This is a genomic window from Tateyamaria sp. (assembly GCF_039945315.1).
Taxonomy (GTDB): domain Bacteria; phylum Pseudomonadota; class Alphaproteobacteria; order Rhodobacterales; family Rhodobacteraceae; genus Tateyamaria.
This window is the reverse complement of the sequence record NZ_JBDUXB010000061.1, coordinates 1-55,345: the sequence shown is the minus strand read 5'-3', so window position 1 is coordinate 55,345 and position 55,345 is coordinate 1. Positions and strand designations below refer to the sequence as shown.

Below are 55,345 nucleotides of genomic sequence, written 5' to 3'. Positions count from 1 at the left end.
GTCGGATGTTCATTGATCTGGACGCAGAGTTTGATGCCGCAGCCACCGTTTATACGGATGATCCAAACGTCTTTGAACAGGCAAAGGGTACCCAAGCAACAGCAGCAAAAATGGGTGACATTGTTCATTTGCCAAGTGGTGAGATGCAACTGTCCGGATCGGTAGAAACCACATCTCCGATTGAACGTGTCGAGGTGTTTAACGGCGAGCGGCTGGTACATACGTCACGTCCATTTTCATCGCCCGAGCTCGGAAATCGTATTCGGGTTCTCTGGGAAGGCGCGGAATACCGGGGGCGTTTTCGTCAGGTGATTTGGGATGGAACAGCTAAGATCATGGGCAATGAGGTAGTTGATGCTCAACCCGTCAATTTCCTCAACCATGACAAGACTTTAGAACGTGAAGGTAACGCTTTGTCCTGGGAGGCACTGACAACTGGAAACTTCGGTGGCGTTGACATTCAGCTTGCAGATGCCAGTGCTGGGCGGCTCAGTATCAACACGCCTCTGATCGATTTTGACATCCCGATTGGGGACATCGGAGAGGATGATCTCTTCTTCGACGAAACAGGGCGATTGCCACGTTTTATCAGGGTGTTCCGTCTCCCAGACACCTTGACCTGCACGTCACACCGCTTTTCTGTGGCCGTTGACCTGTCCGCAACCGGTGACAATCCGATCTATGTTCGACTGACGCAAGAGGACGGAACGCGGGCATGGACTAGCCCAGTTTACGTGTATCGTTGATCCATTGGCCGGGTTCAAATGCTGGCTGCAGCAAAAAATGACATGGGGAGCTTTCCTTGAGTATCGAAGACGCATCTAAGGACGGGGCAGGCGGTCAGGATCAGGCTAAAGGGCAAGTCCAACATAGTTCATCTCTTTCGCCACGTGAGGGACGCTCTCATGTGGTTGGGCCTTCGACGCCGGAACTGATGCCAATTACCATCCCACAAATGATGCAAAACACGGTTGCGCAATATGGTGAGAACCTTGCCATTGTGTCCTCTCATCAAGATATCCGTCGCAGCTATGACGAGCTTGATCGCGAAGTCTTGCAACTCGCAGCCGGCTTTCTGTCTCTTGGTCTGGAAAAAGGGGATCGCGTCGGAATCTGGGCACCCAATTGCTACGAATGGGTTTTGACCCAACTGGCAACAGCGCGCATTGGCTTGATCCTCGTCAACATAAACCCGGCTTACCGTACAGCCGAAGCGCAATACGCCCTCAACAAATCCGGGTGCAAAGCCTTGGTCGCTGCAGAGCGGTTCAAGACGTCCCACTACATCGACATGATACGAGCGCTCGCACCTGAGTTGGACAGCTCCGAACCTGCCGCGTTGCGATCCGAAACGCTGCCACACTTACAACAGGTGATCGCAATCTCACAGAACCTCATGAACGGGGTTCTGCGCTTCAGTGACGTACAAAAGGCAGGGGCTGCTGACCATGAGCGGAAGGTAGAGGTTTTAGCAAGCGCATTGTCTTGCGATGATGCGATCAATATCCAATTCACGTCCGGAACCACCGGTGCTCCAAAAGGGGCAACGCTGACGCATTTCAACATCGTTAACAACGCCCAATTTGTGACCGACCGGATTGTACTCGGACCAACAGACAAGCTGTGTATCCCTGTGCCGCTCTATCATTGCTTTGGCATGGTCATGGGCGTGCTTGGCGCGCTCTCAAAGGGTGCTGCGATACTACTGCCAAGCGAGGGCTTTGACACCGAGTCGACGCTGGACTGCCTCGAGCAAGAAAAATGCACCGCCCTCTACGGGGTGCCTACGATGTTTGTCACTATGCTTGAGTCCTTGAAGGACGCCCCACGCGATCTTGCATCCTTGCGCACCGGCATCATGGCTGGCGCGCCATGTCCGGTCGAAGTTATGCAGCGCGTTGGTTCAGAAATGAACATGACCGAAGTGACAATTTGTTATGGCATGACCGAGACGTCGCCTGTGTCCTTTCAAAGTTTTGTAGACGACCCACTTCAACTGCGTTGTGAAACTGTCGGACGCGTGCACCCGCATCTCGAAGTGAAAATCGTCGACGAAGTCGGCGCGATCGTTCCTGTGGGCGCTCAAGGTGAGCTGTGCACCAGAGGCTATTCAGTTATGAAAGGGTATTGGGAAGACGACGTTCAGACCGCTGACTGCATCCAAGATGGGTGGATGCAAACCGGAGACCTTGCGACACTTGACGAGAACGGGTTTTGCCGGATCACGGGGCGCGTCAAGGATATGATCATTCGGGGCGGCGAAAACATTTATCCCCGTGAAATCGAAGAGTTTCTCTTTACGCATCCCAAAGTGAGTCAGGCACAGATCTTTGGCATACCTGACGAAAAGTTTGGTGAAATCGTGTGCGCATGGGTGGTGCAGGCACCGGGCACAGAACTAAGGCCCAAAGAAATCCTGAACTATTGCGAGGGGCAGATCGCGCGACACAAAGTGCCGGCACATGTGAGGGTCGTCTCTGAGATCCCAATGACAGTAACGGGAAAGCCTCAAAAGTTCATCATGCGGGACCAGATGTTGAAGCAGCTCGCGCATTCTGCTGCACAAGATGATTGAAAGCTGGTTTTCGGATCAGCGCCGCAATCGCCATCAGCGATCGCCACCTCTTCTGCTGTCCCTGATCGCAGCTTCACAGTCCTTTTGATCGTTAGGTTCGCAAGAGACGGTCGACGATCCAACACGTATATACATCTTTTCAAATGTCCGATTTCCGCGTTGGATTATCTTAATTGTCGCGGGCACAGATTTTCCGTTGTAGGAAAATGTCGTCTCTTGTTCAGCGATAACTTTCGCGATGGCCAAAGTCGGCAAACAGACCAGAAGTACAGCAAACACTCTCATTTTTTGAACTCCAGTAACATGTGCATCAAAAATTTGGGGACGATTGGCTTACTCTGATAAATGTTGCGACAACGCATTAAAATCAAGGCTCTTAGGTGCGACTCGCGATGTTTCGGAGGTAAGATGCACACCGGCGTTAGCTCCAGTGCGCTATCCGCGGCATCAGCCCAGTTAGGATGCCAAACCGCGCGAAATACCACGTTGATGATTTCTCCGTTCTTCCAGTTGCTGTAAGCCGTCCTGCGCCGCCTCTAGCAGCTCTTCGCATTTGATAAAGAACGAAGCGCGGATTTCTTCCATCGGATTGGGTGTACTCATCCTGCACTCCTATCCAGCAACCATTTGCAACGCTTTGACCAGCTTGACCGGGTCAAACGGTTTTACGATCCAGCCGGTTGCGCCCGCCTTTCGAGCTCTTTGTTTCAACTCAGGCGCTGCTTCCGTTGTCAGCACGAGGATCGGGGTGGAACAATGGGCATCGAATTCACGCACAGCACTGATAAATCCGAAACCGTCCATTCGCGGCATGTTGATGTCAATAATGATGACATCGGGTTCAATGCCGGACAGCACCTCGGTCCCGTGCGCTCCGTCATCGGCTGTGTGAACCGTAAACCCAGCGGGTTCCAAGGCAAAGCGGATCATGTCCCGCATTGTCCGGCTGTCATCTACGGCGAGGACTTCAAGGCTCAAGGCACACCCTCCGAAAGTTGTTCTGGTGTAAAGCCCATCATCGCCAACTGGCTGTTGGCCCGATCACTGATTTCTGAAATCTCCGGCGTGACGCCCTGAACATGTTGTGTCCGGGCGGCAGCAATGATCATTTGAGTGACGAGTGCTCCCGAATGCGTCACTTCGCTGGCGTCAAGTTGCACCAGCCCCCCGGCGCAGACTCGCTTCAGCCGGGGGGCAAACGCACTGAATTTTTTTGCATTAAGGCGCAATGGCAACTGAGTCTGTTCGGTCATCGCGCACCAAAGCAGACATCGGCGGGTTGTCTTGTCATGATGGACCTCGGGTCTGCTCACTTCGAGGCTTATGTAGCGCACGCTCTCTTAAGACAGCGTTACCGATGGTGACGTCCGGCACTAAATACAACCGCGCTATGCCCAGCAAAAAACCCGCGCCGGGCAAGGGCGCGGGCTTCTCAATCTAAATTAGGCTGGTGTCAGGCCCGGCGACGCCCACCGGAGCGTCCGGCCCGCCCGCGGCCCTCTTGTCCGGCTTTGGGTGCAACCCGATTGAACTTGATCCAGTTGCCGCCACCTTCATCGTTATTAGTAAGGAAATTGGCGGCCCGGATCGCTTCCATTTCCTTGCCAGCACGGGGCAGGGTGGACCCAAGTCCAAACATCTGCACAAACGCTTCATCATCCATACCCTCGGGCAGCATGATACCAGCGGCGGCCACTTCGGCGCGCTTTTCGGCAATCTTTGTGGGTCCAACGGGCAGGGCGACAGGGTTCATGATCGCGGATGTCATGCCGGCCCCCATGGCCATCGGCAAAAATGCGTTGTTGATACCGTGGCGATTTGGCAGCCCGAAGGAGATGTTCGACGCGCCACACGTCGTGTTTACACCCAGTTCTTCTCGCAAACGGCGGACCAGTGTAAACACTTGCAAGCCAGCAGTGCCCATGGCTCCGATCGGCATCACCAGCGGATCAACGACAATATCATGAGCCGGAATACCGAAATCCGCGGCCCGTTCCACAATCTTCTTTGCAACCGCAAAACGCACGTCCGGATCTTCGGAAATACCTGTGTCGTCGTTTGAAATGGCGACCACCGGCACATTGTATTTCTTGACCAGCGGCAGAACGAGTTCGAGGCGCTCTTCCTCACCGGTCACGGAGTTCAGAAGGGGACGCCCTTCCGCAGCCGCAAGGCCGTTTTCGAGCGCGCCGGGCACGGAACTATCGATGCAAAGAGGGCAATCTGTCACCGTTTGCACGCACTCCACCAGCTGCCTCATCAGCGTCGGCTCGACAAAGTTGTTGTCGGCATAACGTGGATCTTCGGCCATCTTGTTCGAGAAAACAGCACCTGAATTGATATCAAGGATCGTGGCACCAGCGGCCACTTGCGCGCGCGCATCCGCCTCGACACGGGAAAAATCACCGCGCTCCAACTCTTCATTCAGGACCTTGCGGCCTGTGGGGTTGATGCGCTCGCCAATGACGCTGAATGGCTGGTCAAAGCCTATTATGGCCGTCTTGGTCTTGGATTCGACAATGGTGCGTACCATGCGGGTTTCGTGTCCTTTTGCAGGCGTCGACCGGGATGGTCGCGTTATTGGTTGGCGGGGACAGCGGCGCGGCCCCCGTTCTGGATGGCCCAGTTGGCGTTGGTCTTGATCCCGCCGAGGGGGAAGAAATGCACTTGGGCGATGTTGAATTCGGGGTTGGCAGCCTTATGGGCAGCCAGTTGCGAGATCACATCCGTTGGCTCGAAAGGCATCAATAGCTTGGTGACGTCCTTGGCGCGGCGCTGTAGGACGCGCAGTGAAGGGCCAACGCCACAGGCGATGGCGAATTTGATCATGGTCTGCAACTTGGCAGGGCCCGCAATGCCAATATGGACAGGTAGGTCGATCCCGGCCTCCTTGAGGCTATCAGCCCATGTGATGATCGGGCCCGCCTCGAATGCAAACTGTGTGGCCAGCGCCATCTGGGCATCCGTGGTTTCGGAGAATTTCTGTTTCCAATGGAGTGCTTCTTCAACGTTCTTCAGGCTGCCATCGGGATCGATATCCTTGTTCCCCTCGGGATGGCCAGCCACATGAAGGCGCTTGAATCCGGCGGAGTCAAAGGCCCCGGTTTCCATAAGCTGCATGGAGGAGTGGAAATCGCCGTAGGGTTTGTCGACGCCGCCTGCAAGCAACAGTGCCTGATCGACGTCTGCCTCGCCCTGATAGCGGGCAATCCAGTCTTTCAGGGTCGCGGTATTCTTGATGATGCGCGCTGGAAAGTGGGGCATGACGGGAAAGCCGTCGGCGTTCAGGCGCTTGGCTGTGGCCACCATATCTTCGATCGGTGTGCCCTCGATATGGGCGATGTAAACGCGGGTACCTGCAGGCAGTATGGCGCGGAAATCATCAACCTTCTCGGCTGTGCGTGGCATGACCTCGATAGAGTAGCCTTGCAGGAACGCCTCCACTTCGGGGCTGAGCGTGCCAGCAACGGGGCCGTCGTCTTTCTTGAAGTTAAGCAATGCCATTTTTGCGTCTCCTGCATACGAGCCTTAGGCCCAGCCTTCGTTGTCAATCAGCGCCTTGATGCGATCAGTGTCATATTCAGTTTCCAGACGAACGGCTTCTGCCTCGGCCACTTCGCCCGGGTCACCATCCATGGGGTAGGGGTCTGCTTTGCGCCACTCGGCCAGATAGGCATCAGCATCCTTGGCGTTCACTTTCATTGCAGCGCGATCAATCGCCTGTTCAAAGCGTTCGGCCAGTTGCCGTTTGGAGCCACGACGCCCTTTACCGACAATGACTTGCGCCGGGATATCGCGCCAATAGACGATTGTGACATCAGGCATCTGATTCCTCCGTTCCAGTTGACCCGTGATAGGGCACAGCGCGGGCCGGGCGCGGCTCGTTTTCGACAAATGTAGAAGCTGTTGCGACTTGGCAGGCCTGCATAGCTCAGCCGCCCCCTATCTAGGCGTAAATATGCACCCCGGTAAACGTCGGATATCTCATGTTCATCATGAAGCGGACTGCCGTCACCGCAAGCCACTTGCGCGAATGCCATCCGCGACCTATCGTTGGGGTAACTCGATTTGAAAGGCGCGAAAGATGGCGCCAAAGCGTCCCGAAGGTGCGGGCGCGATAGACCACCGGCCCTCCGATCAGAGGGCCAAGCCCGTGCCGCGTGCCCCTGGATCGCCTGAGCTTTATGCCGCGCTTGATCTGGGCACGAACAGTTGTCGCATGTTGATTGCCGAGCCGCGAGGCGCGGGCTTTCATGTTGTCGACAGCTTTTCTAAATCCGTACAGCTGGGCTTGGGGCTCGAACGCTCAGGCAAACTGTCGCGCGGGTCGATGACGCGCACCGTTCAGGCGCTGCGCACTTGCCAGCAAAAGCTGAAGCGTCACAACGTGAACCGCATGCGTCTGGTGGCAACAGAAGCGTGCCGGCGGGCCTTCAATGCGGTTGAGTTCATCGACCGTGTGCACCGCGAAACCGGTCTTCGTCTGGACATCATTGAACCAGAAGAAGAAGCGCGGCTGGCGGTGGTGTCCTGCGCCCCTTTGGTAAGCCCAAAGACAGAAAATCTGCTGGTGGTCGATATCGGCGGCGGATCCACGGAACTGGTTTGGATCGACCTGTCCAAAGTTCCAAGGCCTGACCGCCCACAAGCGATTATGCGCCTTCATTCGGGGTTCAAAAAAGCAGTTAGCGAAGTACCCGAAGCCCGCGTGGTCGACTGGATAAGTGTGCCATTGGGCGTTGCCACGTTGCGCGAGCAATTCAACGATGTGGATGATGATGCTGCGCGCTTTGCGTTGATGAGCTGGTTTTTTGAGGAAAACCTATCGAGCTTCTCTCCTTATCACGCCACCGAACCAACCGAGCGGTTCCAGATTGTTGGTACATCGGGCACCGTCACAACCGTTGCAGCCTCGCATCTGGGGCTGAAACGCTATGACCGCACGAAGGTTGACGGGTTACGCATGTCCACTGAACAGATCGATACAGTCATCAGGTCCTACCTGCAGATGGGCCCAGGCGGGCGCCGTGCGGACCCGCGTATTGGTTCGGACCGGCACGCACTGATCATGTCGGGGGCGGCGATATTGCAGACGCTGATGCGCTGCTGGCCGACAGACCGCCTGTCGGTCGCCGACAGGGGCCTGCGCGAGGGATTGCTTTACGCACAGATGAGCGCCGATGGCGTGCTTGACGAGCAGTCGGCTTGATGTAGCCGCTGGCGCACTGTATCGGCTGACGCAAGCAAACAAGGGTGAATGACGTGGCCAAGACCCCCACAGGAAAGAATACATCCGGGCGCGGGCAGCGCGACCTGAAGGTGAAGGTCAAGTCGGCCCGCGGTCGCAAACTGTCCTCGACCCGCTGGTTGCAGCGCCAGTTGAACGACCCATACGTCAAACGCGCGCAGGCCGAAGGATACCGCGGACGCGCGGCTTACAAAATCCTCGAGCTGGATGACAAGTTCCGCTTTCTCGTGCCGGGCGCGCGCATTGTTGATCTGGGTTGCGCTCCGGGAGGGTGGTGTCAGGTTGCTGTGAAACGATGCAACGTGCTTGGTGAAAAGTCAGGTAAGTCTCAGGGTACCATTCTGGGAATCGATTTGCAGGAAATGGAACCGATTGCGGGTTGCGAACTCTACCAGCTCGATTTCATGGAAGACGACGCTGACCTAAAAGTCAAAGATTGGCTCGGCGGCAAAGCGGATGTCGTGATGTCGGACATGGCAGCCTCGTCCTCGGGACACAAACAAACCGACCATTTGCGTATCATCGCCCTGTGCGAAGCGGCAGCTTACTTTGCTTTTGATGTTCTGGAAGAGGGTGGGACATTCGTGGCCAAGACCCTCGCAGGGGGCGCCGAAGGCAGCCTGCAACAGCTGCTCAAGCGCCGGTTCACCAAGGTCGCCAACGTCAAACCACCTGCCTCGCGCGCGGACAGTTCAGAAAAATTCGTCGTAGCGACGGGATTTAAGGGCGCGTTGGACGAATAGAGGCCTTGGGGAACGAGCGCAGGGCAATTTGCTGAACACGCTCAAGCTCAGAAGGTTCGAGACGCCTGCCACGCAGCTCTTCGGCCTCGGACGCGCGATCAAGCGCCACATCGCGCTGACGCATCAGTTCAAACAGACGCAGGTGGCGTGGCTTTTCTGGATCAGACGACGTCATGGACTTTGCTTACCCGTTCATTGGGGCAGGCAAAGGGACGTAATGTGGTGAATTTCAGACCTTGAGCTTCAGATTGACAGACGCGCTGCGTGCGTGCCGCGTTCACGGTATGGCGTGGTGTCATAGTGGGCGCGGTAGCATTTGGAGAAATGCGAGGGCGAGGCAAACCCGCAGGCCAGAGCCACATTGATCACGCTCATGTCCGTCTGCATCAGCAGGTTGCGGGCTTTTTGCAACCTTAACTCCATGTAGTAACGCTTTGGAGAACGGTTCAAATATCGTCTGAAGAGCCGCTCCAACTGGCGCGTGGACATACCCACATCCTTGGCCAAAATCGAAGGGCTGATCGGCTCTTCGATGTTTTGCTCCATGATCTGAATGACCTGGCTGAGCTTAGGGTGACGCACACCGATGCGGGTGGGTACAGACAAACGTTGCGTGTCCTGATCAGTGCGGATCGAGGAATAGATCAGCTGATCAGCCACCGCATTTGCCAGTTGTTCATCGTTGTCGTCTGCGATCAGTTTCAGCATCAAGTCGATCGAGGACGTCCCGCCGGCTGTGGTCAGGCGTTTATCATCGACCACAAAGACAGATTTGGTCAACTCAACCTCGGGGAATTCCTCGGTGAAGCTATCCTGGTTTTCCCAGTGAATCGTCGCGCGCTTGCCATCAAGCAAACCCGCCTTGGCCAGCGAATAGGCGGCCGTGCAAAGCCCGGCCACAGCCGGCCCTTTGCGCGCTTCACGACGCAACCAACCCAACAGACGTTTGGTTGTAGCCGCCTGGACGTCAATGCCGCCGCAGATCATGATTGTGTCGTCACGGCCAACCTCGTCCAGATCCCCGTCCAGCTTGAAACCGGTGCCCGCCGAGCAATAGGCCACATCACCGCCTTCGCCGACAATACGCCAGCTATACAGTTCCTTCTCCGCCATCCGATTGGCAATGCGCAGACTTTCAAGCGCAGCAGAGAAACACAGCAAGGTAAAGTTGTTCAGCAGCACGAACACAAAACGTTTTGGCTGATCCCCTTGGGGATGGGTCCGGGTGGCGTGGCGCGTGATCGACATCGCGGCGGGATCCTAAGTTGGCGGGGGTATCAGGTCGACCGGGCCCGCTCGTTGTTGGTGACGCGCACCTTGAGCATGGGCCAAACCCTAGGTCAAGTGGTCGCAATTATGATATGGTCACGTGCGCACACCTTTTGTATAGGGGGGTTCGCTGGCGTTAACGCCAACATTTTTTTCGGAGAGAGACGATGAGCAATTGGACAAAATCTGACTGGCGCACTCTGCCCCGGGTACAGATGCCCGATTATACCGATGCTGCGGCCCTGAACGCGGTTGAGGCGCAGCTTTCCAAGTATCCACCGCTTGTTTTTGCAGGCGAAGCACGCAGGCTGACCAAACATCTGGCTGATGCCGGGCGCGGGGATGCGTTCCTGCTCCAAGGGGGCGATTGCGCAGAGGCCTTTGATCAGTTCAGCGCAGATGGCATCCGCGACACGTTCAAGGTGATGCTGCAAATGTCGATGGTGCTGACCTATGGCGCCAAAGTGCCGGTGATCAAACTGGGCCGCATGGCCGGCCAATTTGCCAAGCCACGCTCGGCTCCGACCGAGACGATCGATGGGATCGAATTGCCTAGCTACCGCGGCGACATCATCAATGGTCTGGACTTTACGCCTGAGGCGCGGATTCCTGATCCGAAGAAGATGCTGCAGGCCTACACTCAGGCGGCGGCCACGCTGAACTTGCTGCGGGCCTTCTCGACCGGTGGGTATGCTGACATGAACATGGTGCACTCGTGGACCCTTGGGTTTGCAGAAGGGGCTGAGGCCGAAAAGTACCGTGAGATTGCCACGCGCATTCAGGACACAATCGATTTCATGGCAGCTGCCGGCATCGATGCTGACACCACGCACGAATTCTCGACCGTGGAATTCTACACCAGTCACGAGTCACTGCTGCTGGAATATGAAGAGGCGCTGACACGTGTCGATTCCACTTCTGGCAAGTGGCTGGCCGGGTCCGGGCACATGATCTGGATTGGGGATCGGACACGTCAACCTGACGGGGCCCATGTGCATTTCGCAAGCGGAGTGCAGAACCCCATTGGCCTCAAATGCGGGCCAACGATGACGTCCGAAGACCTCAAAGCTCTTATGGCCAAACTGAACCCGAACAACGAAGAGGGACGTTTGACCCTGATCGCACGCTTTGGGGCAGGAGCCGCTGGTGAAAACCTGCCGCGCCTGATCAAGACCGTGCAGGAAGAGGGTGCAAACGTCACTTGGGTCTGCGATCCGATGCACGGCAACACTATCAAGTCTTCCACAGGGTATAAGACTCGGCCGTTCGAGTCGGTCTTGCGCGAAGTGCGCGAATTCTTTGGGGTGCACGCCGCCGAAGGAACCATCCCGGGCGGTGTTCACTTCGAGATGACGGGGCAGGACGTGACCGAATGCACGGGCGGTGTGCGTGCCGTAACGGACGAGGACTTGTCTGATCGGTATCACACAGCCTGCGATCCGCGCCTGAACGCCTCGCAGTCACTGGAGTTGGCGTTCTTGGTCGCCGAAGAACTCTCGAACCTGCGTCGCGCGCGGGGCGGGGCACGGGCAGCCAGCTAAACCTCAATTTAAAACGAAATAGAGCGCGAGGGGTCATCACCCTTCGCGCTTTTTTGTTTTGCGAAGTGTGATGGTCAGTCGTCTGACTTGACCACGCGCAGATACGGCACGTCCGCACGCGGCGTATGAGATTTAAAGGATCGCGCAGGCTCAGCAAAACCTTCAGCTGGTTGCGGGGCTTCCACGATTTTGGATGCCGGCGCATGTGCGACTGGCAGTGTAGAGGGCGCAGTGACTGAGCGGATCTTGGCCCCAACAACATCAAAGCGATGCGGGGTGTCTCCGATTTCGCCCTGCGCCACGAGGCAACCCAGAATGCGGCTGACATCGCCCAGATCGCTCTTTAGTGGCAGCAACAGCAAACGGCCCTCCAACTGTGGTTTTGTCATGCTGATCTCTGCGTTCAGGCGCATTTCGCACACTGCTGGGCGCTGGCAAACGTCTTCAAGCAAATCGTTGATCTGACGACGACAGGGCGGCGTGATCAGCGATGTAAGCGGCATCCCGCGCACATCCATTCCCATTAGATCACTCAGGTGGCTGCCTGCGATACGGATGCGGGCCATACCGGGCGCAATGCGCTCCAGAACGAATGTATATTCCAGAGCGGACTCGATACCGCGCGGATCAATCTCAGACCGTTTCGGGACAAGGCGCGCACCGCGCAAACCTTCCCAATAGGCCTCAACCTGGGAAATAGCGGAGTAACCAACTTCTGCACGAAACTCTGTCATATTAGCGATATTGTGCGGGCTGTTATCTGATTTGTCCATGATTTGAGTATCGCAGTCCATTTCGTGGGCGAAGCATGCAGAGCTTCCTGTCTGGGTTGGCGCCAATATGTATCAAATGCGGTTCAATCGCAGGTCAAAACTTAACAACTGGTTAATCCGCCCCCGTCGACAAAGCAGCAGGGTTTGGCTTGCCCCCTCCGGGCACAGACCCTAAACGCTTTGGTATGACCAAGGTATCGCCCGGCGCCCAGGGGCGCGCAGAAACACAAGAACATGTCATCCGTTCTATGACGGGATTTGCTGCAGCAAACGGCGCGCTTGAGCCGTTCCGCTGGTCCTGGGATGTCCGATCCGTCAACGGCAAGGGGCTGGACGTGCGCCTCCGCGTGCCCGACTGGATCGACGGGCTTGAGGCGGCGCTGCGCCCTTTGGTTCTGACGCGCGCTGCACGGGGCAACGTGACACTATCCCTGCGCCTGTCGCGGGACGACGCCGTCGCGTCCGTGACCCTGAATACCAACCAGATGAAAGCCACGGTTCAATCCCTTCTTGATATCGAGGCCGAGGCGATGGAGCAGGGGCTGTCTCTTGCCCCATCCTGCGCCAGCGATATTGCGATGATGCGCGGTGTTTTGGAGCAAAGCGTGACGCAAGACGATCCCGCGCCGTTGCGCGAAGCGCTGGTGGCCGAGTTGCCAGAGGTTCTGGAGGCATTCGACGCCATGCGCCAAAACGAAGGGGCCGCGTTGCGGGCTGTTTTAATCGCTCAATTGGACGAGGTTGCAACGCTGACGAAAGAGGCCGCTGCATTGGCTGAGGCTCGAAAAGAAGAAGTTGCCGCCACACTTAAGGAAAACCTCGCCCGTGTTCTGGACAACACCGATGGGGCTGAGCCGGACCGTGTCGCTCAGGAACTCGCGCTGCTGGCCGTAAAGGCAGATGTCACCGAAGAGATCGATCGTCTCTACACTCATGTCGGCGCAGCCCGTCTTTTGCTGGATGAGGGCGGGAGCGTGGGCCGCAAGCTCGACTTTCTGATGCAGGAGTTCAATCGCGAGGCCAACACCTTGTGTTCCAAGGCGCAAAACGCCGATCTCACACGCGTCGGATTGGCGCTCAAGGCGTTGATCGACCAGATGCGCGAACAAGTGCAGAACGTGGAATAGACCTATGACGACCGACCAGAGCAAGCGCCGCGGACTTCTCATCATTCTGTCTTCGCCATCAGGAGCAGGCAAAAGTACGTTGGCCCACCGCCTGCGGGCATGGGACAACGACATCGTTTTCTCAGTGTCTTCGACCACCCGGGATGCACGACCGGGCGAAGAGGACGGAGAACACTACCATTTTGTGTCCGTCGATGACTTCAAAGCATCGGTCAAGCGCTCGGAAATGCTCGAACACGCCCACGTGTTTGGCAACTTCTACGGCTCGCCCAAAGGCCCTGTTTCCGAAGCGATCGAGCAGGGGCGCGACGTGCTCTTTGACATCGATTGGCAGGGGGCTCAGCAAATCCGTAACTCCGAGTTGGGGATGCACACCCTGTCGATTTTCTTACTGCCCCCGTCCATCACCGAATTGCACCGCCGTTTGGTGGCACGCAATCAGGACAGCGAAGACGTGATCGAAAAGCGCATGCGCAAAAGCTGGGATGAAATCAGCCGGTGGGATTCCTATGATTTCGTGCTGGTCAACGACACCCTCGATCACACCGAAGCGCAGCTGAAAACGATCATTCAGGCGACACGCCTTCGCCGATTGCAACAACCTGACCTGACGGATCACGTGCGCGACCTGCAAACCCAGTTTGAGGAGCTAAAATGACCCTTTATGCCCTTGGTACAGACAGTCCCGAAATCCATGAGGATACGTGGGTTGCGCCTGATGCGAACGTCATTGGAAAAGTGGTTTTAGAACGCGCTGCAAGCATCTGGTTTGGCTGCACAATTCGCGCCGATCACGAAGAGATTCGGATCAGTGAAGGCTCTAACGTTCAGGAAAACTGTGTCATGCATATCGACGCAGGCTTTCCGCTCACAATCGGTGCGGGTTGCACAATCGGGCACAAGGTCATGCTGCACGGCTGCACGATCGGAGATAACACGCTGATCGGAATGGGGGCGACCGTTTTGAACGGAGCCAAGATCGGCAACAACTGCCTCATCGGGGCAGGGGCACTGATCACCGAAGGCAAGGAAATTCCTGATGGCTCTTTGGTTATGGGGATGCCAGGCAAGGTCGTGCGCGAACTTGACGAAGCGGCCATTCAGGGCCTGCGCGCCTCGGCGTTACATTATCAGGACAACATGCGCCGCTTTCGCGACACCATGACAATGGTCACGGGCTGATGCCGCATTGCGAGTTGCACTACTCCGATGATCTGGACATCGACGTGCCCGCAATTCTGGCAAAGGTCGAGGCAATCATTCTGGCCTATGACTCCGAAGCGGGCGACACCAAAGGACGTGCCTATCCCGCAGCCCAGTTCCACCACACAAATTTCAAGGCCACGCTGTCGCTGCTGTCAAAACCGCACCGCGACGCGCAGTTCGTGGCCGCCCTGCAGCGCGATGTGGTCGCCGCCATTTCCAAATTTCTGCCACGCCCCTGCTGGATGAGCATCGACATCACCTTTAGCACGCCAAACTACCACACGGAGTTTCTGGAATGACCAAGAACGACCGCGGGTCTCTTATTCGTCCCGTACCGCTGCCAGAAAGTGCTTCACGCCCTGTGGCCACGCCACTGTCGCCCTCTGTGGTTTATGCTTCGGACACGCCGGACATGTTGGATGCACAGTACGAAGGGGATCTGCACGGTTACACATACAGCCGCGAGGGTCATCCAAACGCAGATGTGGTCGCGCGTACCATCGATGCGATGGAAGGGGCCCCGCATATGGGCGTCGTCGTTTCCTCCGGGATGGCGGCTGTCTCCGCCGTTTTGTTGGGGCTGACCAAAGCCGGAGATCACGTGATCGGGGGCAATCAGCTTTATGGCCGTTCCTTGCGGATGATGGCCGAGGATTTGCCGCGGCTTGGAATTGCCACCTCTATGGTCGATCCGGGTGACGTCGAAGCGGTACGCGCAGCCATCCGTCCCGAAACAAAGATGATCCTCGTTGAGGTTGTGTCGAACCCAACGTTGCGTGTGGCCGACATCCTCGGCTTATCCGCGCTGGCCAAGGAAACCGGCATTCTGCTCGTGGTGGACAACACCTTTACCACGCCGCGCAGTTTTAAGGCGTACGACCACGGTGCCGACATCGTCATCCATTCCGTAACCAAGCTGTTGGCGGGACATTCGGATGTTATGCTTGGCTATGTCTCCGCCAAGGACAAGGCGCTCAATGACCGATTGCGGGTGTTCGCCGTGACCGCGGGCATGTCACCCAGCCCCTTTGATTGCTGGCTGGCAGAGCGGGGCATGCTGTCTTTTGAATTGCGCTTTGATCGGGCACTGTCCACAGCCGCAAAACTGGCCGAACACCTTGGCACCCTCAAAGGCGTCAAGCGTGTCATCTACCCAGCACGCCGCGACCACCCAGATCACTTACGGGCCGAAGCACTGCTTAAGGGTCAGTACTGCAACATGGTCAGCTTTGAGATCGAAGGCACGCGGGCGGCAGCCAATGCGCTGGCACGTGGCGCTGAGGGCCTTAGCTTTGCCCCCACGCTTGGGGATGTGGGCACCACGCTGTCGCACCCCGCGTCTTCCTCGCACCGCGCACTGACGGCGGAAAAACGGGCAGAACTCGGCATGTCCGAAGGATTCTTTCGCGTTTCTGTTGGTCTTGAAGACCCGGACGCCCTGTGTGACGTGTTTACAAGCGCCGTACAGGCCGCAACGACGTAGACGAGTTGCGAGATGGGCGATGACATCCTTGACGCCCTGTTGGCCGCGATCCCGCTGCCCAGCCTTGCGATCGACAGCACCGAACGGATCATTGCAGCCAACACGGAGGCCCTGACCCTGATCGGCCAACAAGCCAAGGGGCGCAACTACGTCACCATCCTGCGCCAGCCCGCGCTGCTCGACGCCATCGAGGCAACGTTGACAGATCGCACGCCACGCACGACCAGATACCTCAGCAACGATGGTGCACAGGACACCACCCTTCGGGTCAGTTGCAGGCCCGTGCGCGATGTTGGGCAGGACGGGGCAGGGGCCGTGCTGCTCTCGTTTGAAGACGTCAGCCATGTAGAGCAAGCCGGCCAGATGCGGCGCGACTTTGTGGCGAATGTCAGCCACGAACTGCGTACGCCGCTGACAGCGCTCATGGGGTTTATCGAGACCTTGCGCGGCCCCGCGCGTAATGATGCAGCGGCATCGACGCGGTTTCTGAACATTATGCAGGATGAGGCAGAGCGGATGAACCGGCTGGTCGGCGACCTGATGTCCCTCAACAGAGTGGAAGGCGACGAACGGGTGCGGCCAACGCAAAGCGTGGTCCTCAATGATGTGCTTGAATCGACCCTGCGCACCTTACGTCCGCTGGCAAGCGAGGCGGGCGTGACCTTTGACATCCAAATGCCAGAAACGCCCGTGCACATGATCGGGGACAGTGATCAACTGAAACAGGTTTTTACCAACCTGACCGAAAACGCGATCAAGTATGGCGGATCCAGGGGACGGATCACCGTTAAGATGACCACAAGCCCACGTGAAGCTGCCCTGCGCGCGCCCGGAGCGCGGGTGCAGGTCATCGACTATGGCCCGGGGATCGACCCTGTGCACCTTCCGCGCCTGACTGAACGGTTCTATCGCGCAGACGATCACCGCAGCCGCGCCCTTGGTGGAACGGGTCTGGGGCTTGCCATCGTCAAGCATATCATCAACCGCCACCGCGGCAGACTGCGCGTCGAAAGCGAACTTGGTGAGGGGGCGACCTTTACCGTCATCCTGCCGGTTCAGGAAAATGTTTGAGTGACGTGAGGATAATTTTGCCTCTGTCATAAAACTGTTACGCAAGTGTCACAAAAGCATTGCGCGGGGTCCATAGACGGGCCGCAAGATTCCCATGGGGGGGATCACCAACAAATGTTCAAACAGGAGACATTCATGTCCTTTGTGAAACTTGCAGCTTCCGCGCTGACACTCTCGGCGATGGCCGCAACAACGGCTACGGCACGTGATCAGGTTCAGGTTGCCGGATCTTCCACGGTCCTGCCTTACGCGTCGATCGTCGCCGAAGCTTTTGGCGAAAACTTCGACTTCCCAACTCCAGTTGTTGAATCCGGCGGCTCAAGCTCGGGCCTCAAGCGGTTCTGCGAAGGTGTTGGCGAAAACACCATCGACATCGCGAATGCATCCCGCAAAATCCGCGAAAAAGAAATCAAAGCCTGCGCTGAAGCCGGTGTGACCGACATCATCGAAGTGCGCATTGGCTATGACGGCATTGTGTTCGCGAGCCAAATCAACGGCCCGGCCTACACCGCATTCCAACCTGCTGACATTTTCAATGCTCTTGGTGCCAAGGTTCTTGTGGACGGTGCCATCGTCGACAACCCACATCAACAGTGGGCGGATTTCAACAGCGACCTGCCAGCGTCAGACATCGTCGCCTTCATCCCCGGCACCAAGCACGGCACACGCGAAGTGTTCGAAGACAAAGTGCTGCTGGAAGGCTGTGAAGCCACAGGCGCAATGGAAGCGATGATCGCATCCGGCATGTCCGAAGATGACGCAGAAGATGCCTGTATCGATGTGCGTCAGGACGGTGGTTCAGTCGACATCGACGGTGACTACACAGAAACACTGGCCCGCATCGACGCCAACCCTAACGGCATCGGCGTATTCGGTCTCGCGTTCTATGAAAACAACACAGACAAGCTGAAAGTGGCGACAATGGGCGGTGTTGCACCTTCCACTGAAACCATTTCGACTGGTGAATACCCTGTGTCGCGCCCACTGTTCTTCTACGTGAAGAAAGCGCACATCGGCGTGATCCCCGGTCTCAAAGAGTTCGCTTCATTCTTCGTTGCCGACGAGCTTGCCGGACCTGATGGCCCATTGGCGGCCTACGGTCTTGTTGCTGACCCAGAGCTGTCGGCGACCCAAGCGACAGTTGCTGCCGAAACACCAATGGGCGGCGGCAGCTAAGCCAATCTGACCGTAACGAAAACGGGGGCGGCGTTTTGCGCCGCCCCCTATCACAACAGACACACCGCCTATCTGCCGGGCACTCTGCCACCTGACTACGACGATTGGAGCCGACATGCCGCTTACATGGCTCGTCTTGATCATTCTCGCCATTGCTGCCGTTGGCTTTGTCACAGGGCGCAGCCGCGCACTACAAAGCGCAGGCGGTGACAGCCGTGATCTCCATTCCCTGCCAATCTACTACGGATCCCACGTGGCGATGTGGGCCATAGTCCCAGCGGCTGCTGTTCTGATCGTCTGGCTTTTGGGCCAGCCATTTTTTGTCAATTCCCGGGTTCTGGCGACATTGCCCGACAGTGTCGTGACCGAGGGCAGTTCCATCGGCCTTGTGATGAGCGATGTGCGCCGCGTGGCGGACGGTCTGGACGTCGCTGTGGCCCAAGGGGCGATGACACGTGATGAGGCCGCAGCGATCAGCAGTGAAACAACTGATGTGCGTGAAAGCCTTGGCCAAGTTGGCGTCGCCCTTGGATCAGACGTCAGCGCCGAGGTGTTGGGCGGCGCACAGCTTTACCGCACTCTCAACGCAACCGGGTCTTTGATTATGACGGTTGTTGTGCTGGTCGTCTCACTGGGTGGCGCAGGATGGGCCGTATCCCGTTCTGACGCGAATTTCAGGGCACGCAACACAGTGGAACGCGGAATTTTGGCGTTGTTGATTTGCGCCGCTTCAATCGCGGTCCTGACAACCATCGGCATCCTGTTTGCGTTGCTGTTTAACACGATTGAGTTTTTCCGACTGTATCCGGCTGCCGACTTCTTCTTTGGCACGAAATGGGCGCCCAGTTTTTCTGGACGGGGCGGGGCGTCTGACCTTGGGGTGCTGCCGCTCTTGTGGGGTACGTTTTATATCTCCATCATTGCGCTGCTGGTGGCCGTGCCCATCGGCCTGTTTTCAGCCATTTATCTGTCTGAATATGCAAGCCCGCGCGTGCGCGGCATCGCCAAGCCACTGATCGAAATCCTCGCCGGCATCCCGACAATTGTTTACGGGCTGTTTGCTCTGCTCACTGTTGGTCCACTTTTGGTGTCAATGTTCGGCAAGGACACTGTCGGCTGGATGCAGGGCGGCACGGCGGTAATGACGGCCGGCCTTGTGATGGGGATTATGCTGATCCCTTTTGTGTCTTCGCTGTCTGACGACATCATCAATGCGGTGCCCCAAGCCATGCGCGACGGCTCTTATGGCCTGGGTGCCACGCAATCCGAAACCATCCGTCAGGTGATCTTGCCCGCGGCCCTGCCGGGCATCGTGGGTGCGATCCTGCTGGCGGCCAGCCGCGCCATTGGTGAGACGATGATCGTGGTTCTGGGGGCAGGGGCCGCAGCCCGCCTGTCGCTGAACCCGTTCGAAGCGATGACAACCATCACTGCCAAGATCGTAAGCCAGCTGACTGGCGACGCAGACTTTGCCTCTCCAGAGGCGCTGGTGGCCTTCGCGCTTGGCATGACCCTCTTTGTTCTGACGCTCGGGCTCAACGTCTTTGCCCTTTATATCGTGCGCAAATACCGGGAGCAGTACGACTGATGACTGACGCAAGTATGACCCCCGCAGAAGCCAAACCCAAGAGATCGAGCCTGTCCGTTCTGGATGCACGCACCCGCAAGCGCAACGCTGCCGAAACGCGGTTTCGGATGTACGGTGTTGCGGCTATTGCCGTGGGCCTGCTGTTTCTGATGTTCTTGTTCGCCTCGATCCTGCGCTCTGGCATTCCCGCCTTTACACAGACGGTGATGGATATCGAATTCGTGCTCACCCAAGAGCCGTTCGAAGAAGCCGAGAGCAAGATGCTCAAGACGGGCGAGTATCAAAAGATCTTTGTGAATGCGCTGCAAAGCCAGCTTGAAGAAAGCGGACTTGAAGTCGCCTTCGACAACAAAGCCATCCAACGGATCGTGGGCAAGCCAGGTGGTACAATTCGCAGCTATTTCCTTGAAAACCCGGATCGAGTCGGCACGCCGGTTTCGTTCGAACTGGCCGCATCCTCGCGTGTGGACGGCTATTTCAACGGCCGGGTGACGCGGGAAAATATCGTGGACAGCCGGTTTTTGATGGCCTCTGACCTTGATCTGGTGGATGCGCTGGAAGAGGTTGGGATCATCCACAGCGCCTTCAACTGGAACTTTATCACTGGCACGGATTCTGGCGTCGACAACCCCGGCGGTGCGGGCCTTGGCGCGTCAGTGATCGGGTCCTTCTTTATGATGCTGGTGGTGCTATTCCTGTCGCTGCCGATTGGGGTCGCTGCATCGATTTACCTTGAGGAATTTGCACCCAAGAACCGCTGGACTGACCTTATTGAGGTGAACATTTCCAACCTCGCGGCGGTGCCTTCCATCGTGTTTGGTATCCTTGGTCTGGCCGTCTTTATCCAGTTCGCGGGCTTGCCTCAGTCCGCACCACTGGTCGGTGGCCTTGTGCTGACACTAATGACGCTGCCCACAATCATCATCTCAACATGCGCCTCACTGGCCGCTGTGCCGCCGTCGATCCGCGATGCGGCTTTGGGGGTAGGGGCCTCCAAGATGCAATCGGTATTCCACCATGTGTTGCCCTTGGCGATGCCGGGTATCCTGACCGGGACAATCATCGGACTGGCGCAGGCGCTTGGGGAAACGGCCCCGCTGCTGCTGATTGGAATGGTCGGCTTTGTTGCGCGCGAATACCCAGAAGGGTTCCTGTCCGGCTTTACCGACGCCAACTCGGCCATGCCTGCCCAAATTTACACATGGGCGAGCCGCGCGGATCCCGGATTTTACGAGAAAGCATGGGGCGGTATCATCATCCTCCTGCTATTCCTGATTACAATGAACGCAATTGCCGTGATCTTGCGACGCCGTTTTGAACGCCGCTGGTAGGGGGCAAAGACATGAATGACATGAGAATTGTGGAGAGAGACGTGGACACAAACGAGGTCAAAATCGCGGCCAGGGACGTACAGGTCTTTTACGGCGACAACCACGCTATCAAGGATGTAAGTGTCGACATCGACGACAAGACTGTAATGGCCTTCATTGGTCCGTCTGGTTGCGGAAAGTCAACTTTTCTGCGTTGTATCAATCGGATGAACGACACAATTGATGTGTGTCGGGTGAAAGGCGACATTCGGATCGACACCGAAGACATCTATGATCCCAAGGTCGACCCGGTGCAGTTGCGCGCCAAAGTGGGCATGGTGTTTCAAAAGCCAAACCCGTTCCCCAAATCGATCTACGACAACGTCGCCTATGGCCCTCGCATTCACGGCCTCGCCAGGTCCAAGGCGGATCTGGACGACATCGTTGAAAAGTCGCTGCGTCGCGGAGCTATCTGGGATGAGGTGAAAGACCGCCTGCATGCACCCGGCACGGGTTTGTCTGGCGGGCAACAGCAACGCCTGTGCATCGCACGCGCTGTCGCAACAGAACCCGAAGTTCTGCTGATGGACGAACCTTGCTCGGCTCTTGACCCGATCGCCACGGCGCAGGTCGAGGAACTGATTGACGAATTGCGCAAGAACTACTCGGTCGTCATCGTCACGCACTCTATGCAGCAAGCTGCACGAGTGAGCCAGAAGACTGCATTCTTCCACCTCGGCAACCTGGTCGAATACGGCGAGACCGGCACCATCTTTACCAATCCCGTCGATCCACGCACGGAAAGCTACATCACTGGCCGCATCGGCTAAGGAGTTCAAAATGAACGATCAACACATCGCATCGGCCTTTGACCGCGACCTTGAAGCGATTCAGGCCCAGATCATGAAAATGGGCGGGCTTGTCGAAAACGCTATTCTGGAAGCTGCGATCAGCCTTGAAACCCGCGACGAAGAGCGCGCCGAGGCCGTGCGCCGCGCCGACAAGGCCATCGACGCCCTCGAAGAAGTCATTAACGAAGAAGCAGCACGCGTGATTGCACTGCGTGCGCCCACAGCGATTGATTTGCGTCTTGTTCTGTCCGTGATCAAGGTGAGCGCCAACCTCGAACGCATTGGGGATTATGCAAAAAACCTCGCCAAGCGCACCAGTGTCCTGTCGCAACTGGCACCCGTTGACGACAGCGCAGGCGCCTTGCGTCGCATGGCCAAAGAAGTTGAGCGGATGCTCAAGGACGCACTGGACGCCTATGTGTCCCGCGACGCCGAATTGGCGCAGGACGTAATCGACCGCGATATTGAAGTGGACCAGATGTACAACGCGCTGTTTCGCGAATTTCTTACTTTCATGATGGAAGATCCGCGCAACATCACCGCATGCATGCACCTGCATTTCATAGCGAAGAATATAGAACGCATGGGCGATCACGTGACATCGATTGCTGAACAGGTCGTATACCTCGTTACCGGATCGATCCCTGACGAAGCGCGCAGCAAGGGCGACAAGACGTCCGTGCAAGCTCAAGGAGGCTGAACACATGTCCGCTGATCAGCCTCGCGTCCTAATCGTAGAAGACGAACCGGCACAGCGCGAAGTATTGGCCTATAACCTTGAAGCCGAAGGCTTTGCGGTAAGCCAAGCACAAAACGGAGAAGAGGCGCTGCTGCTCATCCACGAGGACGCACCAGATATCATTGTTTTGGACTGGATGATGCCTAACCTATCCGGCATAGAAATCTGCCGCCGCATCAAAATCAAACCCGAGACACGCTCAATACCCGTCATCATGCTCTCGGCGCGCGCGGAAGAGGTGGATAGGGTAAGGGGGCTGGAAACAGGCGCGGATGACTATGTGGTCAAACCCTATTCAGTCCTCGAGTTGATGGCCCGTGTGCGCAGCCAGTTGCGCCGAGTTCGTCCGTCTACTGTGGGTCAACGACTTGATTTTGATGATATAATTTTGGATTCAGAAACCCACAAGGTCACGCGCGGACCGGATGAGCTGAAGCTTGGTCCAACGGAATTCCGCTTACTCAGCACGTTCATGGAAAAACCGGGCCGAGTCTGGAGCCGCGAACAATTGTTGGACCGAGTATGGGGCCGCGACATTTACGTCGATACGAGGACAGTAGATGTGCACATCGGCCGCTTGCGAAAAGCGTTGACGCAACATGGTGGCGATGATCCCGTGCGGACGGTGCGTGGTGCCGGGTATGCATTGGGGTAGGGTGCGCTTCCAACACATCCACTTTACCCTATAATGCATTGTTATAATTGTTCTTTGAGATCGAAAAGAACATCTTCAATGTGGTGGCGACCTATTCCACCTTACCTAATGTTCAAAACAAACGCAGCCGGTCCATCTGCCATCACTGACGCTTGAGTAAGTCGCGGCATGCTATCCGACGCGCATGTTGAAAACGCCTTGTACAGAGTTGATGCAGGTTCGACGAGAAAACCCAAGACGGTAACCGAACTGGTCACCATAGAGTCAGCCATTGCAAACAACAGTTTGAAATTGGCAACAATATCAAAAGGTACCGCAGGACATTTTATCCTCAAATGCTTCCGTGGCATAAGCCTGTGCAGCACCCCAGCAAAACGCGTCGATGTTTGAAGAAACCAATACGGCATGCTCAAACTTGTCCCAAGGGGCAGAGATATTGTGTGCGCTTTCGCTCAAGCTCTGTGCCAGCACCCGTTAATTGGCCGTCAACTATGCTGCGCAATCCATACCCAATAATAACATAATGTGGATTATAGGATTTATGGATGTACTCTGGCGGGGCGTCAGGACACCAAAGCGTCTCTCTGCGCGTCAACTCGCATTGAACGCCCTATCGCTATCCGCAACAGCGTTCACAGCGGTGCATCCTCAAGCAAAGGTTTGCGTGCAAAATCTGCTAAGACACTGTTGAGTGTTTCAGAAAGCACCGCAACAACAGGAAACCAAAATGAATGAGCGAGTGTCCTTCGCCCTGAAGAATGTTGAAACCGTGCTTGGCTCCGTCGACCAGTCATCCGTGGACGCAGCATGTCGCATGATTGCAACCGCCGGTACGATTGGCGTCTATGGGTGCGGACGCGAAGGATATCAGATGCGCGGGCTTGCCATGCGTCTGTTTCACCTCGGTCTCAACGTTGGCTATGTTGGCGAAACAACGATGCCTGCTCTTACGCAAGGCGGACTTTTGATTGTCTCGTCTGGTCCGGGTGGTGTGGCGACGGTGAATGCCCACATCAAGACAGCCAAATCAGCAGGCGCATCCGTTGTTCTGCTCACCGCACAAAGCGACACGTCAGGCGCACATGAAGTTGACCTTGTCCTCACGCTGCAAGCGCAAACCATGGCAAATGACGGCCAAACAGCAGAAGATGACATTCTGCCCATGGGGTCAGCTTACGAGGGCGCGTTGTTCTTTTTGTGCGAGTGGATCGTTGCAGACACAAAATTGATCCTGGGAACATCAGCCGAAGCGACCAGAGCGCGCCACACGAATATGGAATAGTGTGCCGCGCCCTGCCCGCCAGTTTGTATTGTTCTCACGTGACGCGCGACTTCACCTGATACTTTGGCTCGCGCCAGACTTCGGTGTTGATCACCTCTTCGACAATCTCCGCGGCCCGGATGATCTCGGCCTCCTCCAGATAAAGCGGCGTAAAGCCAAAGCGCATGATGTTGGGCGCGCGGAAATCTCCGATCACGCCACGTTCAATCAAAGCCTGCATCGCGGGATAGCCGTGTTCAAAAGCGAAGGAAACTTGCGAGCCGCGAATGTTTGCGTCGCGCGGTGAAGCAAGGCGCAGCGTCGGGCAGCGCGCCTCGACCTCTGCAATGAACGTTTCCGACAGCGCGACACATGCAGCCCGCAGGTCGGCCATGTCGACCCCCTCCCACACTTGCAGTGCTTCTTGCAGGATCGACAGTTGCACAACCGAAGGTGTGCCCACCCGCAGCCGTTCGGTTGACATAGCAGGTCGATAGGCCTGCTCCATCGCAAATGGCGCAGCATGGCCCAACCACCCGGAAAGAGCCGGTTCGAGACCAAGCGTTATGTCGGGGCGCGCATAGATGAACGCCGGCGCGCCCGGCCCGCCATTAAGGTATTTATAGGTGCAGCCGACAGCGAATTCCGCGTTGCAGCCAGCAACATCCACCGGCACCGCACCTGCACTATGCGCCAGATCCCAGATCATCACGGCTCCGACGGCGTGTGCAGCGGCGGTGATCGCGTTCATGTCGTGCATGCGACCCGTCCGGTAATCGACTTGCGTCAACATCACCACGGCCACCTCGTCCGAGATTGCCTCCAACACGTCCTCAGGCGCAGGTGTTTGTAGCACATAACCCTTGTCGATGGTTTTGATCAGCCCTTCGGCCATATAAAGATCACTGGGAAAGTTGCCGCTGTCAGACAGGATTACACGCCGGTCTGGGCGCATTTTGAGAGCGGCGGCAAGCGCCTGATAGACTTTGATCGAAAGTGTATCGCCTGTGGCAACCGACCCCTCCGGCGCGCCGATAAGCCCGGCAATCGTGTCTCCAACTTCGCTTGGCAACGCCATCCAACCTGCGGTATTCCACGCCTTGATCAACTGGCCGCCCCATTCATTCTGGATGACGGAACTGGCACGTTCAACGGCTCCTTTGGGCAATACTCCCAATGAGTTTCCGTCAAGATAGATGACCCCCTCAGGGATATCGAACATCTCTTTTCTTGGCAGCGATACGCCCATTTTCACAACTCTCCTCTTAAGTGCCACAGTTCGGGAAACAGCTCGACGTCAAGCATACGGCGCAAGTAGGACACACCCGATGTGCCCCCTGTTCCGCGCTTGAATCCGATGATCCGTTCCACTGTGGTCACGTGGTTGAACCGCCAGCGGCGGAAGTAATCCTCAAGATCCACCAGCTTTTCCCCCAATTCATACAGTGTCCAATACGTGTCCACGTTTTCATAGACCAGCTTCCATTTGGCCTGAATGTCTGGGTTCGCTGCATGGGGAGCATCAAGTCGTGCAGACGGCACCCCTGCCCCCGATCCGTCTATGGTCACAAACAGATGCCGCACAACCTCGTCATAGAGGCTGGGCCGCGCCAGTTCCGCCGCCAGAAGGTCATGATAAGCAGGCACATGGGCATGCGGTTTGAGCATGTTGGGGTTTCGGTTACCAAGCATGTATTCGATCATACGGTACTGATGCGACTGAAAGCCTGAAGATGGCCCCAATGCCTCGCGAAAGGTTGTGTAATCCGCCGGCGTCATTGTACGCAGCACATCCCATGCGCTGTTGAGTTGTTCAAAGATACGCGACACCCGTGCCAGCATCTTGAACATGTGACTCATGTAACCAGAAATCAGAGCATCCCGCGCTGCGCCCATTTCGTGAATGGCCAGTTTCATCCACAACTCTGACGTCTGGTGCTGGATGATGAACAGTAGTTCATCATGAGCGATGCTGATCGGGTGTTGTTTTTCTAACAATCCGTCAAGTTGCAGGTAATCCCCATAGGACATCGCGTCTTTGAAGTGCATTTTGGCACCATCACGTTCAGGATCGTAAGCTTGATCAGTCATGATTGTCCTCTTGTTTTCGGGCATACCGGGACACGGCACGAGGGTACTGAAAGGTTTGAATGACCACATACCCGTTGCCCACACCTTTTGCGACGATAGACTGCGCCTGCACAATTCGGGGAACGGGCATGGAGTTGAAAGACAAGACGATCGTGGTGACGGGTGCTGCCAACGGCATAGGGCGCGCCTTGTGCACAACTTTTGCCGCGCACGGGGTCAAGGCCATCGTGTGTGTCGACAGGGATGCAGGTGCATTGGCATCAGTAACTAATGAAATCAATGGCTTTTCATTCACAGTCGATGTTTCGCATGAAGATGAAATTGCCAGTATGATCGAAGACGTCGAAGATCGGATTGGCCCCATTGATCTGTTTTGCTCAAATGCAGGCGTGTATGCACCCGGCGGGGCCGAGGCTACGGATGGCGACTGGCAGCGGCTGTGGGACGTCAATGTGATGGCCCATGTCTGGGCCGCGCGGCATGTGGTGCCCCGTATGGTGGCGCGAGGTGGTGGGTATTTGTTAAACACGGCCTCTGCAGCCGGGTTGCTGAACCAGATTGGGGCGGCCCCTTATGGGGTCACCAAACACGCCGCCGTTGGATTGGCCGAATGGTTGGCCATGACCCACGGTGATGACGGGATTAAGGTGTCGGTACTGTGCCCTCAGGCGGTGCGTACAGCAATGATCGAAGGGTTTGAGGATGGCGTCGCCGCAATTGACGGCTTGCTGGAACCTGACCAGATCGCGACTGCCTGCGTCGAGGCCATCCGCGCCGAGACATTTCTGGTTCTGCCCCACCCCGGCGTGCTGGATTACATGCGGCACAAGGCAGCGGACTACGACAGATGGATCGGCGGGATGCGCAAGCTGAACCGGGTTTATTCTAACTAGGCTTTCGGCTTGATCGGTCGGATCAACCCTTCCTGAGCGACCGAAGCGATTAGCGTGCCATCTCGGTTGTAGATCATGCCCCGATTAAAGCCACGCCCGCCTCCCGACCATGGACTTTCCATGGTGTAGAGGTGCCAGTCTGAAAACTGCGCCGGCCCATGAAACCAAATGGCGTGATCAAGGCTTGCTGACATCACCTGCCCGGTGAACCAAGTCTGCCCATGCGGCCGCAAGGAGGAGCCAAGCAAGTTCATGTCCGAGGCATAGGCCAGAAGGCAGTGCTGCAATGCAGGGCTGATCCCTTTTGCGGCGGCCATCCGGAACCACAGGTGGTTCACGTCATCTGCAGGTTCGGGTGTGAAAAAGTCGCGCGGTGCCACTTCGCGGATGTCGATGGGGCGCGGGCGCAGGAACTCCGCGTGGTACTTTTCCGGGATACGATCCGCTACAGTGGCCCGCAGGGTTTCGCGGTCCGCCAGTTCTTCGGGTCCTTCGACCTGCGGCATGGCGTGCTGATGGCTCCATCCTTCTTCGTCGACCTGGAACGAGGCGGACATGTTCAGGATCTGCCGCCCCTTCTGGATCGCAACGACGCGGCGGGTGGTGAAACTGCCCCCGTCCCGTGCGCGGTCGACTTGATAGATCACGGGGGTCTCCGGATCGCCCGGTCGAATGAAATAGGCGTGGAGCGAATGGCACAGCCGTTCCTCGACCGTCTGATACGCCGCAGCCAGTGCCTGCCCTATCACCTGACCGCCAAAGATGCGCGTGGGCGTCTCGCCCCCCTGCCCGGTGCCGCGAAACAGATCAACCTCAAGCGGTTCAACTTGCAGCAGGTTCAGCAGTGTCTCGTGGGCATCGCTCATCTAGATTTCTCCATCACTGGGCCCTGCCTGTCACATCAGCGCCCCATGCACCAGCGCCTTCAACTCGGCCCGCGCAGGCGTGGCCGAGGACGGGCTGAGCTGGGTAAATAGCACCGTGGTGAGGTCATGGACCGGATCAATCCAGAAAAACGTCGAGGCCATGCCGCCCCAACTGAAGTCCCCTACCGACCCCGGCACCCCGCTGCGCGCCGCATCCAGCACCACAGCGCCGCCAATGCCAAAGCCCACACCCCGCATGGGCTGCTCGGCAAAACTGGACGGCCCCAAGCTCGCGATATCGCCCGGCAAGTGGTTCTGCATCATGAATGCAGCTGTTGCGCGCGACACAATTCCCTGCCCGCCCACTCGCATCGCTTCGGCAAATCGGGCATAGTCGTCGATGGTCCCGACGAGGCCGCCGCCTCCACTCAGACATGTCGGGTTGGCAAAAGGCGACGCCTCGGCATCGTCGACAAGACGCAAACTCTCATCGCCCGTTACCGCAGCATTCAGATCCATCGCATCGCCGGCCAGCGGTGTGTAGAGCGATGCAAATCGGCCCAGCTGGTTTTGCTGAACGGCAAATCCGGTCTCTGTCATACCCAATGGATCAAATATCCGGGTCTGAAATACTTCGGCCAGGGATTGACCGGTGATCACCTCGATCACTCGCCCGATCACATCGATCCCGACCGAATATTCCCAACGCGCGCCCGGCGCAAAGGCCAGCGGCAATTCAGCGAGCTTCTCGCAGGTCTGCGCAAGCGTCCCAGCGCGGGGTGCGAAGGTCAGGTCACGTGCCGCCATCTCTTGCGGTACGAGGCCCGGGTTAAAGGCATAACTGAGGCCTGACCGATGGGTCAAAATCTGATGCAATGTGGGATTGGCGCAGGGTTCTGTTTGACCAAGGTCCGACGCGCCCGGGATCAGCGCATGCCGGTCAGCAAACTCAGGCAAAAAGCGTGAAATCGGCGCATCCAGATGCAAACACCCTTCCTCGACGAGGGTCATAAGGGCCAGCGAGGTGATGGGTTTGGTCATCGAATAGATGCGGGCCAGCGTATCGCGCTCAAAAGGCCTGCCGCCCTCGGCATCCCGCAGTCCACGGGCATCAAACAAAGCCTCCTGCCCGTCCTGCAGGACCAACACGGACATGCCGGCAAAGCGGCGCGCCGTGATATAGCTATCCGCCCAGCCGCGAATGCGCTCGAGCCGCTTGAGGTCCAGTGCCAGACGCCCTTCCCTCATTTCAGTGCCTTCAACCCGTTTTCGGCAAAGACCGGGACAAGCGCCCCCAACTGGCGCGCCTTGGCCGGGTTCGAGGCATTGCCATCCAGCGAGCGGCGCAACACGCCCTGAATAATTGACGCCATGCGGAAAAAGCAAAAGCCGAGGTAGTATCCGAAATCCTCAATCGGCGGCAGGTTGCGCCGTTCACAATAGGCCGCAACAAATTGCGCATCCGAAGGCAGCCCAAGAGCGGCGCGATCCACGCCCATCAGGCCCCTTCCTTGCAGACCGGGCGGCAGTTGCCATTGCATGATGACAGACGCGAGGTCCGCAAAGGGATGCCCGATCGTGCTCAATTCCCAGTCCAGAACAGCCAGACAGCGCGTGCCGTCCGCCTCAAATATCATGTTGTCGATGCGGTAGTCGCCATGCACCAGCGTGCGCTGACCGTCATCGGCAGGCATTTCGGCCGCCAGACGCGCCATCAACCTGTCCATGTCCGGGAGTTCCTGCGTTTGCGTCGCCACATATTGCTTGGACCAGCGCGACACCTGCCTCTCAAGATAGTTTCCGGGAGGCCCGTAGTCCGACAGACCCACAGCGGCGATGTCCACATCATGCAGCGCCGCAAGCACCCGGTTCATGTCGTCGATCACAGCGCCACGCTCAGCCTCAATGGCGCCGTCCATCAAAGGCTCGTCAAAGTTCCGGCCGGCCACGTGATCCATCACGTAAAAATCTGATCGGATGACGCTGGCGTCTTCACACAGCACATGCACATCGGCCACAGGTACCGCGCTGCCCTTCAGCGCACGTTGAACGCGAAATTCGCGGTCCACCGCATGGGCTGACTTCAGCAGTTGCCCCGGCGGCTTTCTCCGCAGCACATAATTGCCCGCGTGAGTTTTCAACAGAAAGGTCGGATTGGACTGACCGCTTTCGAACTTGATCGCTTCTATCGGCGCGTCAAAACCGGGCAAGCGATCGCGCAAATAGGTGCTGACAGCATCAGTATCGAGTGTCTGCGTATCAGCCATTTGTTCCCCCCGCCAACCGTGCCCGTGCCTCCGCGTATTCTGCCGCCATACGATCCACAATGGCTCCCGCAGGGCCAACAGACGTGATTGCACCGATCCCCTGGCCCGAGCCCCAGATTGTCTTCCACGCCTTGGGTTTGGACGATCCATCTGCGAAATTCATCGCGCTCGCATCTGCCTCTGGCAGGTTATCCGGGTCCATGCCCGCATTCTCAACCGATCCGCGCAAGTAATTGCCCCAAACCCCTGTAAACAAAGAAGAATAGACTATATCTTCTGCCCCACTCTCCACGATCATTCGCTTGTAATCACTCTGTGCATTGGCCTCATCCGTGGCGATAAAGGGAGATCCGACATAGCCAAAATCGGCCCCCATGGCGCGCGCGGCCAAAAGCGCGTCCCCTGTTGCGATGGCGCCAGACAGCGCCAGCGGCCCGTCAAACCACGTCCGGATTTCTGAGATCAAGGCGAAGGGCGATTGTTGACCCGCATGCCCCCCCGCACCGGCGGCCACAGCGACCAACCCGTCAGCGCCCTTGGCGATGGCCTTGCGCGCAAAGGTGTTGTTGATCACATCGTGCAACACGACGCCGCCACACGAATGTGCAGCCTCGTTCACCTCGACACGCGCGCCCAGCGAGGTGATCCAAATCGGCACCTTGTGGCGCGCGCAAATCTCCAGATCACGCTCAAGTCGTGTGTTTGACCGATGCACAATCTGATTGACGGCAAAGGGCGCTGCAGGGCGATCCGGATTGTCCTGATTGTGTCGGTCCAGCGCCTCGCTGATCTGTGTCAGCCATGCCTCGAGCAATGGCGGCTCACCCTCACCCTCGCGCGCATTAAGCGCTGGGAACGATCCGACAATACCCGCCTTGCACTGGGCAATCACCAATTCTGGGACGGAAATGATGAACAAGGGCGCAGCAATCATTGGAATGCGAAGCCCCTGCAATGCGGCAGGCAACGTGCTCATGACTTTCCTCCCCGACGGAACCATCCCGATTTCTCTGTTTCCAAGAAATCCAGACCGGAGACTCCGGACTTTGCAAACCCAACCATGCTCAAAGCACCTCGAACAGGCCAGCCGCGCCCATGCCCCCGCCGACGCACATAGTGCAGACGACATATCGCACACCGCGCCGCTTGCCTTCGATCAGGGCATGCCCGACCATCCGGGCACCGGACATGCCGTATGGGTGACCAATGGAGATCGCGCCACCATTAACGTTAAGCAACTCGTCAGGGATGCCAAGGCGATCACGGCTGTAGATCACCTGCACCGCAAAGGCCTCGTTCAGCTCCCACAAACCGATATCGTCCATCCCCAGCCCATGGGCCGCCAACAGCGGTGGGACGGCAAAAACCGGACCAATACCCATCTCATCCGGCTCGCATCCTGCGGCCCATACACCGACGCAGCGGCCCAAAGGCTCAAGGCCTTTCTTTTCGGCCAGCGACGCCTCCATCACCACTGCAGCGGATGCTCCATCACTAAGCTGAGAAGCATTCCCTGCGGTGATAAAGCCGCCTTCCTTGATGTTAATGCCGTCCTTGAACACCGGTTTGAGGCCAGCAACTGTCTCATAGGCCGTTCCGGGCCGGTTGCCTTCGTCCTTGTCCAGCGTCACCTCATGTTCGAATATGGCGCCTGTCTCACGATCCTGAAACTTCATTGTCGTGGTCAGCGGGACAATCTCATCGTCGAACTTGCCGGCCTCCTGCGCCGCTGCCGTTCGAGCCTGAGATTGCACTGCATACCGATCCTGCGCTTCGCGACTGACGCCATAGCGAGCGGCAACGGTTTCAGCAGTCTCTAGCATGCTCATGTAAAGTTCTGGCTTGTGCGCCTTAAGCCATGGATCCGCATGTGCACGCATCTCGGGCGTTTGCACCATCGACACAGATTCGACACCGCCGCCCACCACAATGTCCATACCGTCGTGGACCACCTGTTTGCTGGCCGTGGCAATTGCCATCATCCCGCTGGCGCACTGGCGATCGACGCTCATGCCCGCAACGCTGACCGGCAGGCCCGCACGGATAGCTGCCTGCCGAGCGATGTTGCTGGCCTGATGACCCTGTTGCAGTGCAGACCCCAGAACGGCGTCCTGTACTTCAGCCCCTTCAATGCCACCGCGGGAGACAGCCGATTGAATGGCATGACCCGCCAGTGTTTGCGGTGGTGTGGCGTTAAACGCGCCACGATAGGCTTTGCCAATCGGCGTGCGTGCGGTTGAAACGATGACGGCGTCGCGCATGAAATGTGCGTCCTTTGCTTTTTGTGAGTACGGGACCGGGGCCAACCCCGGATCCTGTAGTATTTGGGGCCAAAAGAAGTGTGATCTTTGTAGCTAGGTCAGTCCAGCCTAATGTGCGCGCACAGGCTTACCCCCCAAGGGCCGCGCGAAACAGGTTCGGCCCGCTCATCACCTGAATACCCCCCGACACCGGCAACACCGCGCCCGTCAGGTATGCCCCCCCCATCCCGCACAGGAACTGCACGCAGCCTGCAATGTCTTCGTCCCGGCCCACACGGCCCAACGGTACATCATCACCTACCTTGGCGCGCGTTCCTTCGTCAGCAGTAGCAAAGGCCGTCATTTTGCTGACGAATGGGCCCGGGGCAAGCGCATTGACCGTGATGTGATGCGGTGCCAACTCCTTGGCCATGATCTTGGTCATGTGAAGCACGGCCGCTTTGGACGCTGCATAGGAATACGCACCGTCGCCAAGCGCGGCCTCGCCCATGACAGAACCGACATTGACCACCCGCGCGGGATCTTCGGCAGTGGCGGATTTGATCAGGATGGGCAGCAGAGACTGCGTGAGATGAAACAGCCCCGCCACATTCACATTCATTACCTTTTCCCAAGCGGCATGCGGGAACTGACCCATTGGCGCGCCCCATGTCACACCAGAGTTGTTCATCAGGATGTTGAGCGTATCCGTGCGCGCCTCTACCTCTTTGACAAGGGCTGCGATGCCTTCTTCGGTGCCGACATCGCCTGCAAACCCCTCGACACTGCCGGGCGCATCCATAGCATTCAGCTCTTCGGCGACGGCGACACAGGCGTCCCATTTGCGGCTGGCAATCATAACGCGCGCGCCTGCCATCATCAGGCCAGTTGCCGCCATCCGCCCAATGCCAGAGGCGCCACCGGTTACAAGGGCAACCTTACCTTCTAATGAAAACAATGTGTTGGGGTCCATTTCTCATCTCCTTTTATCGGCTCGCGCCCACGGCTTCTTGCAAGCCTGCCCTTAAAGGCACGTGGAGCGCACCCTTGCCGTTACGTCATATTGTGCGCGCCTTTGGGCTGGCGCAACCGGCGATCAGGGGTATTCTGGCCAGACTTTTGATCGGAGTGAAACTTTGAAACCCCACAATGCGCCCACCCTTTCGGCCTCGCGCCCTCGCAAAAGTTTGCGCAGCGTCCAATGAGCATTGCTGCCGCGCACGAGTATCTGTCCGCTCAATTGGGTCACGAGGTTGGTCTGTCAAACTGGATCTCAGTGGATCAGGCGATGATCGACCAATTTGCTGACAACACCCATGACGACCAGTGGATCCATCTCGATTCAGACCGTGCAGCGCGCGAGACACCCTTTGGCGGCACAATCGCGCACGGCTTTCTGACGCTCAGCCTTGCGAGCCGCTTTGCCTATGACTGTTTCGAGGATCTGCCAGGACAGGTCATGGGAATCAATTATGGTTTTGACAAGCTGAGGTTCCTGTCGCCCGTGCGTCCCGGCAACCGTTTGCGGGGAAGGTTTACCCTGTCGGGCGCTCAGATCCGCAAGCCAACCGAGTTGCTGCGCACGTCAACGCTGTACATCGAAATCGACGGGCAAGACACGCCCGCGCTTGTTGCAGAATGGCTTGGCTTGCTGATCTTTGACCATTGAGTCAAAGGCGACACTGGACAGAACCCCAACATTGCCGCTAACACCATGGCACTACAAAGGTATTTTCCATGTCTGCCATACTTGTCCTCAATGGTCCCAACCTCAACCTTTTGGGGCTGCGCCAGCCCGAAATTTACGGGCATACCACGCTCGCTGATGTTGAGGCGATGTGCGTCGCACATGGCGAAGCGAACGGGCATCACATCACTTGCCGCCAATCCAACCATGAGGGCGCATTGGTGGATGCAATCCATGCAGCGCGCGGTACGTTTGACGGTGTCGTACTGAATGCGGGTGCTTATACTCACACCTCTATCGCATTACACGACGCCATCGCGGGCACCCAGATGCCGGTCGTCGAACTACATCTGTCCAATATCCACGCTCGCGAACCCTTCCGACACAAGAGCATGATTGCGCCGGTGGCGATCGGTATGATTTGCGGCTTTGGCGCGGCGGGTTATACTCTGGCTCTGGACGCATTGCTTGGCCATCTGGGGGGGACGACGTGAAAAGCTTTCTGCACCGCATGTCAAACTGCCAGACCATCGAAGAACTGTGGGAGCTGCACACCCGCAAGATGGATGAGTATGGCTTTGACCGGTTGATCTACGGCTTTACCCGTTATCGGTCCGGCAATTCGCTGGGCGATCCCGAAGACTTTATCATCCTCACCAACCACGACCGGTCCTATGCGGACGTGTTCATGGGTGAACAGCACTATGTCCACGCGCCCATGGTAAACTGGGCCTTGGCAAATGAAGGCGCGTGCAGTTGGGGAATTCTTGGGCAAATGCTTGCCAGCCAGACCATGACCCCAGCCGAGCAGCGCGTGTTGGAGTTTAACCATTCGATGGGCGTGACCGCAGGCTACACCATCAGTTTCAAATCAGTGTCTGCCCGCTCAAAAGGCGCGATTGCGCTGACAGCGCGCAAAGGGATCAGTCAGGCGGAAATCGATGCGGTCTGGGAACAGCACGGTTCAGACATTCACCTGTTGAACAATGTGGCCCATCTCAAGATTCTCACCCTGCCCTACACAGCCCCCAATCGCTCACTCACCAAGCGCCAGCGCGAGGCGCTTGAATGGGTCGGAGACGGCAAAACTATGCAAGATATTGGCATTATTATGGGGCTAACTTCGGCCACGGTCGAAAAACATTTGCGGCTCGCCCGCGAGGCCTTGGCCGTTGAGACAACAGCCCAGGCCGTGCTCAAGGCTGCCTTTGCCAACCAGATGTTCATTCTCGAAGCCTGAACCATGTGGCGTGGACCAGTTCTGCGCTATCTGACCCATCCGCAAGTTGTCATCGCCCCGGACGTTCCTGTGCCCGACTGGGGACTCAGCGAAGTTGGCGCTGCAAGGGTCGCAGCCCTTTGCAGGGCGGTACACAACGGCACATTGGCAGGCACTACATCAGTATTTTCCAGCCCTGAATGCAAAGCGCTTGAAACCGCCCGCCCCTTGGCGGACGAGTTGGGATGCCCGTGCACCGTTTCGCCAGACAGCTATGAAAACAATCGTAGTGCGACAGGATACCTGCCCGGCCCCGAATTTGAAGCGCTGGCGGACGGGTTCTTTGCCCAGCCTGAAACGTCCGTCCGAGGTTGGGAACCGGCGTTGGACGCTCAATCTCGTATCACTGCAGCCGTTTCCGACATTTCAGATGGGGCGCCGATTGGGGACATATTGGTCGTTGGCCACGGCGCAGTCGGCACACTGCTATATTGCGCGCGTGCGGGTCTCCCTATCAGCCGAACGCACGACCAGGGTGCTGGCGGTGGGGGGAACTTCATAACCTATAACCGTGTGACTGGCGTACCTTTGGGTGGTTGGTGCCCAATAGAATCACTCGCTGGCGATTCTGTTGTGGACTAGTGGGATTTGGCTTTCGCGCAAACGAACCAACCTTAAACTCCCCCACTGGTAGAAATTAGCATCAATTCGACACGCAAGAAGGTAACAAAGTCATGAAATTTCGTTCGCCGCAACGTCAAAAGCAATTTTTGACCCTTAGGTAAGGAATCCCAGACTTTGTAAATCGGCCGTTAGAGCGCATTCTACAGAAGTTCCGTGAGTGGTGGCTTTAGCCAGGGAGCAGCGGGAAGGATCCTCTGGGATTTCAGAGGCCCTCATTTCCGACCGGTCTAACCGGACCCGGCTCACCTGCGTATTGATCCGCAGGTGGGTCGGATTATCAAGCGCCTGATGTCTCATCCCCGTGGCTTTCAGGTGCGCAGATAAGGGCGGGGTCTCGTTCCAAAGTGAGACCCCGCCCACCTTCCTGTCATACAACCAAAGCATCAGTAGCCGCGCGAATGCGCGTGCGCATCTCGTCGTCCAGTGCAGAATGGGTTGTGCCCCCCAGAATCTCCAACTGCGCCTTGGGCCAGACTTGCGCCAGCTGCCACGGGCCGCGCAGCGGACAGGACGGATCAAACCTGCTGTGGATCATCTGGCAGGGAATGTGGGCTATGCGGCCCACCTCGCGCTGCAGCGCGTCCTCTGCCAACCACGCCCCGTGCGCGAAATAATGTGTCACGATGCGCGCAAACCCCAGCCGAAACGCGAGATCGGCCATGCGTGATCCCGGATCATGGATCGACCCACCAAAAATACCGGTTTCCCATGCGCACCACGCATCCGCTGCCGCTTGCGCGCGGTCTGGATCGCGCAGGGCTGCGTAATATGCTGCCACCCGTTCGGCAGTGTGGCGCGCATCGGGATCAATCTCAGGCACATGCGCACAGAAGTCCGCATAGGCCTCCGGGAACATCGCGCCGACATCCCCATAAAGCCACTGAAGATCGCGCGCCGCTGTGGTCGCAACGCCGGCCAGCACCATGGCCTTCACCTTCTCGGGGTGCGCTTGCGCGTAAGCCATCGCAAGGGTTGACCCCCACGAGCCACCAAACAGCACCCATGCTTCAACCCCGTAGTGGATGCGCACAGCCTCAATGTCCGCAATTAGATCGGAGGTCGTGTTGTGATCAAGTGCCACTAGCGTTTCCGATGCCAGAGGCCTGCTGCGCCCGCATCCGCGCTGGTCCATCAGCGTGACGCGGTAGCGGTCAAGATCGAAAAGTTCATAATGCCCAGGGCGACATCCCGATCCCGGCCCGCCATGTAGCACAAGCGCGTCCACCCCCTGCCCGGCCTGTTCGATGTGCAGGCGGTGACCGCCGCTGACATCCAGCATGTGATGCGCCCCTATGGCTGTCCCGCTGATCCGTACTCGAGCCATGCCCGATCTTCTGCACTCAGGTGAGCGTCCATCGCCGCGTCATAGGCCGCCAGTTGCGTATCACTCAGCATTCCGACCCATTTGTTGCTGGTCCCGCTGTGAAAGAAGTCGCTGTCCGATTTCATAAACCCTTTGCCTCCCGACGGGGCATAGCGTTCGGCCTGCGCTTTCATATTGTCAAAAGTGGCCGCGGCGATCAGGTCGTCCATAACAGCGTCTGAATGTGAAATGTCGAGCAACGACGCAACACTGGCAAACGTGCCCGGCAGATCACGGCTCATATCCGCATAGTGGAACAGGGTGACGTTTGGGCGCTTTACCAGATCACGGGCCGTTGTATAGTGGTGCAAGATCGTGGCCAGTGGCATCGCATCCAGATCCCACCCCTCTGCCCCGCCATCCAGAAAACGGCGGAACGTGGTGCCGTCCGGATCCTCCTCCGGAAACCAGTGATCGAACCAGTTCATGGGAATATTGCGCACGTGTTTGCGGTAGGAAAAATGGGCATCCAGCGGGTGTCGCAAAACGCACAGGTACTGCGCCTGATCATGAAGCGGCAGCCCATCCATGGGCGTGTGGCTTTTCATAGACCGGCGCTGTGTTTGCGCATCCAGCCGTTCGGCAATCTCATCCATCTCGCGAATACGGATGTCGACCCACGGCATCTTGACGGACAGTTCGGTTTCCATCTCGGGGTCGCCGGATATCAGCAGCGCCACGATGGTCTGCATCCATGTGGTGCCGCATTTTGGGGGCGTGACGACAAATACATCGTCAGGGCGGATGTTGACCTTGTCCCAGCGTCGGTTGTCGGTGAGCGCGCCAAGATAAAGCTTGCGGTCGGTCATAATCTGCATCCCTCAAATAAGGATGACCAGACCACCGCCTCGCTGGCTGCGCAACAAAAAAGGGGCGCATCACTGCGCCCCTCTTTCTTTGAATATGTGGTCAGTCTTACGACTGGCTGACTTTCGCAACTTCTGCGGCAAAGTCTTCCTTTTCCACTTCGATGCCTTCGCCCACTTCCAGACGGGCAAAACCAGTGATGGTTGCGCCTGCTTCTTCGGCGGCCTTGGCCACGGTCAGATCAGGGTTCACCACAAATGATTGGTTCAGCAATGTCACTTCGGACATGTACTTCTTCATCCGGCCGATGATCATCTTTTCGATGACCGCTTCTGGCTTGCCGCTTTCGCGGGCGATGTCCATTTGGACCTGCTTTTCTTTCTCGACGACAGCCGCATCCAGATCTGCTTCGGACAGGGATGCAGGGTTCACAGCCGCAATGTGCATCGCAACTTGCTTGCCAAACGTCTCATCGCCACCGGTCATTGCAACCAGAACGCCGATTTTACCCATGCCATGCGTGGCGGCGTTGTGGACGTAAGACACAACTTTCTCGCCCTCAAGCGACGCCATACGGCGCAGGGCCATGTTTTCGCCAATCGTCGCGATCTTATCGGTGATCAGGGCCTCGACTGTCTTGCCGCCGATATCTGCGGCACGCAGACCATCGACATCGGCCACACCCATTGCGGCATAAGCGACCTTGCCGACCATTTCCTGAAACTCGGCGTTTTTGCCGACAAAGTCGGTTTCCGAGTTCACTTCGATGGCGATACCTTTGCCACCGTCAACGTGTACGGCAACCAGACCCTCGGCGGCGGTGCGCCCGGATTTCTTGGCGGCCTTGGCCAGACCTTTGGTGCGCAGCCAATCAACGGCTTCGTCCATGTTGCCTTCGGTTTCAGTCAACGCCTTCTTGGCGTCCATCATGCCTGCGCCCGTCGAATCGCGCAGTTCTTTGACCATTGCTGCTGTGATTGCCATTTCTTGGCTCTCCTCAAAATAGGAATGTCAGTGCGGCGGTGCCTACACCGCCGCATATGTCAGGTTCGTGACGCGCGGGCCTTAGCTGGCAGCAGGCGTTTCCTCGGCAGGAGCTTCTACAGCCGCTTCCGCGGGTGCTTCTGCAACAACCTCTTCGGCAGGTGCCTCGGCCACAGCTTCTTCCACGGGTGCTTCTTCCATCGCGCCCAGATCAACGCCAGCGGCGCCCATCTGTGCGGTCATACCGTCAAGTGCTGCGCGTGATGCCAGATCGCAGTACAGCGAGATGGCGCGCGCCGCGTCATCGTTACCGGGGATGATGTAGTCTACACCATCTGGCGAGCAGTTAGTGTCAACCACAGCCACAACCGGGATGCCCAGCTTGTTGGCTTCGGCCACGGCCAGCGCTTCTTTTTTCACGTCGATGACAAAGATCAGGTCAGGACGGCCACCCATTTCGCGGATACCGCCAAGCGAAGCCTGAAGTTTGCCCTGGTCACGTTCCATGCCCAGACGCTCTTTCTTGGTCAAACCTTCAAAACCAATCTCGGCCTGCTCGTCGATAGACTTCAGACGCTGGATGGATTTGGAAACGGTCTGCCAGTTGGTGAGCGTGCCACCGAGCCAGCGGTGGTTCATGTAATACTGTGCGCATTTCTCTGCGGCTTCGGCGACAGGCTGTGCCGCCTGACGCTTGGTGCCCACGAACAGAACGCGACCGCCCTTGGCGACGGTGTCGCGGATGGCTTGCAGGGCCTGGTCCAGCATTGGAACAGTCTGCGTCAGGTCCATGATGTGGATGCCGTTGCGTGCGCCGTAGATGAACGGGCCCATGCGGGGGTTCCAGCGCTGTGTCTGGTGACCAAAGTGTACGCCTGCCTCAAGCAGCTGGCGCATGGTGAACTCGGGAAGAGCCATGTGCATTTCCTTTTCCGGTTTTCGCCTTGGCGGGATATCAGTGCGTTTGCACCAACCGGTGGACTTCTGAGGATGTCTCCCCCATCGGCCCGAGCCCCGCCTGCGGATTGAATGCGCGTCGCATAGGCCCATGTGCGCGCGAAGGCAAGGGCTTTTGCTCCGGGATAGTGGAGATGAACTAAATATAACATGAGCGACAATGATAACGGGGATTCACTACCCGGATCGCGACTCGGTACGGCGGCCCGGCGAAAACCGGGCCTGATTTAAGGCAACATTGGGGCACTTTGTAAAACGGCAGTGGGTTTGCAGCATCGCGACAGGAATTAAGATGCTGTTTTTAAATTCAATTTTATAGATTCACACTTTTCGACAGAAATTGCAACGAAGAGGGTTTAGAGCAAATTCTCGCCAAAATTGTATGAGAAAACTCACATCAACGCTGCTTATGGCGGCCACAACGCTGCTGATTGTGAGGTATGAAGTGCTTATTGGACGAATTTTAAAACTAACATCTGCTGCCGTGCTTAGTGTCGGCTTAACGGCGAGCGCTTCAAGCGCCGCGACAATCATCGACTTTACAGGATTTCGTGCGGACCTTGGCTCGACAGAATCATATTTTGTGGAAGGTACTGGCGTGGACGTAACCAGCACTGGCGGTAACATTCACAGAAATTCCAACGGGCTCGGTGTAACCAGCAATCCGGACCGCAATCGGCTCGGCTCCAACGATGGCAATAGTGAAAGTCTGACATTCTCCTTTTCCCGAACTTTAACATTGCTCGGTAGCATTGTATTTGAACATCGTGGCGGCGTAGAATGGTTCGAAATTCTGGATGGTGACTCCAATGTCCTTTCGTCCCAAAGGATCATGGGGGACGGCACTAGCAGCTCGTTGGTGGACGTGTCCGATCTGAATTTGGAAGGCGATACGTTTACGTTTCGCCATCTCTCTGGCAGTGGCATCCGGATTAATCAATTGACTGTGACGAGCGTACCCTTGCCTGCAGCCATGCCAATGGCGCTGCTGGCATTTGGTGGATTGCTAGTGATGGGGCGTCGCCGCAAGAAGGCGTGAGCCGTTCGGCCGAACCGTCAAACTCATTTGCCCACTGAAATAACTCAACCTGTGCACAAAAGGTGCACAGGTTGTATATGCTCCGCGCATCGCATCACCGGAACGTTCAAAACGCCCTTTGCGCGACAGTTTCGTGCATCTTGACGGACTGCGTTAATCAATAAAAAATCTGGCGCGCTGCGAAAATCACACTAATTCGAGGCCACTGCGCACCGCAGCCTCGCAGGCCGCCGCCAATGCCTTGCGGTTGCCTATTGCAGATACCTTGATTGGACCATGGTAGACAACCACGACGCGGCCTTGACGTGATAATGCAAGCGTATGCAGCAAGTGCGGTCCAAACTCCATATCGCCCCACCACCCGTAGGTGCGAGGCTCGCCCCCCTCGGGCGCATGGTATGTCACAGATACCGGCTGGACCGACAACACATCACGCAAACCGTCAGCAAAGAACGCCTCGAACAAGGTCGATTTGAACGGCAACACATGCAAACCATCCGTGCTTGTACCTTCGGGAAAGAACAACAGCCTCTGGCCGGCCATCAGTCGCGTTTGGAACAACTCTGTCTGCGCCCGCGCCTCTTTGCGATCGCGAGCGATGAACACGGTGCCGGTAGCCCGCGCCAGAAACCCAATGCCGGGCCAACCCGCCACTTCGGATTTAGACACAAAGTACACTGGGTTACCTGCATTGAGCGTAAAGATGTCCAGCCAACTGGAATGATTGGCAACAATCGCGCCTGCCCCGCGCATCGGCGTACCCCGCCGTTCATATCCTAACCCCATCCAGACAAGCGACAGCCGGCATACCACCCGTGTAATGTGCGGTGTCCAAGGGCGAAACATCCCGTGGATCGGGCGTTCGATCAGACGCAGCGGCAACAGAATGGCGAGCCCCGTGCCGATGGTCGCCACGATCAACAGCCCACGCAGAAAAACACGCACCCAGCCCAATGTATTGATGGACATGGGCCCCGGTGGCTCATCGCCCTCCCATGTCAAGCTCATGTCGCAACTCCGTAAATGCGCTGCTGGCGTTCAGACATCGCGCCAGTGTCCATGATCAGGCACACATCCGTGGTGTTAAAGCTGTGGTCGATATAGGCCCCCTCTCCCACCACTCCACCTAAACGCAAATAGGCCTTGATCAATGCCGGCATCTGCACCATCGCCGCGCGCCGATCGATCTGGTCGGGGTCAATGAGGTTCATATTGGCGGCATGGGACGCGCGCGCCGTCACCCGTATCGGTTCAGGCGCAAGGTGGCGATGATGAAGCAACGACAAAGGGGCAGCCAAATCGTCAACATCAGTGCCGTGGAACGAAGCCACCCCAAACAGGATGTCGATGTCGTGGTCAGCGACATATTCAGCCAGGCCGTTCCAAAGATGAAACATCGCCCGGCCGCCGCGATAATCCACATGCACACAGGATCGCCCCAGTTCCAGCAATCTGCGTCCTGTCGCCTTTAACGGCGCAAGATCATATTCGTCCTCTGAATAAAAAGATCCTGCCTGCTCGGCCTTCTCGCCACGCAACATGCGGTACACCCCTGCAACCCTTGCATCCGCGGCATCGTCAAACAGGATCAAGTGGTCAAAGAATGGATCAAAACGGTCCCTCTCAAGGCGCTGATCGTGATCGACCAAAGGGCCCCCCCCGCCTAGTTCCTCGACAAATACGTCATAGCGCAATCCCTGCGCCGCGCGCAGATCTTCGTCGGTGCGAGCCAACGCGACGCGAAATTCGGGGTCATGGGCTAATGTCATTGCGCGTTCTCTAGCTGTGCGCGTGCATAAAGGCAAAGCCCTGCACCAATTGCCGCCTTAGGTTGTGTCCTGTTAAGGTTTCAGAAAGGATGTTCAGGCATCAAACACCGGTTCCAGTGCGACATGCGCACCATCGATCACCACTTTCCCGGTCTCTGGGAAATTCACAGTGATCCGACCCGCAATATTGCTTTGGACCTGACCAACGCCCCACTCCGCGAAATCGGGATGGCGCACCAACATGCCAGGAGCCAGAATGGCGTTTAAGTTTTCCATAACCTGCCTTTCACGCGGGGTTTCTGATGGGCCAAAGTAACGTCAACCTTGCTGCACTGATTGGCAGCCGCATCTGTCATGACCTGATATCTCCCATTGGCGCTATCAACAACGGTCTTGAATTGCTTGGTATGTCCGACGGTCGCGCGGGCCCGGAAATCGATCTGATAACGGAAAGCGTCGAGAATGCCAGCGCACGTATCCGGTTTTTCCGCATTGCCTTTGGTGCAGCCTCTGACACGCCGATGGGTCGGTCGGAAGTCATCACCATTCTTCGGGATGTGACGAAGGGTCGGCGACTGACGGTGGCCTATGGACCGATGGATGACCAACCCCGCTGGGCGGTGCGCATGGTGTTCCTTGGGATCCAGTGTCTTGAAAGCAGTATGCCCTACGGAGGTCAGATTGAGGCAAGCTGCGTGTCTGGCCAGTGGACAATCACGGGCCACGCAAGCAAGACCAACATTGATCCTGCCCTTTGGTCAGTTTTGAAAGGCTCGGAGCCTGATGGACTGGCACCCGGGCACGTTCAGTTCGCACTGCTTCCCGCCGTGGCAGATGACGTCAAACGCAAGGTCAATTGCCATCTATCCCAAGACACACTGACCATCTGCTTTTGACAGGTTGCAATAGTGCAAAAACTTCAAGATGATCACGGAATACCTTGATAACGTGTCATTTTAGCTAGGCGCGAACGGTCCCATCACCGCGCACCAGATATTTGAAACTCGTCAATTGCGCCGCCCCAACAGGGCCGCGTGCGTGCATCTTGCCCGTCGCGATCCCGATCTCGGCTCCCATTCCGAATTCACCGCCATCCGCAAATTGGGTTGAAGCATTGTGCATGAGGATTGCACTGTCCAACTCATTCAGGAACCGGCCCGCCGTGTCCGGGTTTTCGGTCAAAATGCAATCGGTGTGATTGGACCCATGGGTACGGATGTGATCAAGGGCCGCGTCCAGATCAGGCACCACTCGGGCGGCGATATCCATATCCAGGTATTCGCGCCCCCAATCCTCCTCCGTTGCGGCCATCACATCCTTGATGGACTGCAAAGCGGTGTCCGCGTGCACCCGCACACCCGCATGGATCAAAGCACTGATCACACCACGCCCGATGCTGTTGGCAACATCAGCATGGATCAGCAAGCATTCTGCAGCGCCGCAAATGCCTGTGCGCCGGGTCTTGGCGTTCAGAACCACTTTCAGCACCTTTTCGGCGTCCGCATCCTTGTCCACGTAGATATGCACGATCCCTTCGAGATGGGCAAAAACCGGCACGCGCGCTTCGCGTTGCACCAGCCCAACCAGCCCCTTGCCACCGCGCGGGACAATCACATCGATCGTATCAGTCATTACCAGCATCTCGCTGACCGCAGCGCGGTCGCGAGTGGGGACAAGCTGAATTGCGTCCTCGGGCAGGTTTGCATCGCGCAAACCCTGCTGCAGGCATGCGTGGATAGCGGATGACGAATGAAAGCCTTCCGACCCGCCTCGTAAGATAACCGCGTTGCCTGCCTTCAGACACAACGCCCCTGCATCGGCAGTCACATTGGGCCGGCTTTCGTAAATCACACCAATCACACCAAGGGGAGTGCGGACCCGCTGAATATTGAGCCCTGTAGGCTGCGTCCAATCGGCGATCACCTCGCCAACAGGATCGGCCTGCTCGGCCACGGCACGAAGACCATCGACGATGCCCTGAATGTGGTCCTCATCCAGACGCAAACGATCCATCATCGCGTCTGACAATCCTTTTTCGCGACCGTATTCCATGTCTTTGGCATTGGCGGCAACGATGTCTGCCCGATTGGCCCAAACTTTGTCCGCCGCACTTATCAGGGCCGCATGTTTGCGTTCAGCACTAGCGGAGGCAAGCACGGTGGCTGCCTGTTTTGCCCGCGCTCCGATGTCTGCCATGAGGCTGGGAATGTCAGCAAAGTCTTTCATAGCGGTTTTCCTTGGAAACAGATTTGCAGGTGTTTTTTAAGCTTTCGGAGGCAGCATTTACAGCCAAAAGGCACGTTAAAGGGCCATATCATCCCGGTGGATCAGTGCAGCCCGCCCCGGATAGCCGAGCAACGTTTCAATCTCATGGCTTTGATGGCCCTTGATGATTTGCGTTTCCTCAGCCGTATAGCGCGTAAGCCCAAGGCCAAGCTGGTGGCCGTCCGGACCAGAAATGGCCACCGGGTCACCACGTCCGAATGCCCCGGACGCCGCTTTAACTCCGGCGGGTAACAGGCTGTTTCCCTTGGAGAGTGCCCGTGCAGCACCAGCATCCAATGTGATGGTGCCGAGCGGCTTCATCGCGGCGATCCAGCGTTTGCGCGCAGCTTGTGGATCCAGTGTGGCTGTGAACCACGTCGCGTTTGCACCGTGTTCCAGCGCACTCAACGGGCGCAAGGCGGCACCATGGCAGATGACCATCGCGCATCCCGCTGCCGTCGCGGTCTTGGCTGCCATTAGCTTGGTCTTCATACCGCCCTTGGACAGTCCAGAACCTGCATCACCCGCCTGCGCCTCGATCTCGGGCGTGATTGTATCGATCACATCATACCGTTTGGCCGACGCGTTTTCGGCCGGGTTGGCTGAATAGAACCCATCCACATCTGAAAGGAGCACCAGTTGATCCGCCCCGATCGTGGCCGCGATCTGGGCCGCAAGGCGATCATTGTCACCAAAGCGGATTTCATCGGTCGCCACAGTGTCGTTTTCATTCACGATGGGCAGCGCACCAAGTGACATCAGCTGTTCCAGCGTCGCGCGCGAGTTGAGATAACGGCGTCTGTCCCGGCTATCTTCCAGCGTCACCAGCACTTGCGCAGTGGTGATACCGTGGGGTGCCAATGCCTCTTCGTAAGCGCGAGCCAGGCGGATTTGTCCCACCGCGGCAGCGGCCTGCGATTGCTCAAGTGCGAGATCCGTACCCGGAAGGCCTAAGGCTCCACGCCCCAACGCAATCGACCCTGAGGAGACGAGCACCACCTGCGTTCCAGCCGATTTGAGCCACGCAACGTCTTGCGCAAGGCCCTGCAACCAGTCCTTGCGCAATGCGCCAGTGGCCCGGTCTACCAACAGAGCCGAGCCGATTTTGATCACCAGCCGCTTGGCGTTGCTTAGGGATGCCATGGCTCGGCCTCGGGCGCGGGGCGGTGGCGGATGCGGTCATCATCAATTTGGGCACGCAAACTGCGCAGTACTTCAGTCACACCCTCCCGGGCGACGCTCGACATCAGGCTCACGCTTCCGCGTGACGCTTTTTCCAATTCTTTCAGCGCGCTTGCACGTTCTTCTTCATCTAGAGCGTCGACCTTATTCAGGACGGTGATACGCGGCTTGTCCACCAAATCTCCGCCATAAGCTTCCAGTTCCGTGATGATGGTTTGGTAGTCCTCGGCAATGGTTTCAGATGTACCGTCGATCAAGTGCAACAGCACGGCGCAGCGTTCGACATGTCCAAGGAACAGATCACCAAGGCCACGCCCTTCGGATGCGCCTTCGATCAGGCCAGGAATATCGGCAACCACGAATTCGACATTGTCCACGCCCACAACGCCCAAATTTGGGTGCAGCGTGGTGAACGGGTAATCTGCGATTTTGGGGCGCGCATTCGATGTGGTGGCCAGAAAGGTCGATTTTCCCGCATTCGGCAGGCCCAAAAGGCCGACATCGGCGATAAGCTTCAAGCGCAGCCACAGCGTACGCTCAACCCCATCTTGCCCCGGGTTGGCGCGACGCGGCGCCTGATTGGTGGCGGATTTGAAGTGCAGGTTGCCCCAGCCTCCGTTGCCACCTCTGGCCAGTTCTACGCGCTGGCCCAGTTCGGTCATGTCTGCGATCACCGTTTCCTGATCCTCGTCAAGGATCTCGGTGCCCACCGGTACGCGCAACACAATGTCATCGCCGTCTTTGCCGGTGCGTTGACGGCCCATGCCACCCTGCCCGTTCTTGGCGAAAAAGTGCTGCTGGTAACGGAAATCGATTAGCGTGTTCAGTCCGTCAACCGCTTCGGCCCAGACTGAACCACCGCCACCACCGTCGCCGCCATCCGGGCCACCATATTCGATGTACTTTTCCCGCCGGAACGAGATGCATCCGTTGCCGCCCGCCCCGGAGCGGATGTAAACCTTGCAGAGATCGAGGAACTTCATGTGGCGGTCCTAATACAGGTGGGCGGTGAAAGGAATAGGCGTTGCGAGCACCCTCCAGCCTGCCGGCCTCTTCCAAGGGATTTCAAACAGACAAAGCGCGCGCCCGCCGGTTGGGTCAGAATTTATGACTGTATGTCCATGTTGGCACCGTTTTGTCGCGCGCCACGCAAAAGCTTTCGGCATCTCCGAGATACTTGAACCCGCAATGGGTCAACACCCGGGCCGAGGCCGGATTGTCCTGAAAAACGCTCGCAAACATCGCGGCATTCTGCATTGGGTTTTCGTTTACCAAAGCTTGCACCGCATCAGAGGCTAGCCCGGTGTTCCAGAACGGTGGTGCCACCCAATAGGCAACTTCGGACTGTTCGCGGTCCATGCGCTCAAGTGAGATCAGACCCATCACTTCGGAGCCTCCGGACTTGAGCCCATCCATGGCCCAGATGTCTTCATCACGTTGATCGGCCATAGCACGCGTCACAAAGGCCTCGGTCATGCCGGGGGGAACAGGATGTGGGATCGACGTAGTCATTTGAGCGACGCGCGCGTCAGACCAATACATCTCGATCAGACCCATGTCGGACTTGCGCAACGGGCGCAGCACAAAACGCTCTGTCTCAATTGGGGCCAAAGTCACAATTTTTTCCATCTCCATCGTCAAGTTCCTCCTCCGAACAAAACAAACAGGACCGACGCAACGGTCAGACCTGCGAGGGTGTACATTAGATAGGGTTCCGCCCGCGTGCCCGAAAGGCTGCGTGCAATGCGGTCACCGGCAAGTGTCCACATGGGATGCAACACCACTTGCGTGCCCAGCAAGATCGCCGCAATTGTCGCCGTGGCGATCAACGGATCGGTGCCGGGCGTCACAAACCCGGTAAAGCCTGCGACAATCATTGCCCATGCCTTGGGGTTCAGCGGATGAACGATCAGCCCGGCCGCAAAACCGGGCGCTGTCGCACTCGGATCACCCGTCCCAAGGCGCAGGTTCGCCACTTTCCATGCCAACCAGATGATATAGGCGGCAGAGACCCATTTGAGCGTTTCAAACACCCAAGGGGCCCGATCCGCCAGTTGCATCAATCCAAAACCGACGGGCCAGATCACAAGCTGTTTGCCGAGCGCGACACCGGCCACAAACGGCAATGCTGCGCGAAAGCCATAGCGTGCGCCAGTGGCCAGCAACGCCATGTTCGCCGGTCCCGGCGTGCCAACCTGAGAGGCCGCAAACACCGCAAAAGAGGTGGCTGCGACACTCATCTTTTCAGGTCCTGCGCCAAGAGGCCAAGAATCAGGTCATCGTGCCATTTTCCAGCAATCAACGCGGCTTCGCGTTCGCGCCCTTCGACAACAAAACCGACCTTTTCGTAGGCTGCAATCGCGCGCTCATTGAAATCGAGCACCCGACAGCCCAGCCGGTGCAGCCCCATCGTGTCAAAGGCATGCGCCGCCAACAGCTGCATCGCCTCAGTACCGATGCCTTTGCCAAGCGCATCCGGATCCACAATTCCGATCGCAATTTGTGCGCGCTTGTCGGAATAGTTGATGGTGTGAAGGCGCACGCCACCGGCCAGCGCGCCGCCCGCCTCGATGATCCATGCGTACGCGTCGTCGATATGGGATTGGACCCAAGCCTCAGCGGCCTCTGGGGTGATATCACGTACTGCGGCTGGGTCGGCCCCAAACATCGCCTGAATCTCGGGAGTGTTGCCAAGTGCAAAGCGAGCAGTCACATCCAAAGGGGTGGCATCACGCAAGATGACGCGTTCTCCTTGCAACGTGAGTTTTTCGACCGAGTTCATGCGCTACTCTCCCACTTATCGCGCGATAGGATCACACGGTTGATGGTCACGTTCGCCTTACGCGACAAACACGGAGTTTCTTTGGATCCGTTGGAAACAAAACCGATCTTTTTCAGTACATTTCGAGACGCTTCGTTCCCGGCGATGTATCCTGAATCGATTGGTGCATCGCTGTGCGCAAAGTGCGCATTCACAACCGCACGGGCCGCCTCGGTAGCGTAACCCCGCCCCCAATGCTTGGCCCCATACCAATACCCCAAATCACCCATGATCGACACACAGCCAACCACCTCATCCGCACGGCACACTGCATAGACCATAGCCTCACTCGCAACCTTGTCGAAAAACGCCAACGTATCGGCTTCTCCGTAAGGGTGCGGCACACGGGTCAGCCATTGGCTAACGGCAAATTCGCCGATCTGTTCCGCCAAAGCCACCGCATCCGATGCGCGATACGGGCGCAGCAGCAGACGTTCGGTTTCAAGTGTTCTGGTCATTAGACCATCCTCGCTGTTGGCAGGAGGGGCGGAAACGGAAAAGGGACCGGCGTTTCCGCCGATCCCTGGAATTTTGTCAAAACCCGTAAGGTGCGGCTTATTCAGCGGCCTCCGCGACCGGGAGAACCGAAATGAACGTGCGGTTTTTAAGGCCTTTGTGGAAGGTCACGGACCCGTCCACGGTTGCAAAGATCGTGTGATCCTTGCCCATGCCTACGCCTTCGGCTGGCCAAAACTTGGTGCCGCGCTGACGCACGATGATGTTGCCAGGGATCACAGCTTCGCCGCCATATTTCTTTACGCCAAGACGACGACCTGCGGAGTCGCGACCGTTACGGGATGAGCCGCCTGCTTTTTTATGTGCCATTGGTGTCTCTCCTTAGCCTTTTGCCATTTCAGCAGCCTGAGCGATCCAGCCTTCACGCTCGATCCGGCCTTTGAACGACAGTTTCTCGTCTATAGCAGCAACGTCCTCAGGGGTCCATGCTGCGATCTGCGCGAAGGTGGTCACACCAGTTGCGTGCAGTTTTTTCTCAAGTGCGGGGCCGACGCCGGACAGCTGCTTGAGGTCGTCGCCATCGCTGGCTGCGGCCTTGGCAGGCGCTGCCTTCTTAGCTTCAGCCTTAGGTTCCGCTTTGGCTTTCGGAGCCGCTTCGGCCTTCGGCGCTGCCTTAGGCGCTTTGGCTTTCTTGGCAGGCTTTGCCTCTTCAGCAGCGGCTTTAACAAAACCGGCGCCATTTTCGGCAGCCATGATACCGGAGGCCGCAGCGCCCGATGCCAGAATGTCTGTCACACGCACCAGCGTCAGTTGCTGGCGGTGGCCCTTGGTCCGCTTGGAAGAGTGCTTCCGGCGGCGCTTGACGAAGTTGATCGTCTTTGGGCCTTTGATCTGTTCGATGACTTCAGCTTGTACGCCTGCATCAGCAACAACGGGCGAACCAACCTGTGGCTTGTCACCACCGATCATTAGCACTTCGTTGAATTGGACTTTGTCACCTGCGTTTGCGGCCAGTTTTTCAACGCGGAGCGTATCGCCCGATTGAACTTTGTACTGTTTGCCGCCGGTTTTGAGAACCGCGAACATGGTCGTCTTCCTTTGTCTGCCGCGTCCTGTGGCCCCGGTTGCCCGGTGTTTGTGCACCCCTTGTTGGGGTTCGCCTCGAACAGCGCGCCCGTGTGGGGCGTCATGTAAATAAAAAGCAGCCCGCGTTATGCAGGCTGGTAGACGGGCTTATGTGCCCATCAGCCCATCAAGTCAAGAGGGGTTTCTTGGCCCTTCAAAGATCGTTTTGAGGCAAAAGGCGCCCTGCCGCTTGACCAAGACCAAACGACAGAGTGGCATAGCTGTTTGCGAATGCTTCGAACAGCACGTCATCAAGCGCCATGGCGACTTCGGTGTCCCAAAATGCGGTATAGATGGCCACGTCATCCTCGCTCAGTGGGGATTGCGCCAGTGCGTAGTATCCCCGCAACCAGCGTTCCGTTTCGGCCTGCATCAAGGCGCGTTGTTCCTCTGTTTCTGGGGGCGGCACGATTTGGGGAGATGTTTCCGCAATCCCGGCAAAGAATGCTGTCTGCGCTGTCATGGCCGCATCTGTGTTGCGCTCGACCAGATCTCGGACCTCCAGAAACTCGGTGATCGTAGTGCTGTTTGCCGATGGAGCAGTTTTGGCCGCGGCCTCAAGCTTAGGGTTCAACATCGCCTGACGGGCCTGCACCTCTAAATCGATGATCTGCACACCAACGTCACTTTCAAAGAACAAAAGTGCTTGTGCGGCCAACTGCTCATCCAGGTTTTCTGCGAAGGCGCCGCGTATTTCTTCCTCTAAACGCGCGGGGTCATAGAGACGACGCACCGTCTCAGCCCAGACATTGCCGCCCTGCCCGTTCAGGATGCCTTTATCGACGGCCGTGCCGTTTTCGATCCCGTCAGCGGAAAAGGCCGAGATCAGCGCCGGGATGCCCATCGCATCCACAAGCTGGTCGGTTTGCGGACTGGCCAGTGCAGCACCGGCGCTCAAAAACAGCGCAGTTAAGGCAGCGCGCAGGCCCATCACAGTTCCTGACTGGGCTGTAGTCGCTGCATGGCAACTGCCAGTGCCTCGAACCGGTTTGCCATAACCTCGTATTGCACAGCGTTCATCAGATCATAGACCTTGCGCATCTTGGGGTTCTCCAGCGCTTCGGCGTATTCCAGTACCTCTGCGTCCGAAAACGCCTGATAAGTGTAAGCCGACCCGATCAAGGCGTTTGCCTCAATCTCGGCTTTCATCGCGTCCTCATCTGTCTCAAGCAGTGCACGCAGATCCGGCTCCTCGAGCTGTAACTCGATCACTCCAGCGCCAGCCGCAGCCATCAGAAAACGCACCTGCACCTCCTGAATGGCACGCACCGCCGTACCTGCACTGTCCGAGGCGGCGTTCATCCGCTCCAAGTAGTCCAACCGAGTACTGTCGATCCGGGCCAGCCCTGCGATGATGGCCTCGCCACTTTCGTCCTTCAACTCCCCCTCTTCACTCATATGCGAGGAATTCTCGGCCACAACCAAGCGCTGTCCCAGATCGGTGGCGTAAAAGTCTGCCGCATGGGTCAGAAGATCATCCTCCAGCGTCTTTTCCAACAGATCGAGGGCGAGATCATGCATAACATCGGTTGCAAAGACTTCTGTAGTCAGGCGGGTCCATTCCGTGCCGAACGCTTCTGCTTCGAGGCCCAGCATATCGGGCGCGGAACTTGCCGACAGGCGAATGCTCTCAAGTGCGACATCAAAGCCGGTGACTTCCAGAAACTCCTCAAGCTTGCCCCGGTCAGCGGCCAGCGCCAACCCCGGCATCATGACCAAAACACTCAGCGTGAGTGCAAAAAAGCGAACTGCGCGCATCTCTTTCTTTCCCCTATCTGGACGGACCATGCAGGTCCTGCCTTTATTATTGCGTGTAAGGGTATGCGTTTTAGCCTCCGCGTCCACCAAATTTACCGTGTGGTCATTTGCATGCGAAAAGTGCCTTGCTCTCGGCGCACTGAGCCTCTAATTGGGCGCACCAGACCCCCGCGGAGAGGTGCCGGAGTGGTCGAACGGGGCGGTCTCGAAAACCGTTGTGGGTGCAAGCCCACCCAGGGTTCGAATCCCTGTCTCTCCGCCAATATACTACATTGCCTTTATTTTCATATATACTTAGGTTTCAGAGCATACCTTGGAGTATATTTTGGAGTATATCGGATGTCACTGAGTTCACATTATCCAGCCACAACACTCACCGAGAACAAAGAGAAATGGTACGTTTTCTGTACAATTCCTGAAGAGTTACGCTCTGAATTTGGTGGACGCAAACAGATCAAACGTAGCACCGGGACAAGTGACAAAGCTGAAGCGTCAAGACGACAACATTCCATTGCATCTGACATCTACGCTGAGTTCGACAGCAAGAAGCCAAACCCTGTTGATGATCTGTCCAACCTGATCCCATTCCCTGACCACGTAGTTGAGAAGATTGTTGGGCAAGTTGAAGACACAGGACAGCCAGTGACCCTCAGTTCAGACGTTATCGAAATCCTGCGTAAGGTCGCTGAAGCTCAGAGAGTGTCCGTTGATCGTGATACCCCACCAGAGAGGCCACAGAAGGCCAGAGAGGCCCTTACGATCATTGCTGGCATGACAGGAGGCAAGCGTGTCTCTGATGCTGTAACGGAATATTTCGACACCAAGCCATACGACAAATTCAAGACTGAAGGTGACGCCAGAAGGTCAGTGTCTCAATTCCAAGAGTTCACGAAGGACACCCCACTGTCTGAAATTACAATGCTCTTGGGGCACCAATGGACACGACACCTCTCGGATGATGGGACAGCTAGAAAGACGATAGCCAAGAAATTGGGATACGTTCGGCAATTACTAGAGTTCTGTGTCCGTACTGGAGCCATCCCGAACAATCCCCTTATCGGATTGAAAATTGATCCGAGACTTGGGACAGCAAAGAAACACTACATCCCCTTCACTGAAGACGAACTAGTTGAGATATTCAAACTTAAGATGCCTGACCACTTGAAGACACTACTATCAATTCTTGTCACTACTGGTATGAGGTTGGACGAAGCTGCACTATTAGACTGGGACAACATCAAGAAGGATCACTTCGACCTGACTACTAGTATCGTCAAGACTAAAGGCTCTGCCCGTAAGGTCCCTATCCCTAAGACTATCGAACACCTTTTTACCAAGCGTAGTAGTGGCCAGCTGTTCCCTGAATTCAAGAGAGACAAAGATGGTAAGGCACAATCCCCTGCCTCTAAAGCTCTGATGAAACAGATCAGGAAAGTGACAGACGACAAACAAAAAGTAGTTCACTCACTACGTGGCAATCTCAAAGACCTGTTGCGTGATGCTGGAGTAACTGAAGAGGTGAATAATTTTATCACTGGTCACGGATCAGGTGATGTCGCTGGTACGTATGGCTCTGGACCTAGCCTTGAGGTGAGACGGGAAGCGTTAGACAGTGTTGAGCATCCATGGCTAACCTGATTGCCTATCCAAAAGTATAGCCGACCTAGCCTTAAGATCGCTTTTGGTAATCGGGAAAGTTACGTATCGTTTGCCCGTGTGTGAGGGTTTTTGTTACTGTTCCCCAGATAGCAAAATCAACTGGCTGTTGGTGTCTTCACACACACATTCCCCTCTCTGAGTGATTCCACGAATAACAGGTGTCCTGATTGATTTTCCTGAATAGCTGCATGGCTAACCTGATTTCCTATCCAAAAGATACTCGACCCCTACTTTAGGTTGCTTGAAGCATTTTCAAACCGTGCATACGATTGATTGTGTGAGGGTGAAGGTAACGAGTACGGCACCAATTTTCCCTCCAAGGATTTTCGTTCCTGAAGAATTCCGAGTAGCTCTCACACCCCCATTCCCCTCTTTGAGAACATACACCGGCGCCACTGACGTAACTCAAAAGTTACATAAGATGTTTTGGTGTGTGAGGGTGTTGGCTACCTTGTCTGAGGTGCCCCTAGTTTCCTAGACGCCTGCCTCGTTCATCTTCTTCTGTTTGATTTCATAGTTAACCGGCGACAGCATACCGTTGTTGGTGTGCTTGCGTGTCGGGTTGTAGAACATCTCGATGTATTCGAACACGTCCCG

The 55,345-nt window shown here is 57.0% G+C and carries 62 protein-coding genes and 1 tRNA gene (1 of these 63 cut by a window edge); 27 read left to right on the top strand and 36 right to left on the bottom strand.

Translation table 11 applies throughout. The annotated features are described in order from the left end of the window. A protein-coding gene (locus tag ABJD00_RS20405) for a hypothetical protein (protein ID WP_413830610.1) crosses the window boundary here: on the top strand, positions 1-746 show its final stretch. Its footprint begins 1,564 nt before the window's first position; 746 of the gene's 2,310 nt are visible here — the last part of the coding sequence; its start codon lies beyond the left edge, outside the window; its stop codon occupies positions 744-746. Positions 747-907: 161 nt separating this feature from the next. After that, complete coding sequence (locus ABJD00_RS20400; protein ID WP_413830636.1) at positions 908-2,575, top strand: AMP-binding protein; 1,668 nt, start codon at positions 908-910, stop codon at positions 2,573-2,575. Between the two features lie 456 nt (positions 2,576-3,031). Here ABJD00_RS20400 and ABJD00_RS20395 read toward each other — a convergent pair whose 3' ends face one another. The 6 genes from ABJD00_RS20395 to ABJD00_RS20370 form a co-directional block, all read right to left on the bottom strand. Continuing rightward, on the bottom strand, positions 3,032-3,178 hold the full coding sequence (locus ABJD00_RS20395; protein WP_413830608.1) for a hypothetical protein: 147 nt from the start codon (positions 3,176-3,178) through the stop codon (positions 3,032-3,034). A 9-nt stretch (positions 3,179-3,187) separates the two neighbouring features. After that, on the bottom strand, positions 3,188-3,553 hold the full coding sequence (locus ABJD00_RS20390) for a response regulator (RefSeq protein WP_413830606.1): 366 nt from the start codon (positions 3,551-3,553) through the stop codon (positions 3,188-3,190). Continuing rightward, entirely contained in the window at positions 3,550-3,735 is a 186-nt protein-coding gene (locus ABJD00_RS20385) for a hypothetical protein (RefSeq protein WP_413830604.1), read from the bottom strand. Before ABJD00_RS20385 ends, ABJD00_RS20390 begins: the two co-directional genes overlap by 4 nt. 293 nt (positions 3,736-4,028) lie before the next feature. Then, on the bottom strand, positions 4,029-5,108 hold the full coding sequence (locus ABJD00_RS20380) for a methyltetrahydrofolate cobalamin methyltransferase (protein ID WP_413830602.1): 1,080 nt from the start codon (positions 5,106-5,108) through the stop codon (positions 4,029-4,031). A 44-nt stretch (positions 5,109-5,152) separates the two neighbouring features. After that, positions 5,153-6,079, bottom strand: a complete 927-nt coding sequence (locus ABJD00_RS20375; protein WP_413830600.1) for a methylenetetrahydrofolate reductase — start codon at positions 6,077-6,079, stop codon at positions 5,153-5,155. 24 nt (positions 6,080-6,103) lie between these two features. Continuing rightward, on the bottom strand, positions 6,104-6,400 hold the full coding sequence (locus ABJD00_RS20370; protein ID WP_413830598.1) for a virulence factor: 297 nt from the start codon (positions 6,398-6,400) through the stop codon (positions 6,104-6,106). Between the two features lie 259 nt (positions 6,401-6,659). Here ABJD00_RS20370 and ABJD00_RS20365 point away from each other — a divergent pair, with 259 nt between their 5' ends. Further along, the gene (locus ABJD00_RS20365) at positions 6,660-7,784 is read left to right on the top strand and encodes a Ppx/GppA phosphatase family protein (protein WP_413830596.1); all 1,125 of its coding nucleotides are present in this window, start codon (positions 6,660-6,662) and stop codon (positions 7,782-7,784) included. 53 nt (positions 7,785-7,837) lie between these two features. Beyond that, positions 7,838-8,566, top strand: a complete 729-nt coding sequence (locus ABJD00_RS20360; RefSeq protein ID WP_413830594.1) for an RlmE family RNA methyltransferase — start codon at positions 7,838-7,840, stop codon at positions 8,564-8,566. Here ABJD00_RS20360 and ABJD00_RS20355 read toward each other — a convergent pair. Then, complete coding sequence (locus tag ABJD00_RS20355) at positions 8,544-8,741, bottom strand: hypothetical protein (RefSeq protein WP_413830592.1); 198 nt, start codon at positions 8,739-8,741, stop codon at positions 8,544-8,546. The two genes, ABJD00_RS20360 and ABJD00_RS20355, sit on opposite strands and share 23 nt — an antisense overlap. Before the next feature lie 68 nt (positions 8,742-8,809). Next, positions 8,810-9,814 (bottom strand): GlxA family transcriptional regulator, encoded by a 1,005-nt coding sequence (locus ABJD00_RS20350; protein ID WP_413830590.1) that lies wholly within the window; start codon positions 9,812-9,814, stop codon positions 8,810-8,812. Positions 9,815-10,002: 188 nt separating this feature from the next. Between ABJD00_RS20350 and ABJD00_RS20345 the strand changes: the two genes are divergently transcribed. Continuing rightward, complete coding sequence (locus ABJD00_RS20345) at positions 10,003-11,376, top strand: class II 3-deoxy-7-phosphoheptulonate synthase (protein ID WP_413830588.1); 1,374 nt, start codon at positions 10,003-10,005, stop codon at positions 11,374-11,376. Between the two features lie 74 nt (positions 11,377-11,450). Here ABJD00_RS20345 and ABJD00_RS20340 read toward each other — a convergent pair whose 3' ends face one another. After that, positions 11,451-12,149: a PAS domain-containing protein gene (locus ABJD00_RS20340; protein WP_413830586.1), complete on the bottom strand. Its 699-nt coding sequence runs from the start codon at positions 12,147-12,149 to the stop codon at positions 11,451-11,453. Positions 12,150-12,334: 185 nt separating this feature from the next. Between ABJD00_RS20340 and ABJD00_RS20335 the strand changes: the two genes are divergently transcribed. The 13 genes from ABJD00_RS20335 to ABJD00_RS20275 all read left to right on the top strand — a co-directional run bounded on the left by ABJD00_RS20335 (position 12,335) and on the right by ABJD00_RS20275 (position 24,637). Then, positions 12,335-13,276 carry a YicC/YloC family endoribonuclease gene (locus ABJD00_RS20335; RefSeq protein WP_413830584.1) on the top strand — a complete coding sequence of 314 codons (942 nt, stop codon included), beginning with the start codon at positions 12,335-12,337 and terminating at the stop codon, positions 13,274-13,276. A gap of 4 nt (positions 13,277-13,280) precedes the next feature. Then, the gene (gmk, locus tag ABJD00_RS20330) at positions 13,281-13,934 is read left to right on the top strand and encodes a guanylate kinase (RefSeq protein WP_413830582.1); all 654 of its coding nucleotides are present in this window, start codon (positions 13,281-13,283) and stop codon (positions 13,932-13,934) included. Next, positions 13,931-14,458: a gamma carbonic anhydrase family protein gene (locus ABJD00_RS20325; protein ID WP_413830580.1), complete on the top strand. Its 528-nt coding sequence runs from the start codon at positions 13,931-13,933 to the stop codon at positions 14,456-14,458. Before gmk ends, ABJD00_RS20325 begins: the two co-directional genes overlap by 4 nt. Further along, entirely contained in the window at positions 14,458-14,781 is a 324-nt protein-coding gene (locus ABJD00_RS20320; protein ID WP_413830578.1) for a hypothetical protein, read from the top strand. Before ABJD00_RS20325 ends, ABJD00_RS20320 begins: the two co-directional genes overlap by 1 nt. Beyond that, entirely contained in the window at positions 14,778-15,965 is a 1,188-nt protein-coding gene (locus ABJD00_RS20315; protein WP_413830576.1) for a trans-sulfuration enzyme family protein, read from the top strand. The genes ABJD00_RS20320 and ABJD00_RS20315 overlap by 4 nt, the downstream gene beginning before the upstream one ends. A gap of 12 nt (positions 15,966-15,977) precedes the next feature. After that, the gene (locus tag ABJD00_RS20310) at positions 15,978-17,036 is read left to right on the top strand and encodes a sensor histidine kinase (RefSeq protein WP_413830574.1); all 1,059 of its coding nucleotides are present in this window, start codon (positions 15,978-15,980) and stop codon (positions 17,034-17,036) included. A gap of 135 nt (positions 17,037-17,171) precedes the next feature. Continuing rightward, positions 17,172-18,212, top strand: coding sequence for a substrate-binding domain-containing protein (locus tag ABJD00_RS20305; protein WP_413830572.1), 1,041 nt, complete (start codon positions 17,172-17,174; stop codon positions 18,210-18,212). 115 nt (positions 18,213-18,327) lie between these two features. Next, positions 18,328-19,800, top strand: coding sequence for a phosphate ABC transporter permease subunit PstC (gene pstC, locus ABJD00_RS20300; RefSeq protein WP_413830570.1), 1,473 nt, complete (start codon positions 18,328-18,330; stop codon positions 19,798-19,800). Beyond that, complete coding sequence (gene pstA / locus ABJD00_RS20295) at positions 19,800-21,131, top strand: phosphate ABC transporter permease PstA (RefSeq protein WP_413830568.1); 1,332 nt, start codon at positions 19,800-19,802, stop codon at positions 21,129-21,131. The genes pstC and pstA overlap by 1 nt, the downstream gene beginning before the upstream one ends. Before the next feature lie 11 nt (positions 21,132-21,142). Then, complete coding sequence (pstB, locus tag ABJD00_RS20290; RefSeq protein WP_413830566.1) at positions 21,143-21,940, top strand: phosphate ABC transporter ATP-binding protein PstB; 798 nt, start codon at positions 21,143-21,145, stop codon at positions 21,938-21,940. A gap of 10 nt (positions 21,941-21,950) precedes the next feature. Continuing rightward, positions 21,951-22,661 (top strand): phosphate signaling complex protein PhoU, encoded by a 711-nt coding sequence (gene phoU, locus ABJD00_RS20285; RefSeq protein ID WP_413830564.1) that lies wholly within the window; start codon positions 21,951-21,953, stop codon positions 22,659-22,661. 4 nt (positions 22,662-22,665) lie between these two features. After that, positions 22,666-23,355, top strand: a complete 690-nt coding sequence (gene phoB, locus ABJD00_RS20280; RefSeq protein ID WP_413830562.1) for a phosphate regulon transcriptional regulator PhoB — start codon at positions 22,666-22,668, stop codon at positions 23,353-23,355. Between the two features lie 727 nt (positions 23,356-24,082). Continuing rightward, on the top strand, positions 24,083-24,637 hold the full coding sequence (locus tag ABJD00_RS20275) for a 6-phospho-3-hexuloisomerase (RefSeq protein WP_413830560.1): 555 nt from the start codon (positions 24,083-24,085) through the stop codon (positions 24,635-24,637). A gap of 34 nt (positions 24,638-24,671) precedes the next feature. On the opposite strand, the gene kynU is transcribed toward ABJD00_RS20275, so the two are convergent. Continuing rightward, the gene (kynU, locus tag ABJD00_RS20270) at positions 24,672-25,865 is read right to left on the bottom strand and encodes a kynureninase (protein WP_413830558.1); all 1,194 of its coding nucleotides are present in this window, start codon (positions 25,863-25,865) and stop codon (positions 24,672-24,674) included. 2 nt (positions 25,866-25,867) lie between these two features. Further along, a complete protein-coding gene (locus tag ABJD00_RS20265; protein WP_413830556.1) occupies positions 25,868-26,707 on the bottom strand; it encodes a tryptophan 2,3-dioxygenase in 840 nt (279 codons plus the stop codon). A 128-nt stretch (positions 26,708-26,835) separates the two neighbouring features. On the opposite strand from ABJD00_RS20265, the gene ABJD00_RS20260 reads away from it, so the two are divergent. After that, the gene (locus ABJD00_RS20260; protein WP_413830554.1) at positions 26,836-27,600 is read left to right on the top strand and encodes an SDR family oxidoreductase; all 765 of its coding nucleotides are present in this window, start codon (positions 26,836-26,838) and stop codon (positions 27,598-27,600) included. Here ABJD00_RS20260 and ABJD00_RS20255 read toward each other — a convergent pair. The 6 genes from ABJD00_RS20255 to ABJD00_RS20230 all read right to left on the bottom strand — a co-directional run bounded on the left by ABJD00_RS20255 (position 27,597) and on the right by ABJD00_RS20230 (position 33,946). After that, entirely contained in the window at positions 27,597-28,466 is an 870-nt protein-coding gene (locus ABJD00_RS20255; RefSeq protein ID WP_413830552.1) for an acyl-CoA thioesterase, read from the bottom strand. The two genes, ABJD00_RS20260 and ABJD00_RS20255, sit on opposite strands and share 4 nt — an antisense overlap. A gap of 30 nt (positions 28,467-28,496) precedes the next feature. Next, positions 28,497-29,714 (bottom strand): serine hydrolase domain-containing protein, encoded by a 1,218-nt coding sequence (locus tag ABJD00_RS20250; protein ID WP_413830550.1) that lies wholly within the window; start codon positions 29,712-29,714, stop codon positions 28,497-28,499. After that, complete coding sequence (locus tag ABJD00_RS20245) at positions 29,711-30,733, bottom strand: phosphotransferase family protein (RefSeq protein WP_413830548.1); 1,023 nt, start codon at positions 30,731-30,733, stop codon at positions 29,711-29,713. The genes ABJD00_RS20250 and ABJD00_RS20245 overlap by 4 nt, the downstream gene beginning before the upstream one ends. Then, entirely contained in the window at positions 30,726-31,709 is a 984-nt protein-coding gene (locus ABJD00_RS20240; RefSeq protein ID WP_413830546.1) for an NAD(P)H-dependent flavin oxidoreductase, read from the bottom strand. Before ABJD00_RS20240 ends, ABJD00_RS20245 begins: the two co-directional genes overlap by 8 nt. Positions 31,710-31,797: 88 nt before the next feature. Beyond that, positions 31,798-32,994, bottom strand: a complete 1,197-nt coding sequence (locus ABJD00_RS20235; RefSeq protein WP_413830544.1) for an acetyl-CoA C-acyltransferase — start codon at positions 32,992-32,994, stop codon at positions 31,798-31,800. A 127-nt stretch (positions 32,995-33,121) separates the two neighbouring features. Beyond that, positions 33,122-33,946 carry an SDR family NAD(P)-dependent oxidoreductase gene (locus ABJD00_RS20230; RefSeq protein ID WP_413830542.1) on the bottom strand — a complete coding sequence of 275 codons (825 nt, stop codon included), beginning with the start codon at positions 33,944-33,946 and terminating at the stop codon, positions 33,122-33,124. A gap of 228 nt (positions 33,947-34,174) precedes the next feature. On the opposite strand from ABJD00_RS20230, the gene ABJD00_RS20225 reads away from it, so the two are divergent. From ABJD00_RS20225 to ABJD00_RS20210, 4 genes are all read left to right on the top strand, one after another. After that, entirely contained in the window at positions 34,175-34,642 is a 468-nt protein-coding gene (locus tag ABJD00_RS20225) for a MaoC family dehydratase (RefSeq protein WP_413830540.1), read from the top strand. A gap of 68 nt (positions 34,643-34,710) precedes the next feature. Next, positions 34,711-35,154, top strand: a complete 444-nt coding sequence (gene aroQ / locus ABJD00_RS20220) for a type II 3-dehydroquinate dehydratase (protein WP_413830538.1) — start codon at positions 34,711-34,713, stop codon at positions 35,152-35,154. Positions 35,155-35,171: 17 nt separating this feature from the next. Continuing rightward, positions 35,172-35,900 (top strand): LuxR family transcriptional regulator, encoded by a 729-nt coding sequence (locus tag ABJD00_RS20215; RefSeq protein ID WP_413830634.1) that lies wholly within the window; start codon positions 35,172-35,174, stop codon positions 35,898-35,900. A gap of 3 nt (positions 35,901-35,903) precedes the next feature. Further along, positions 35,904-36,521 (top strand): histidine phosphatase family protein, encoded by a 618-nt coding sequence (locus tag ABJD00_RS20210; protein ID WP_413830536.1) that lies wholly within the window; start codon positions 35,904-35,906, stop codon positions 36,519-36,521. A gap of 409 nt (positions 36,522-36,930) precedes the next feature. On the opposite strand, the gene pip is transcribed toward ABJD00_RS20210, so the two are convergent. From pip to rpsB, 4 genes are all read right to left on the bottom strand, one after another. Further along, positions 36,931-37,887, bottom strand: coding sequence for a prolyl aminopeptidase (pip, locus tag ABJD00_RS20205; RefSeq protein ID WP_413830534.1), 957 nt, complete (start codon positions 37,885-37,887; stop codon positions 36,931-36,933). Continuing rightward, positions 37,854-38,735: a sulfotransferase domain-containing protein gene (locus ABJD00_RS20200; protein WP_413830532.1), complete on the bottom strand. Its 882-nt coding sequence runs from the start codon at positions 38,733-38,735 to the stop codon at positions 37,854-37,856. The genes pip and ABJD00_RS20200 overlap by 34 nt, the downstream gene beginning before the upstream one ends. 106 nt (positions 38,736-38,841) lie before the next feature. Then, positions 38,842-39,717, bottom strand: a complete 876-nt coding sequence (tsf, locus tag ABJD00_RS20195; RefSeq protein WP_413830530.1) for a translation elongation factor Ts — start codon at positions 39,715-39,717, stop codon at positions 38,842-38,844. A gap of 81 nt (positions 39,718-39,798) precedes the next feature. Then, on the bottom strand, positions 39,799-40,635 hold the full coding sequence (gene rpsB / locus ABJD00_RS20190) for a 30S ribosomal protein S2 (protein WP_413830528.1): 837 nt from the start codon (positions 40,633-40,635) through the stop codon (positions 39,799-39,801). A gap of 421 nt (positions 40,636-41,056) precedes the next feature. Between rpsB and ABJD00_RS20185 the strand changes: the two genes are divergently transcribed. Further along, entirely contained in the window at positions 41,057-41,713 is a 657-nt protein-coding gene (locus ABJD00_RS20185) for a VPLPA-CTERM sorting domain-containing protein (RefSeq protein ID WP_413830526.1), read from the top strand. 186 nt (positions 41,714-41,899) lie between these two features. On the opposite strand, the gene ABJD00_RS20180 is transcribed toward ABJD00_RS20185, so the two are convergent. The 3 genes from ABJD00_RS20180 to ABJD00_RS20170 form a co-directional block, all read right to left on the bottom strand. After that, positions 41,900-42,721 (bottom strand): lysophospholipid acyltransferase family protein, encoded by an 822-nt coding sequence (locus tag ABJD00_RS20180; RefSeq protein ID WP_413830524.1) that lies wholly within the window; start codon positions 42,719-42,721, stop codon positions 41,900-41,902. Beyond that, entirely contained in the window at positions 42,718-43,482 is a 765-nt protein-coding gene (locus ABJD00_RS20175) for a GNAT family N-acetyltransferase (protein WP_413830522.1), read from the bottom strand. The genes ABJD00_RS20180 and ABJD00_RS20175 overlap by 4 nt, the downstream gene beginning before the upstream one ends. A 93-nt stretch (positions 43,483-43,575) precedes the next feature. Continuing rightward, the gene (locus ABJD00_RS20170; protein ID WP_413830520.1) at positions 43,576-43,758 is read right to left on the bottom strand and encodes a DUF3553 domain-containing protein; all 183 of its coding nucleotides are present in this window, start codon (positions 43,756-43,758) and stop codon (positions 43,576-43,578) included. A gap of 26 nt (positions 43,759-43,784) precedes the next feature. On the opposite strand from ABJD00_RS20170, the gene ABJD00_RS20165 reads away from it, so the two are divergent. Then, positions 43,785-44,378 carry a histidine phosphotransferase family protein gene (locus ABJD00_RS20165; protein WP_413830518.1) on the top strand — a complete coding sequence of 198 codons (594 nt, stop codon included), beginning with the start codon at positions 43,785-43,787 and terminating at the stop codon, positions 44,376-44,378. 64 nt (positions 44,379-44,442) lie between these two features. Here ABJD00_RS20165 and ABJD00_RS20160 read toward each other — a convergent pair whose 3' ends face one another. From ABJD00_RS20160 to ABJD00_RS20110, 11 genes are all read right to left on the bottom strand, one after another. Next, the gene (locus tag ABJD00_RS20160) at positions 44,443-45,708 is read right to left on the bottom strand and encodes a glutamate-5-semialdehyde dehydrogenase (RefSeq protein ID WP_413830516.1); all 1,266 of its coding nucleotides are present in this window, start codon (positions 45,706-45,708) and stop codon (positions 44,443-44,445) included. A 75-nt stretch (positions 45,709-45,783) separates the two neighbouring features. Continuing rightward, positions 45,784-46,890, bottom strand: coding sequence for a glutamate 5-kinase (gene proB, locus ABJD00_RS20155; RefSeq protein WP_413830514.1), 1,107 nt, complete (start codon positions 46,888-46,890; stop codon positions 45,784-45,786). Further along, on the bottom strand, positions 46,878-47,912 hold the full coding sequence (gene obgE, locus ABJD00_RS20150; protein WP_413830512.1) for a GTPase ObgE: 1,035 nt from the start codon (positions 47,910-47,912) through the stop codon (positions 46,878-46,880). The genes proB and obgE overlap by 13 nt, the downstream gene beginning before the upstream one ends. A gap of 115 nt (positions 47,913-48,027) precedes the next feature. Beyond that, the gene (locus ABJD00_RS20145; RefSeq protein ID WP_413830510.1) at positions 48,028-48,564 is read right to left on the bottom strand and encodes a GNAT family N-acetyltransferase; all 537 of its coding nucleotides are present in this window, start codon (positions 48,562-48,564) and stop codon (positions 48,028-48,030) included. Between the two features lie 2 nt (positions 48,565-48,566). Further along, a complete protein-coding gene (locus ABJD00_RS20140) occupies positions 48,567-49,169 on the bottom strand; it encodes a LysE family translocator (RefSeq protein ID WP_108837935.1) in 603 nt (200 codons plus the stop codon). Beyond that, positions 49,166-49,711 (bottom strand): GNAT family N-acetyltransferase, encoded by a 546-nt coding sequence (locus ABJD00_RS20135; protein WP_413830507.1) that lies wholly within the window; start codon positions 49,709-49,711, stop codon positions 49,166-49,168. The genes ABJD00_RS20140 and ABJD00_RS20135 overlap by 4 nt, the downstream gene beginning before the upstream one ends. After that, positions 49,708-50,208 carry a GNAT family N-acetyltransferase gene (locus tag ABJD00_RS20130; protein ID WP_413830505.1) on the bottom strand — a complete coding sequence of 167 codons (501 nt, stop codon included), beginning with the start codon at positions 50,206-50,208 and terminating at the stop codon, positions 49,708-49,710. The genes ABJD00_RS20135 and ABJD00_RS20130 overlap by 4 nt, the downstream gene beginning before the upstream one ends. 97 nt (positions 50,209-50,305) lie before the next feature. Further along, positions 50,306-50,575: a 50S ribosomal protein L27 gene (gene rpmA, locus ABJD00_RS20125; RefSeq protein ID WP_025046312.1), complete on the bottom strand. Its 270-nt coding sequence runs from the start codon at positions 50,573-50,575 to the stop codon at positions 50,306-50,308. 12 nt (positions 50,576-50,587) lie between these two features. Beyond that, positions 50,588-51,292: a 50S ribosomal protein L21 gene (locus tag ABJD00_RS20120; protein WP_413830503.1), complete on the bottom strand. Its 705-nt coding sequence runs from the start codon at positions 51,290-51,292 to the stop codon at positions 50,588-50,590. 193 nt (positions 51,293-51,485) lie between these two features. Continuing rightward, positions 51,486-52,262: a DUF2059 domain-containing protein gene (locus tag ABJD00_RS20115; RefSeq protein WP_413830501.1), complete on the bottom strand. Its 777-nt coding sequence runs from the start codon at positions 52,260-52,262 to the stop codon at positions 51,486-51,488. Continuing rightward, positions 52,262-53,119 carry a DUF2059 domain-containing protein gene (locus ABJD00_RS20110; protein ID WP_413830499.1) on the bottom strand — a complete coding sequence of 286 codons (858 nt, stop codon included), beginning with the start codon at positions 53,117-53,119 and terminating at the stop codon, positions 52,262-52,264. Before ABJD00_RS20110 ends, ABJD00_RS20115 begins: the two co-directional genes overlap by 1 nt. A gap of 142 nt (positions 53,120-53,261) precedes the next feature. Between ABJD00_RS20110 and ABJD00_RS20105 the strand changes: the two genes are divergently transcribed. After that, positions 53,262-53,351: transfer RNA gene (locus ABJD00_RS20105), tRNA-Ser, on the top strand. 77 nt (positions 53,352-53,428) lie between these two features. Further along, positions 53,429-54,727, top strand: a complete 1,299-nt coding sequence (locus ABJD00_RS20100; RefSeq protein ID WP_413830497.1) for a DUF6538 domain-containing protein — start codon at positions 53,429-53,431, stop codon at positions 54,725-54,727. 495 nt (positions 54,728-55,222) lie between these two features. On the opposite strand, the gene ABJD00_RS20095 is transcribed toward ABJD00_RS20100, so the two are convergent. Next, on the bottom strand, positions 55,223-55,345 hold a 123-nt coding region (locus tag ABJD00_RS20095), incomplete at its 5' end, for an IS3 family transposase (RefSeq protein WP_413830632.1).

Coding starts and splice junctions, on each gene's coding strand:
- ABJD00_RS20395 (WP_413830608.1), bottom strand. CDS start 3,178: ATGAGTACACCCAATCCGATGGAAGAAATCCGCGCTTCGTTCTTTATC.
- ABJD00_RS20380 (WP_413830602.1), bottom strand. CDS start 5,108: ATGGTACGCACCATTGTCGAATCCAAGACCAAGACGGCCATAATAGGC.
- ABJD00_RS20375 (WP_413830600.1), bottom strand. CDS start 6,079: ATGGCATTGCTTAACTTCAAGAAAGACGACGGCCCCGTTGCTGGCACG.
- ABJD00_RS20370 (WP_413830598.1), bottom strand. CDS start 6,400: ATGCCTGATGTCACAATCGTCTATTGGCGCGATATCCCGGCGCAAGTC.
- ABJD00_RS20365 (WP_413830596.1), top strand. CDS start 6,660: ATGGCGCCAAAGCGTCCCGAAGGTGCGGGCGCGATAGACCACCGGCCC.
- ABJD00_RS20355 (WP_413830592.1), bottom strand. CDS start 8,741: ATGACGTCGTCTGATCCAGAAAAGCCACGCCACCTGCGTCTGTTTGAA.
- ABJD00_RS20350 (WP_413830590.1), bottom strand. CDS start 9,814: ATGTCGATCACGCGCCACGCCACCCGGACCCATCCCCAAGGGGATCAG.
- ABJD00_RS20345 (WP_413830588.1), top strand. CDS start 10,003: ATGAGCAATTGGACAAAATCTGACTGGCGCACTCTGCCCCGGGTACAG.
- ABJD00_RS20340 (WP_413830586.1), bottom strand. CDS start 12,149: ATGGACAAATCAGATAACAGCCCGCACAATATCGCTAATATGACAGAG.
- ABJD00_RS20335 (WP_413830584.1), top strand. CDS start 12,335: ATGACCAAGGTATCGCCCGGCGCCCAGGGGCGCGCAGAAACACAAGAA.
- gmk (WP_413830582.1), top strand. CDS start 13,281: ATGACGACCGACCAGAGCAAGCGCCGCGGACTTCTCATCATTCTGTCT.
- ABJD00_RS20325 (WP_413830580.1), top strand. CDS start 13,931: ATGACCCTTTATGCCCTTGGTACAGACAGTCCCGAAATCCATGAGGAT.
- ABJD00_RS20320 (WP_413830578.1), top strand. CDS start 14,458: ATGCCGCATTGCGAGTTGCACTACTCCGATGATCTGGACATCGACGTG.
- ABJD00_RS20315 (WP_413830576.1), top strand. CDS start 14,778: ATGACCAAGAACGACCGCGGGTCTCTTATTCGTCCCGTACCGCTGCCA.
- ABJD00_RS20310 (WP_413830574.1), top strand. CDS start 15,978: ATGGGCGATGACATCCTTGACGCCCTGTTGGCCGCGATCCCGCTGCCC.
- ABJD00_RS20305 (WP_413830572.1), top strand. CDS start 17,172: ATGTCCTTTGTGAAACTTGCAGCTTCCGCGCTGACACTCTCGGCGATG.
- pstC (WP_413830570.1), top strand. CDS start 18,328: ATGCCGCTTACATGGCTCGTCTTGATCATTCTCGCCATTGCTGCCGTT.
- pstA (WP_413830568.1), top strand. CDS start 19,800: ATGACTGACGCAAGTATGACCCCCGCAGAAGCCAAACCCAAGAGATCG.
- pstB (WP_413830566.1), top strand. CDS start 21,143: ATGAATGACATGAGAATTGTGGAGAGAGACGTGGACACAAACGAGGTC.
- phoU (WP_413830564.1), top strand. CDS start 21,951: ATGAACGATCAACACATCGCATCGGCCTTTGACCGCGACCTTGAAGCG.
- phoB (WP_413830562.1), top strand. CDS start 22,666: ATGTCCGCTGATCAGCCTCGCGTCCTAATCGTAGAAGACGAACCGGCA.
- ABJD00_RS20275 (WP_413830560.1), top strand. CDS start 24,083: ATGAATGAGCGAGTGTCCTTCGCCCTGAAGAATGTTGAAACCGTGCTT.
- kynU (WP_413830558.1), bottom strand. CDS start 25,865: ATGGGCGTATCGCTGCCAAGAAAAGAGATGTTCGATATCCCTGAGGGG.
- ABJD00_RS20265 (WP_413830556.1), bottom strand. CDS start 26,707: ATGACTGATCAAGCTTACGATCCTGAACGTGATGGTGCCAAAATGCAC.
- ABJD00_RS20260 (WP_413830554.1), top strand. CDS start 26,836: ATGGAGTTGAAAGACAAGACGATCGTGGTGACGGGTGCTGCCAACGGC.
- ABJD00_RS20255 (WP_413830552.1), bottom strand. CDS start 28,466: ATGAGCGATGCCCACGAGACACTGCTGAACCTGCTGCAAGTTGAACCG.
- ABJD00_RS20250 (WP_413830550.1), bottom strand. CDS start 29,714: ATGAGGGAAGGGCGTCTGGCACTGGACCTCAAGCGGCTCGAGCGCATT.
- ABJD00_RS20245 (WP_413830548.1), bottom strand. CDS start 30,733: ATGGCTGATACGCAGACACTCGATACTGATGCTGTCAGCACCTATTTG.
- ABJD00_RS20240 (WP_413830546.1), bottom strand. CDS start 31,709: ATGAGCACGTTGCCTGCCGCATTGCAGGGGCTTCGCATTCCAATGATT.
- ABJD00_RS20235 (WP_413830544.1), bottom strand. CDS start 32,994: ATGCGCGACGCCGTCATCGTTTCAACCGCACGCACGCCGATTGGCAAA.
- ABJD00_RS20230 (WP_413830542.1), bottom strand. CDS start 33,946: ATGGACCCCAACACATTGTTTTCATTAGAAGGTAAGGTTGCCCTTGTA.
- ABJD00_RS20225 (WP_413830540.1), top strand. CDS start 34,175: ATGAGCATTGCTGCCGCGCACGAGTATCTGTCCGCTCAATTGGGTCAC.
- aroQ (WP_413830538.1), top strand. CDS start 34,711: ATGTCTGCCATACTTGTCCTCAATGGTCCCAACCTCAACCTTTTGGGG.
- ABJD00_RS20215 (WP_413830634.1), top strand. CDS start 35,172: ATGTCAAACTGCCAGACCATCGAAGAACTGTGGGAGCTGCACACCCGC.
- ABJD00_RS20210 (WP_413830536.1), top strand. CDS start 35,904: ATGTGGCGTGGACCAGTTCTGCGCTATCTGACCCATCCGCAAGTTGTC.
- pip (WP_413830534.1), bottom strand. CDS start 37,887: ATGGCTCGAGTACGGATCAGCGGGACAGCCATAGGGGCGCATCACATG.
- ABJD00_RS20200 (WP_413830532.1), bottom strand. CDS start 38,735: ATGACCGACCGCAAGCTTTATCTTGGCGCGCTCACCGACAACCGACGC.
- tsf (WP_413830530.1), bottom strand. CDS start 39,717: ATGGCAATCACAGCAGCAATGGTCAAAGAACTGCGCGATTCGACGGGC.
- rpsB (WP_413830528.1), bottom strand. CDS start 40,635: ATGGCTCTTCCCGAGTTCACCATGCGCCAGCTGCTTGAGGCAGGCGTA.
- ABJD00_RS20185 (WP_413830526.1), top strand. CDS start 41,057: ATGAGAAAACTCACATCAACGCTGCTTATGGCGGCCACAACGCTGCTG.
- ABJD00_RS20180 (WP_413830524.1), bottom strand. CDS start 42,721: ATGAGCTTGACATGGGAGGGCGATGAGCCACCGGGGCCCATGTCCATC.
- ABJD00_RS20175 (WP_413830522.1), bottom strand. CDS start 43,482: ATGACATTAGCCCATGACCCCGAATTTCGCGTCGCGTTGGCTCGCACC.
- ABJD00_RS20170 (WP_413830520.1), bottom strand. CDS start 43,758: ATGGAAAACTTAAACGCCATTCTGGCTCCTGGCATGTTGGTGCGCCAT.
- ABJD00_RS20165 (WP_413830518.1), top strand. CDS start 43,785: ATGGGCCAAAGTAACGTCAACCTTGCTGCACTGATTGGCAGCCGCATC.
- ABJD00_RS20160 (WP_413830516.1), bottom strand. CDS start 45,708: ATGAAAGACTTTGCTGACATTCCCAGCCTCATGGCAGACATCGGAGCG.
- proB (WP_413830514.1), bottom strand. CDS start 46,890: ATGGCATCCCTAAGCAACGCCAAGCGGCTGGTGATCAAAATCGGCTCG.
- obgE (WP_413830512.1), bottom strand. CDS start 47,912: ATGAAGTTCCTCGATCTCTGCAAGGTTTACATCCGCTCCGGGGCGGGC.
- ABJD00_RS20145 (WP_413830510.1), bottom strand. CDS start 48,564: ATGGAGATGGAAAAAATTGTGACTTTGGCCCCAATTGAGACAGAGCGT.
- ABJD00_RS20140 (WP_108837935.1), bottom strand. CDS start 49,169: ATGAGTGTCGCAGCCACCTCTTTTGCGGTGTTTGCGGCCTCTCAGGTT.
- ABJD00_RS20135 (WP_413830507.1), bottom strand. CDS start 49,711: ATGAACTCGGTCGAAAAACTCACGTTGCAAGGAGAACGCGTCATCTTG.
- ABJD00_RS20130 (WP_413830505.1), bottom strand. CDS start 50,208: ATGACCAGAACACTTGAAACCGAACGTCTGCTGCTGCGCCCGTATCGC.
- rpmA (WP_025046312.1), bottom strand. CDS start 50,575: ATGGCACATAAAAAAGCAGGCGGCTCATCCCGTAACGGTCGCGACTCC.
- ABJD00_RS20120 (WP_413830503.1), bottom strand. CDS start 51,292: ATGTTCGCGGTTCTCAAAACCGGCGGCAAACAGTACAAAGTTCAATCG.
- ABJD00_RS20115 (WP_413830501.1), bottom strand. CDS start 52,262: ATGGGCCTGCGCGCTGCCTTAACTGCGCTGTTTTTGAGCGCCGGTGCT.
- ABJD00_RS20110 (WP_413830499.1), bottom strand. CDS start 53,119: ATGGTCCGTCCAGATAGGGGAAAGAAAGAGATGCGCGCAGTTCGCTTT.
- ABJD00_RS20100 (WP_413830497.1), top strand. CDS start 53,429: ATGTCACTGAGTTCACATTATCCAGCCACAACACTCACCGAGAACAAA.